Genomic DNA, 57671 nt, shown 5'->3' with positions numbered 1-57671 from the left:
TCGCCACCTGTGCAGGTGGCGACCATGACCTCTGCCCCCTGGGCGCGATACATCGCCATGGTGGCGGCACCCTTGCTTGATTCGTCATCGGGATGCGCGTGCACGGCGAGAAGACGCAGGCCAGCACTGCTACCGACAGTAGCGGCGTGGTCTGCGGCTATGGTCTGGCCTGCGAAAGGCTCAGAATTCTCAGTCATTCAGGCTCCAGAAGTGGGGGGCGGATGGCCGCCTGAGGCGTAACTCACCGCGCGGATTCGATCTAGACTGGACACTACCCCGTGATCCATTCACCGCCAACCGCGATGTCATACGGAGCGGGCCACATCGCAGCAATGCCCGCCAGCCCCCTTGACTGGCCTGAAGATTCGGAGGAGTGCCGCGTGACGTCGCCCGTACCCCACGGCTCCGGTTCGGTCAGCATCGCCAATCGCTACGGAGCCACCCGCACCAGACTGACTCCGCGCAATCGCTGGATCCTCTTAGGCATCGCCGCGGTTCTCGCTCTCTCCTTCGTGGCCTGGCTGGCCCTGGGCCGCGGCCCCGGCGCGGACGTCAAAGTGGTGAGCTTCAACGTCACCGACGCCACGCAGACCAGAGTCGATTTCCAGGTCACCAAGGATGCCGCCTCCACCGCCAAATGCGAGGTTCAGGCGCTCGACCAGGGCCACGGCATCGTCGGCTGGCAGATCATCACCGTTCCACCCTCAACCACAGGTCAGTCCATGACCTCGCTCAGCGCTCTGGTGGCCACCGATTCTCTGGCGGTCTCCGTCAACGTGGATACTTGCTGGATCAGTTCATAATTCGCCAAACATCAGCGAAAACACGCCCATGGCGAACAGCCCTTGGGAACTGACCGACTCAGCATCTACACTGTATGAATATCTTCACCCCGCTAGGCGTGTTGCCGCCCCGAATGGCAACCGCAGAGGCGGGGTCTTTGCTTGAGAGCGAAGCAAAGACTGAGAAAAGCTTGCGAAGAATCCCTAACCGATGAGGAGGACCTCCGTGTCTACCCCCAGCGCACCGACCGCCTGGTTGACCCAGGAGGCGTTTGACCGTCTGAGTGCCGAGCTCGCCGAGCTGTCCGGCCCGGGCCGCGTCGAAGTGGTCAAGAAGATCGAACAAGCCCGTTCCGAGGGTGATCTGAAAGAAAACGGTGGCTACCATGCCGCCAAGGAGGAGCAGGGCAAGATTGAGGCCCGGATCCGACAGCTGACCGAGCTGCTCCGTGATGCTCATGTGGGTGAAGCTCCTGCGGACGATGGCGTCGTGGAACCCGGCATGCTCGTCGTCGCGAAGATCGCTGGCGACGAAACCACCTTCCTGCTGGGCAGCCGCGAGGTTGCCGGAGACACCGATATCGATGTCTTCAGCGAGAAGTCCCCACTGGGTGCCGCCATTCATGGCCACAAGGTAGGCGATTCACTCAGCTACGTCGCGCCGAACGGCCGGGAAATCGCGGTGGAGGTCATCTCCGCCAAGCCCTATGCAGGCTGATTTTCGGCTCTGAAACAGCCTGACGTCTACATCAAAGCCCGCACTCTTCCTAATGAAGGGCGCGGGCTTTGACGTAACCGGGGTACCTGGTTTTCAGTGCACCACGATGGGCATAAAACCTTCGGCCCGCAGATTGCGCAGCACCTGTTCACAGTGCTCGTGGCCCTTGGTCTCGAGATTGACAGTGATCGAGACATCCCCCATGCTGATCGCACCGCCCACCCGCGTGTGATCGACACCCGTGACATTGGCATCGGATTCAGCGATGATGCGCGAGATGGTTGCCAGGGAACCGGGACGGTCATCAAGCAGCATCCGCACGGTCATAAAACGTCCTGCGGCGGAGAGGCCACGCTGGATGACTTTGAGCATCAGCATCGGATCGATATTCCCACCGGAAAGCACCACAGCGGTGGTCCCGGGGTTGGCGCCTTGAAGATTCAGTGCACCGTCGAGCAGAGCCGCCACTCCCACGGCGCCCGCCGGCTCGACCACCATCTTCGACCGCTCCAGCAGGAAGATCAGAGCCCTGGCCAGCGAATCCTCGCTGACGGTGATGACGTCATCGACCAGTTCCCGGATGATCGAGAAGGGCAGCTGCCCTGGCCTGCCCACAGCAATGCCGTCAGCCATGGTGGAGACCTTAGTCAGCGGCACGAGCGCATCGGCGGCCAGAGAAGGTGGGTAAGCCGCAGCGTTTTCGGCCTGGACGCCGATCACCCGGATCTCCCGTCCCAGCTCACGCGCTTTCTCCTTCAGCGCCACGGCGACTCCCGCCAGCAGACCACCACCGCCGACGCCCAACAGCACTGTCTCCACATCAGGAAGCTGTGACAGGATCTCCAGACCGACCGTACCCTGACCGGCGACGACGTCAACGTTGTCGAAGGGGTGCACAAAGATGGAGCCGGTGGATTCGGAGTAGCGCTGAGCCTCGGCAAGAGCTTCATCCACCGTATGCCCGTGCAGAACAACTTCTGCGCCATGACTCTGGGTCGCCGCAAGCTTGGGCAGGGCCACGCCGAGAGGCATGTAGATCCGCGCAGAGATCCCCAGGGCCTTGGCAGCAACGGCAACTCCCTGGGCGTGGTTACCGGCCGATGCCGCCACCACACCCCGGGCGCGTTCTTCAGCACTCAGCCCGGCCATGCGCACATAGGCACCGCGCACCTTGAAGGAACCGGCCCGCTGCAGGTTCTCGCACTTGAGGAACACCGGCGCACCGACAGCCCGCCCCAGAGCGCGTGAGCTCTCCAGAGGTGTTCTCTCGACAATGCCATCCAGAAGTTTTTGAGCTCGGAGGACGTCATCCAGTGTGACGGGTAACTGCGTGGGAACTGCCGATTTCACCGATCGTACCTTCCTGCCCGGGTCCGCCCCGGGCACCGAAGTCGCCGGGTGCGCTCACTCCGACGGCGTGGCTCAATCATTCCGCACGAGGCATCCATCGCGGAAATCCTGTCCACCATGCGGTGCGCTCTTAGGACAATAAACGGCCCGAACTGTCGGATATCTAGAGGCTGGAATGGATGAACCAGCTGATACTGAAGGTCTCCCCCGGGGCAATCCAGCGCAGGCCCTGCCCGGTATTGAAAGCGTTGGCCGGGGCACTCATCGGCTCCACCGCGACGGCTTTGTTCCGCCCCGGGAACCCAGCGGTGGCAAATATATGCACATAGGGACATGCTTGGTCCTGGCTGAGCGCAACCCACCGTCCGTCCGGTGCGGTGAGCGTGGTGCGCGCCCAGCCATGGTCAAAGGCAAGCTCCGTAAAGGCGCAGTCAATGTCCAGATCCGCGACCGGCTGGCCCGAGCGCAGATCCAGCAGCCCGCTCACTGGAACGGTCGCCGTGGGAATGAGCGTCGCATCCACCTCCAGAGTCATCGCCGCAGGCACGGTGAGCACCAGGTCTTCGGTCGGCACATCACCCAGACGGAGATAGGGGTGCGACCCCAGAGCGATCGGAGCGGCACTGTTGCTTTCATTGAGCGCACTCTGCCGGACCCGGAGCACAGAGTTCTCATCCAGGACGTATTCCACCTCGTGCAGAACCGTGAAGGGATACCCGTGCTGCGGCCAGATCCGACCCTGGAGGCGCACCGAGAATTCCGTGCGCTCTGCCATCCGGTATTCGGTATTGCGCAACAGGCCGTGGATGGCGTGACCACGACCCACCTCAGTGATATCAAGCTGCTGTACGACGCCGTCGAGCAACCATTGAGCCTGCGCCACCCGGTTCGGCCAGGGTGCGAGCATGAGGCCGGAGCCACCGGGAGCGGGAACATCCCCACCGGAGGATTCAGTCAGGTCCACGCAATCCACCATGTAGGAGCGCAGAGCCGCCCCCAGCGGTGAAATCTTCACGACAGCATTTCCGCGGCGCAATTCCAGGTCGTCAGTGGGCGTCACATCCGGCTCAGCAAGCCCTTCGTGGCCGGACTGGAGCGAGGTTTCGGTCATGCCCTCAGGGTAGCCGAGAATGTCTGCGTAATACACGACAATTCTTCGGTCGGAATTGATGCCAGATGTTCTTTTTTGTTATATTTTGATTGACTTAATAACAGACCGTGGCATGAGAGCGAACCTGATGCAACCCCACCTCCACACCAGCACTCTTGCCGATGGGCGGGAGATCCTCTACTTCGACGAGGTCGCCCGCCCCCACACCGAGACGGACACCCGCCCACTGACACCTCGTAGCCTGGAGGACACCGGTGAGGTCCGTTATGACGCTCTCCATGACGAGTGGATCGCCGTCGCCGCTCACCGCGGAAATCGCACCTATCTGCCGCCCGCGGACCAGTGTCCGCTGTGCCCCAGCCAACCCGGCCGCCCCTCGGAAATTCCGGCCAGCGAGTATGACGTCGTCGTCTTCGAAAACCGCTTTCCCTCCCTGGGCCCGGCCGTCGGCATCGTGCCGCCCTCCCAGGGCTGGGGTTCGTCGTCAACCGGCTTTGGCCGCTGCGAAGTCGTGGCCTTCACCAGTGAGCATGAGGGATCATTCGGCACGCTGAGTGTTGATCGCGCCCACACCGTCCTCCAGGCGCTGGCCCAACGGACCAAAGCGCTGAGCGCACTCCCCGGCATCAAACAGGTCTTCCCCTTTGAGAACAGGGGTAAGGACATCGGAGTGACTCTGCCGCATCCGCACGGCCAGATCTACGCCTACCCCTATGTGACGCCCCGCGCCCAGAGTATGGGTCTGGCGGCACTAAAACATTTTGATCAGACCGGCACCGTGCTTCTAGCGGACCTGCTACGCGCAGAGAGCGAATCCGGGGAACGCGTCATCGCCCAGGGCGAGCACTTCACGGCTTTCGTTCCGTTCGCTGCCCGCTGGCCACTGGAAGTCCAGGTGGTTCCGCACCGCCAGGTGGCCGATCTTTCGGAGCTGTCCGAGGCCGAGATGGCCGAACTGGCTCCGATGTATCTCGATCTCCTGCGACGTTTCGATGCGATCTACGATTCGCCCACACCCTACATCTCGGCCTGGCACCAGGCGCCGCTGGATGCCCGGCTACGTCCGGTCAGCAGGTTAAACCTGCAGATCACCTCTCCCCGCCGGGCCGCAGATAAGCTGAAATTCCTGGCCGGAAGCGAGGCCGCCATGGGCGCCTTCATCTCGGACACCACTCCCGAGAACATCGCGCAGGCACTGCGCTCGGCCGGTGACCGTCTGGCGGCCACCCCCGCCAACTCCCCCACTCACCAGGAACAGTCCGCATGAATCAGAGCATCTCCACAGTAGATACCGCAGCCCTCACCACACTCTTCGCCCAGCGGTTCGGCACCGAACCGGATGGCCTCTGGCAGGCGCCGGGTCGGGTCAACCTGATCGGCGAGCACACCGATTACAACGAGGGCTTCGTGCTGCCGTTCGCCATCGACCGCTCGGCACGGGTCGCTATCAGGCAGCGTGCGGACCAGACGGCGCGACTGCTCTCCACCCTCGGCGGTTCCATCGCCAGCTACGATCTGGGAGCGCTCCATGCCGCCAGCACCGAAGGCTGGGCCAAGTACCCCCTGGGTGTGGCGTGGGCCTTTCAGCAGGCGGGGGTGAGCCTGCCCGGCTTCGACCTGCTGCTTGACTCCGACGTCCCCCCGGGGGCCGGCTTGTCCTCCTCACACGCCATCGAATGCGCCGTCGCGACGGCGTTCAACGAGCTCTCCGGTGCCGGTTTCACTGTGCAGGAGTTGGTGTTGCTGACGCAGCGGGCCGAAAATGGCTTCGTGGGCGCGCCCACTGGCATCATGGACCAGTCGGCGTCACTGAGAGGCGCCGAAGGCCGCGCGGTCTTTCTGGACTGCCGCAGCCAGGATGCCGAGCTTGTCCCGCTGGACCTTCCCGGTGCCGGACTGGCACTGCTGGTCGTCGACACCAAGGTCTCCCATTCGCACGCCGATGGCGGGTACCGGGCGCGGCGCGAGGCCTGCGAGCGCGGTGCGGCAGTGCTGGGCGTGAGTGCCCTGCGCGATCTCGCCCCCACAGATCTGAACCGCGCGGAGACCCTCCTGGATGAGGTGACCTTCCGCCGTGTGCGCCATGTGGTCACCGAAGACGCCCGGGTGCTGCAGACCGTGGATCAGCTGCGCGCGCTTGGCCCGGGCGCCATCGGCGATCTGCTGACGGCCAGCCACGTTTCGATGCGCGATGACTTTGAAATCTCCTGCCCTGAGCTCGATACCGCGGTGGAGGCGGCCCTTGTTGCCGGGGCGCTGGGTTCGCGGATGACCGGGGGCGGCTTTGGCGGCTCCGCCATCGCTCTGGTGCAGGCCACAGAGGTGGAGCGGGTGAGTCAGGCTGTGCTGGAGGCCTTTGCCGTAGCGGGTTTTGTGACCCCGGAGCTGTTCACCGTGGTGCCCGGGCCGGGAGCTCAAAGGATCTCCTGAACCTCAGCCCCGCCGCATTTTGCGAACGAAAACGGAAGGAGCACCTGCAATTGCAGGTGCTCCTTCCGTTTTCGTTCGCAAAATCACAGGAGCCGTGCGAAGGGAGGGCGCGGGCTAGTCGTTGCCTCGTAGGATCGCAAGCAACCGCAGGATCTCCACGTACAGCCAGACCAGCGTCACCGTCAGACCGAACGCCGCGGACCAGGAGTACTTAGCCGGCAGTCCGTTCCGCACGCCCTGCTCCACCGAGGTGAAGTCCAGGATGAGCGAGAAGGCCGCCAGACCAACAGCCAGCAGCCCGAGTACGAAGCCCAGCGGGATATTGGTGCCGGGGATGTGCATGCTGCGCAGACCCCAGGGACTGGTGGTCGCGCCGAAGAGCATCATGCCGAAGTTCACCAGGGAGAAGATGGCGTAACCGCCCAGGGCGATCATGAAGAAGCGGGTCATCTTGGGGGTTGCCCGGAATTTGCCGCTGCGGTAGAGCGCCAGGGTCAGGCCGAAGACGGCCAGAGTCCCGATGACGGCCTGAATGACGATGCCGCCGAACTGCTTCTCGAGGATGCCGGAAAGACCGCCCAGGAACAGGCCTTCGAAGAAGGCATACAGCAGGATCAGTGCCTTGGACGGCTCCCGCTTGAAGGAGTTGACCAGGCCGAGCACCAGACCGACCAGAGCACCGGGAAGCGCCAGAACCGGCACGAACCAGCCGATGACCGCACCGAGCAACACGACACCGAAGGTCGCCAGCGTCTTCATGATGACGTCGTCGTAGGTCATCCGGCCCATCTGGGCGTTGGACGCCGGCGGCTGGTTGTACATCTGCTGCAGCTGCTCCGGCGTGTACGGCTGCGCGTAGGGTGCCTGGCCGTACGGTGCCTGGCCGTAGGCGTTCTGAGTGTAAGGAACCTGGCCAAACTGCGACTGGTACCCCTGCGGTGCGGCCGGAATGGGCGGCCTGTTGCTGAAGTTTTTGTCGTTGGCGAAGACCGGATTTCCTCCGAGTGCCATGATTTCGTCCTCTCAAGATCGGGCGAGTGTTAGTCCAATGCTAATGGTTACCTGTGGATTTAACGCCCTCGAGGTGAGAATCGTTCCCACCTCCGGGGGTCTGCGCGGTGATAGCGTTGCCTCATTCCTGAGGATTCCTACGAGGGTTTCGAGGCGAGGCGCACACGATGATCCATGAGCCCGAATGGGTCACCCACGCTCTCTGGTGGCAGCTGTACCCCCTGGGTTTTGTGGGCGCCTTCCCGCAGAAGACTCCCTCCGCCACCCCTGCTACCCCGGCCGGACATCGTCTGGATCGCGTCCTGCCCTGGCTGGATCACGCCATCGAGCTCGGAGCCTCGGGGCTGGCCCTGGGGCCGGTCTTCGACTCCAGCACCCATGGCTACGACACCCTGGACTACCTCCGGATCGACCCGCGGCTGGGCGATGAGGACGATTTTGACCGGCTGATCACGGCCGCTCACGCGCGCGGTCTGCGGGTGATGCTCGATGGCGTGTTCAACCATGTGAGCGCCCGGCATCCACGCTATCTGGCGGCTTTGCGGGACGGCCCGCAGAGCGAGGCGGCAGCGTGGTTCAGACGGGTGGACCAGGGATATCAGACCTTCGAAGGCCACCCGGGGCTGATCACCCTCAACCATGACCATCCGGAAGTCCAGGAGTACATCGTGGAGGTCATGTGCCATTGGCTGGAGCGGGGTGCGGATGCCTGGCGACTCGATGCCGCCTATGCCGTACCTGCCCGATTCTGGGCTGCGGCACTCCCCCGGGTGCGTGAGCGCTTCCCCGAGGCGTGGTTTGTCGGAGAGGTGATCCATGGCGACTACATTGAAGCGGTCGTGGCGGGGCAGCTGGACTCGGTGACTCAGTATGAGCTGTGGAAGGCGATCTGGAGCAGTCTCAATGACCGGAACTTTCACGAACTGGACTGGACTCTGCAACGGCACAATGCTCTGCTGGACGCCTTCGTGCCCGCTACCTTCATCGGCAATCACGATGTGACCCGGATCGCGAGCCGACTGGAGGATGCACGGCATCTGGCGCACGCTCTGGTCATCCTTCTGACGGTGGGTGGCACCCCGTCGATCTATGCGGGCGACGAATACCGGTTCGAAGGGATCAAGGAGGAACGTCTGGGCGGCGATGACGTCATCCGCCCCGAGTTCCCGGCGCCGGAGGACGTTACTCAGAGTCCGGAGGCGAGCGCCATCTTCCGCTTGTATCAGGAGCTGGTGGGCCTGCGGCGCCGCCACCCCTGGCTGCATCGGGCCACGACCGAGGCCTTGCACCTGACCTCGGATCAGTACGTATACCGGGTGTCTTCCACCGGGAGGGCACTTCTGGTAGCACTCAATCTGGCAGATCAGGCGTTGGAGCTGGAGCTGGCAGGCGTCACGATCCAGGCTTCCGCTCACGGCTGGGCAGTGATCGACGTTCCCTCACCCGTGGCTTCGGTCTAGACTCGCCCCAGAGGCTCTCCTGATTCTGGACGGCTCATCCCTCTGGGAGGTACGCGCGGTGACCAGTGAGGCCAATGATCCACCGGCACCATCGGTCCTGGACGTTCACGAGGTGACAGTCACCTATGGCGAACGCACCGTCGTGGATTCGGTCAGCTTCCAGATTCAACGGGGCGAAATTTTCGGTCTGCTGGGCCCCAACGGCGCGGGAAAAACCAGCACACTCAGCGCCATCGAGGGGTTGGTCAGGCCGGCATCGGGCCGCCTGCTGGTGGACGGCATTGACGTGGCACGCCAGCCCCTGGACGTCAAGGTCCGGCTGGGCGTCCAGCTGCAGTCATCCAGTTTTCAGGCCGAGTTGACCATCGAACAGATCGCACGGCTCTATGGTGGCCTCTACGGCATGGACCTCAGCAAGGAGCGGATCCGGGAGAGCCTGCGCACCATAGGACTCGGCGAGGAGCTGGGCAAGAAGTTCAAACAGCTCTCGGGTGGCCAGCAGCAACGCCTCGCACTGTTCATCGCCACCATCCACAATCCCCTGCTCCTGCTGCTGGATGAGCCGACCGCCGGTCTGGACCCGCAATCGCGGCGCAGCCTGTGGCGCCGCATCGAACAGCTCCAGATGGAGGGCAATAGCATTCTGCTCACCACACACTCGATGGAAGAAGCCCAGGCAGTCTGTGACCGGGTGGCGATCATCGATCATGGCACCCTGGTCACCGTTGGCACGCCCACCGAGCTGATCAATCAACACAGGGACGATCCACGGGTTCGGGCGGCCGCACACGGCGAACCCACGCTGGAGGATGTCTTCATCGGGTTGACGGGAAGTGAAATCCGTGACTGAGGACCAGACCACTGAGACTCCGGAGTATGCGCGGCGGCCACCGGTAAGGCTTGCACTGGGCGCCTTGCTGCGCGCTGATTCCGTGGTGTTACTGAACACCAAGACCTCGATTCTGCTGAGCACGCTACTCCCAATCGTCATCGTGGTGGCCACCACGTTGGGCAAGGCGCAGTCGCGACTCGGCGGCTCAAGTCTGATCATCGGCCTGGCGCTGAGCGTCGGGCTGCTCACCTCCAGCCTGTTCGGGTACACCCTGGCCATCGCGCACGACCGGGACATCGGGGTGCTGCAGCGACTCCGGGTCACCCCCGCAGCCACCTGGATGATCATGACCAGCCGCCTCGTGGTTCAGGTGGCGGTGAATCTCCTCGCGTCGATCGTGGTCGTCATCGTGGGTTCCATCGTGCATGGCCTGACGCTCAGCGTGGGTCAGTATCTTCTGGTCCTGCTGATCGCGGTTCTCGGTGCGGCAATGTTTCTGTCCATCGGACAGGCGCTGGTGGGGCTGATCCAGTCCACCAGCGCCATCAACGCGATCAGCAGGTTACTCATGATCGTACTGATGCTGCTGGGGCTGCTCGGTGGCACCGGCCTGCTCGGGGACACCCTGAAGGCCATCGCTGACTGGTCGCCGGTCGGCGCACTCATGACGTTGTTCTCCGATGTGCTCAACCAGACGGCCTGGAGCGGTCAGGACACCGGGTCCCTGCTGGCCTGCATCGGCTACGTCCTGGTGTTCTCCTTGATCGGCATCCGCTGGTTCCGCTGGGGGACGCACTAGGGCGGCATAGGCGCTGTCGACACCTCCTCAGTGTGGCCCAGACCCAGGTCGAGCGGGACGCCTTAGCAGGCGTTCGACGCCATCTGGACCTCATTGCCTGGTGGGGAGCAATCACCGGAACGACAGCCGCCGGCGACCGATTCGTTGACGGCGCCCAGGAGTGGAATGACACCACCGTCCGGTCTGATTCCGGTTTGATACGGCCGGACGCCGGCCAGGGCCGACCCTACACCCCCGGTGGCGAAGAGCAACCCCCTGCACTAAGTGCCCCAGGTCAGACTCGAACTGACACTGAACGGATTTTAAGTCCGCCGCCTCTGCCGATTGGGCTACTGGGGCCGTCATACCAGCGTAGTGGATGGGCGGGGAGACCCCTTCGCTACCACCGGATACGCCACGGGCGGCGTCCAGAAAGAATCCGGACGCCGCCCGTGGACGGTGTGATCTATGCGTTGATCAGGAAACTCAGACCGAAGCCTTGGCATCTTCCGCCGAGGCCGCCGGAGCGGCGGGAGCCGCAGCTGCGGCCGGACGCGGAGCCGGACGGGCGGCTGCTTCGAATCCTGCACGCGGCTGATCCAGGTCAGCCAGCTCGGCAAGATCGCGGCCCAGGAAGAACTGCAGGACCCAGTTCCAGATCACGCGGGCCTTGCGCTCGGCCGTGGGCATCGCCATACCGTGGTAGCCACGGTGCATCAGCCAGGCGAGCGGGCCGCGGACGCCGATGTTGCCGATCTTGGCAACGCCCTTCCACAGGCCCAGGCCGGCAACAGCACCAATGGTCTTGTGCTTGTAATCCTTGAGCGGCTTGTCCCAGCGAGCAGCCCACAGGTTCTTGGACAGCTGCTTGGACTGACGTAGCGCGTGCTGAGCGTTGGGGACGCAGAAACCACCCACGCCACCACCGGAGAGGTCCGGCACAGCGGCGATGTCGCCAGCAGCCCAGGCGTGCTCCAGGGGCCCGAACTCGCCCGTGATCCGCAGATCCGCGCCCACCTTGATGCGGCCACGCTCGTCGATCGGGAAGTCGGTGTTCTTCGCGGTCGGGTTGGCCTGCACACCGGCGGTCCAGATCAGGGTGTCGGTTTCAAACTCATCGGCCGGAGACTTGTCCGGCATGTTGATCAGCTTGAGCTTGCCATCCGTGGCGTCCGCCATCGAGGTGTTCAGCAGAACCTCAATGCCGCGTCCACGCAGGTGCTCGACGACCCACTCAGCCTGGTCCGGCTTGACCTCCGGCATGATCTTGCCCATGGCCTCGACGACCACGAAACGAAGGTCCTTGACCTGCAGGCGGTCGTTCTTGGCGACCAGGGCGCGGGCGAAGTCTTCCAGTTCAGCGATCGTTTCGATGCCGGCGAAACCGCCACCGACGACGACGAAAGTCAGGGCGCGCTTGCGCTTGGCCTCATCCGTGGTGGTGGAGGCGAATTCAATGCGATCGACGACCTGGTTGCGCAGCGCAACGGCCTCTTCGATCGACTTCATGCCGATGCCCTGCTCCACCAGCCCGTTGATCGGGAAGGTGCGGGTGATCGAGCCTGCGGCCATCACGATGTCGAAGTACGGGATCTCGAAGTCGGCGCCACCATCTGCGGGGCTGACCACGGCCGTGCGCGCCTCATGGTTGACCGAGACGACCTTGCCCTGGATGAACTCCGTCTGGGGCAGGTGCTTGCGGAAGGACACGACGGCGTGACGCGGTTCGATGCTGCCGGCTGCCACCTCGGGCAGGAACGGCTGGTACGTCATATAGGGCAGCGGATCCACCAGGGTGACGATGCCACCAGCCTGGGCGATCTTCTTCTGCAGCGCGAAAGCGACGTAGAGGCCGACGTAGCCACCGCCGACAATAAGCACGCGTGGACGGTTTTCAACGAGTGGGGTGGTTGCCATGTTCCCAGTCTAACCCCCTTTGTGAAAATATTCACTAAGTATTGCGCGGCTTCTCCGTCACTGTTTCACCGGATGCCAGCCGCCGGCGCAACCGCAGCACCTGCCAGGTCCCGGCCGCACAGACCAGCAGCAACAGCCCACCAAACCCCAGAACCACCAGGGCCGGTACTGCCGAAGCAGTCTGCACGGGCGCGATGGCGGCCGGCACCGTTGGCCCGGCCACCGGTGCCGTCGGAGTGGCTGGCGCCGATGGAGTGGCCGACGGATCCGTGGCGGAGGTGCTCTGCGTCCCCCGTCGGTGGATGGTGATCCACTCCTGAAGACTGGGCAGCGGGCTGACCGTCACCGGTGCCACATCAGCACTCAGCGCCGCAGCAGCATCCAGAATCCCCCAGCCGTACTGACTGTTGGGCACCGCACCGCCAGCCGGTTTGGCGGTACGGATGATCCGGTTGATCACCTGGGCGGCCGGCATCGTCGGATATTTGGCGCGGATCAGCGCCGCCACTCCGGACACGATGGGAGCGGCACCGCTGCTGCCGCTCCAGTCCGCATAGTTGTTCCCGGGCAGTGCACCGACCAGCTTCTCGGCCGGTGCTGCCACCGCGATGGTGATGCCCTGAGTGGAGGCGCTCGTACTCACCTGGCCGTCACGGTTAAGCCCGGCCACCGCCACCACACCCGGGATCGTGGCAGGGGCACCCACTTGACTGATACCCGATTCGCTGTTTCCGGCGGCGGCTACCATCACCACATCGTGCTGTTCGGCGTAGAGAAAAGCGTCGTCCCAGCTCTGTGGCCAGCTCGGTGAGCTGGACGTCAGGGACATGTTGATGACCTTGGCGCCGTTATCCACTGCCCAGCGCACGGCGGCCGGGATCTGATCGTTGGTGCTCTTGCCCGCCGGATTCGGGCTGCCCAGCCAGGTGGAGACGGTCAGCAGACTTGCCTCCGGCGCGACGCCGACGACGCCATCGGGCTTGGGACTGTCAGTGGGTGCACCACCGTGGCCACGCCCGGCCAGCAGAGACGCGACGAGGGTGCCATGCTCCGGCTTGGCCCCGAGCCCCTGGCGGCCGTCCGCGCTGCCCGCACCGGAGACATCGGTCCCGCCGACCACAGCATCTTTGAGGTCCTGGTGACTGGCGTCCACCCCGCTGTCGATCACCGCCACCTTCACCCCGGCACCCTTGGTGGTCTCCCAGGCCTTGGTAATGCCATAGTCAGCGAGCCAGTATTCACGGTCATGGATGTCATCGGCCTGCGCGGCAGGGACCATCACCAGGTTCAGAGCGGCCAATGCGGGCACCAGCACTGCAGCGAGGAGCCCATAACGCGAAGGCCGTGCTCGAGCGGTCCTCACGGAGCCGTTCCTCATCGAGTTGTCCTCTCGTCTCATGCGGTGCCGCCTGCGGCTGCCAGAGGCTCAGCTGAGTTCAGCCAAAATCCAGTTCAACTAAAAACCCATTCAGCCAATAGCCAGCGCAATTCCGTCCAGAATATCGTGTTCACTGCTGGTCACCGTCGTGACCCTGCCACCCGTTCGTTGCGCGACCTCATCCACGATGATCGACCACAACAGGGCCCCGGCGCCGATGACGTCCACACGCCCGGGGTGCATGAAGGGCAGTTCGGCACGCTGAGCGCGGTTCATGGCCAGAAGTTCACCGGCAGCGCGCTCGACCCCGGAGACACTCACCGTGGCCCCGTGAATACTCTCCGGCTGGTAGCTGGGCAGGCCCAGGGCATGAGCGGTGATGGTGGTGACGGTCCCGGCCACCCCGACGAGTTGCCGCACACTGGCCAGCGGAACCTGCTGAGCCACGGTATCGATGATCTGACGAGCCTGAACCTGCGCGGCAGCGATCTCCTGCGAACTGGGCGGATCGGAATGCAGATACCGTTCGGTAAAGCGCACACAGCCCAGGGGCACGCTGACCGCACCGAGGACGCGGGGGCTGCTCTGAGCCGGCCCCGCCAGCTCGCCGACCACGAATTCCGTGCTGCCACCGCCCAGGTCCACCACCAGCGTCGGGCCTGCTGAACCGTTGCTGGCCGAACCGGCAACGGCCGAATCACTATCGCTGAGCACGCTGGTTGAACTGAGCACGCTGGCCGCTCCGGCAAAGGACAGCGCAGCCTCCTCCTCGCCGGGAATCACATCCGGTTCCACCCCCAGGCGCTCCCGGATCCCGTCCACGAAGGCAGCGCGATTGCGCACGTCCCGGCTGGCGGACGTCGCGACAAAGCGGATGCGTTCCGCCCCGTGCTGGCGGATCAGCGTGGCGTATTCATCGGTGGCCGCGAAGGTTCGCTCCAGCGCGTCGGCGGCAAACTCCCCCGTGGCATCCACACCCTGACCCAGGCGAACCACGCGCATCTGGCGCTCGATGTCGGTCAGGCGTCCTTCGGATACATCGGCGATCAGCAGACGGATGGAATTGGTTCCACAGTCGATGGCGGCGACCCGGCGCGCGGAAGTGTTCACGACTGCTCCTGTTCCAGGCGCGCATAGCCCTGATTTCCGCGCCTCACGTGACGACTCAGATCCACCTCCGGGACCGCAGCCGAGACATCCCAGGCTCCTTCGCAGAAGCATCGCTCCGCCGTCCACCAGGGAGCGATCAGGGCCAGAGTCTCATCGCCGAGCACATTGACGCCCGGACCGGCTGCCAGTGTGTGGCCCACCATCACGTGCAGACATTTCACCCGCTGCGGCATGCCGCCCGCGGACACCCCGGCGATTTCCGGCACCTCGGCCATGCCGATGCGCTCTCGTAGCGCCTCACGCGCCGCCAGATAGGCTTCGTGGGCCTGCTGATGAGCCGCTGCCAGGGCGTCATCGTGAGCCAGCCGATCGTTCATCCGCGCCATCTCGCCGTCTGCCTCGACCCGGGAGACAGCTGCGGTGATGACCGGATGCGTGAGGTAAAACGTGGTCGGGAAGGGGATGCCATTGCTGAGCCGGGGCGCGGTGGCAGCGACGAGAGGATTTCCGCAGACGCATCGTGCAGGGATTTCCACCACATCACGCACCGGGCGGCCCAGTTGCAGGCTCAGTGTCTTCAGATCATCGGCGGTGGGCTGGCTGGTCATATCCGGTTCGAGGCTCCTCACCGCGGTACAGGTCTGGGCTATTGGGTGCCGGAGCGCTGGATGGACTGCCAGAGACCGTCGACCCAGGGGAGGCCGTCCGGGTTGGCGCTCGTGCCAGGCTGGCTGGGAGCTGCGGGCGTGGGAGTTCCGCCGTAGACCCAGTAACCCGTCTCCCCGGGCATCACCATGTTAACCCGGTCGCGGGCCTGCTGCTTGACGTAGGCAGGGTCCGACCAGCGGGAAATCTGCGTGTTCAGCGAGGCCTGTTCCTGCTTTTTCGCCTGAATATCCGCCTTGAGCGCGGCGATATCGGCACGCTGCTGCAGGTAAGTGTTCACGGTCGGTGCCAGGAGAACGGCCACCACGATGACGGTCACGATCAGCGCGATCACGCGGCCGGAAAAAGCGCGCGCCGGTACAGGCTGTCCCTGCCCGGCCACACTCTGAGACGTGCGGCCCGGCCGATCGGTGCTTCGCGCAGCGCCCCGCCCGGACCGGGCCGCGCCGGAATTTTTCGTGGATGCCGCTGATGATTCGCTGGCTGCACTCTGGCGAGAGGCGCTCTTCACCGAGGGACCCTGTGCCACAGGCTTCGTCGTCTCGCGGGCTCCGCTTGCCGCTGTCGCGTCAGGCTTCGTCTCAACAGGCTCGGCGGCACCCTTCGCAGACTGAGGAATATGCGGCTGCCTGGGTTTACGGGTGCTCATGTCTCGGCTCCTCCTCCAGGCTCGACTCTGCGGAAACGACGCGAAGCAGCCACTGCGGGCGGCTCGTGTGGGTTCCAGCTTAGACACTGTGCGCCGCCACACCGCGGACCGCCACACTGCCCATCGCGCACCCGCTGTCCCCATTGAGTAGCAGATATTGCACGTGGAACCACCCGATTCCACAGTGCAACTACTGACACTTAGTTGGGAATTAGTTGGGAAGCGGTGAGGAGACGCCAATGGCCGGCACTTCCGTTGAGAAGTACCGGCCATCGGAACGGCGCAGAGATCAGCCCTGGAAACGCGGGAAGGCGCTGCGTCCGGCGTACTGCGCGGCGTCACCGAGGTCTTCTTCGATGCGCAGCAGCTGGTTGTACTTGGCCACCCGGTCAGAACGGGCCGGGGCGCCGGTCTTGATCTGACCTGCATTGGTGGCGACCGCGATGTCGGCAATCGTCGTGTCTTCGGTCTCGCCGGAGCGGTGCGAGGTGATGGTGGTGTACCCGGCACGCTGAGCCAGCGAGACGGCATCGAGCGTCTCGGTCAGCGAACCGATCTGGTTCACCTTGACCAGCAGCGAGTTGGCAGTCCTGGAGTCGATGCCGCGCTGAAGGCGGGTCGGGTTGGTCACGAAGAGGTCGTCGCCGACGATCTGAACCTTGTCCCCGATTTCCTCGGTAAGGGTCTTCCAGCCTTCCCAGTCGTCCTCATCCAGCGGGTCCTCGATGGAGACCAGCGGGTAGTCACGCACCAGTTCGGCGTAGTAGGCGCTCATCTCGGAGGCACTCTTGCTCTGGCCTTCGAACTGGTAGGCGCCATCCTTGAAGAATTCGCTGGAGGCAACATCCAGCGCCAGGGCGATGTCCTGGCCCGGGGTGTAGCCAGCGCGGGTCACGGCTTCCAGGATCAGATCCAGCGCCGCACGGTTGGAGGGCAGGTTCGGGGCGAAGCCACCTTCGTCGCCCAGGCCGGTGGAGAGGCCCTTCTCATTGAGGACCTTCTTGAGCTCGTGGTAGACCTCCGCACCCCAGCGCAGGGCTTCGGAGAAGGTGCTGGCACCGAGCGGAACCACCATGAATTCCTGGATATCGACATCGGAATCGGCGTGCGAGCCGCCATTGAGGATGTTCATCAGGGGCACCGGAAGCACATGGGCATTCGGGCCGCCCAGGTAGCGGTAGAGCGGCAGGTCAGCCGACTCAGCGGCAGCACTGGCAACGGCGAGCGAAACGCCGAGGATGGCGTTGGCGCCCAGCTTGCCCTTGTTGTCAGTGCCGTCGAGCTCGATCATGGCCGCATCGATCTCGCGCTGATCGGTGGCATCAGCACCAAGGAGGATGGGGGCGATGACGTCGATCACGGCATCCACAGCTTCGAGGACACCCTTACCGCCATACCGGGCCTTATCGCCATCGCGCTTCTCGACGGCTTCGAAAGCACCCGTGGATGCACCGGAGGGAACTGCTGCGCGGCCTACCGAGCCGTCGTCGAGTCCTACCTCGACCTCGACAGTGGGATTACCACGGGAATCCAGGATTTCACGTGCATGGATGGCATCGATGATCGCCATGAAGTGCTCCTTGAGCGTTGGAAGTAATTGCGAACTGCTGAGACGACACTGTCCGGACCAGCTTATCGCCTTTGTGGTGCAGATTACTTGACCATGAAGAACATAGCGATATATCGTTGACGTATCGCGACATTGCGATTTAGAGAAAGAGGCGTCATGAATACGCATCACACACCACCAGAAAACATGTTCTGGCCGGTTCATCCCGGCCAAGGAGAGCATCACGGCGACGAGCACCACCACGGCGAACCTCATCGCATGGGGCGCGGCCGCAACCGGCGGGGAGAGTTCGGACCGGGCTTCGGCGGTCCGCGACCCCGCCCCGGTTTTGGACCAGGTTTCGGACCAGGTTTCGGGGCGGGCTTTGGTGCCGGTCCGGGATTCGGCAAGGGCGGCGGCGGGCGGGCTCGCAAAGGCGATGTCCGCAACGCGATCCTCTCGGTGCTCAGCACCGCTGATCACAATGGTTACGGCCTGATCAAAACCATCGCCATGCATTCCGATGGCGCGTGGCGGCCCAGCCCGGGCTCCATCTACCCGGCGCTGGCAGCACTTCAATCCGAAGGGCTGATCACCTCCACCGGTGAAGGGCGTCGCACTGACTACACGCTCACCGAGGAAGGGACCCGCTACGTCTCCGAGCATCAGGAGGAGCTCGCCGCGGTCTGGGAAGAGGTCACGGAGGAGGCCGGAGTCAGCCAGGATCTACGGATGAGCCTGGGCAAGCTGATGGGGGCCGTCCATCAGATCAGCCTCGACGGCACGGAGGAGCAGTTGCGCACAGTGACCGCCGCGCTCGATGACGCCCGCCGCACCATCTACAAACTGCTCAGCGACTGATGCTGCCGATGCCGACCAGGGCAACGGTGCAGCCACCCTCGGATCCAGAGCGAGTCATCAGGACCTTCAGTCCTCGAAACCGGTCTGAAATCTCCGGGTGGCTGCACGCAGGGCGCGTTCGGCATCCACCCCGGGAGCAGCACGCAGAAGCGCAAAGATCCGCTCCCCCAGCTGCTCCTCGGTCAACAGTTCCCCGGCCAACGGCTCAGCTTCGCGCTCGGATTCGCGCCCGATGCCGGCCCGCCGCAAAGTCTTCTGGGCTGCGGCCAGCGCGGGCAGAGTGGCAGGAATCCCCTCAAATCGGCCGCGACTGGGCGATTCCTCGGCCTTGACCGCATCCCATCGAGTCACGATCTCCTCCACCGTGGCCGGGAATTCGGCCTGGAGAGTGCCATCCGGATGGAAGACATGCGGGTTGCGGCGAATCATCTTCTCGCTGAGCCCGCGAACTACCTCGCTGACGGTGAAGTCTCCGGATTCCTGAGCAAGCCGGGCGTGTAGCACCACCTGAAGCAGCACATCACCCAGCTCCGAGGCCAGTTCCGGGGCGGGCGCACCGGTCTCGACGGCATCGAGCACTTCGTAGCTTTCCTCGATGAGGTAGCTCAGCAGCGACTCATGGGTCAGCGCGCCCATCCACGGGCAGTGCTCGCGAAGTGCCCCCACCACCTCCACCAGGCGATCGAAATCAGCGCCGGCACTCACAGTACGGTCAGGACTCCGTCGTCAGGGATTCTGACACCTGCGCGTAAGCCTCGGCCAGGTAATCGACCAGAGCCTCACGTTCCTCCAACGGCAGGAAGGCGGCCTCGGCGGCGTTGAGGCTCAGCGCCAGAAAGTCTTCCAGGTCGTAGTCGAAGGTCTCCTGCAGCAGCGCGAACTCGCTGCTCAGCGTCACTGCGCTCATCAGGCGGTTGTCCGTGTTGACCGTGACCCGGAACCCGGTCTGGTACAGCAGGTCGATCGGGTGATCGGCGATGTCCTCGCCCCAGGCGGCAATCGCACCGGTCTGCAGATTGGAGGAGGGGCACAGTTCCAGAGCGATGCCGCGGTCCCGCACCCAGGAGGCCAGTTCACCCAGGGAGACCATGCCGACGTCGGTATTGTCGCTCGGCTGCGCATCGCTGGGCTCGACAAACTCAACCTCAATGTCCTCGGCAATACGCACGCCGTGCCCCAGGCGCAGAGCGCGCCCGTCCACCAGTGCGGACTGGATACTCTCCAAGCCAGCGGCTTCACCTGCGTGAATGGTCGCCGGGAAGTGATGGTCAGCCAGGTAGCGGAAGGCCTCAGCGTGGCGGGAGGCCGGGAATCCGTCCTCTGCCCCGGCAATGTCGAAGCCGACGGCGCCCCGCTGACGATGCCGCACGGCCAGTTCAGCGATTTCCAGGCTGCGGTCGGCGTGGCGCATGGCGGTGATCAGCTGACCGACCTGGATGTGGCGACCACTGGCCTCCACGATTTCAACGCCTTCTTCAAGACCGGCCTGCACGGCGTCGACGGCGTCGTCGAGGCTGAGCCCGGCAGTCAGGTGCTGCTCCGGTGCCCAGCGCACCTCTCCGTACACCACGCCGTCGTCCGCCAGATCTTCGACGAATTCGCGGGCCACCCGCTGCAGGCCCTCACGGGTCTGCATGACGGCGATGGTGTGGTCAAAGGTTTCCAGGTAACGCACCAGGGAGCCGGAATCGGCACTGTCACGGAACCAGCGGGCCAGTTCCTCCGGCTCGGTGGCGGGTAGTTCATGACCGACCTGTGCGGCCAGATCGATGATGGTTTCCGGGCGCAGACCACCATCGAGGTGATCGTGCAGGGAGACCTTGGGCAGCGAGCGAAGATCGGCGGCGGAGAGGCTGACGGAGGGTGATGATGTGCTGGTCACGGAACCACTTTACGGGATGTCGTCGGCTGGGCGGCGGGGGTGGAAGCGTCGGCGGAATCGTCCGTGGCAGAGCCGTCGGAGCTGGCGGACGCCTCCCCGGCGGATACCTTTTTGGAGGGCCAGCGCTTGTCGATGAACTTGTGCGCCAGCCGGATCAGCTGATCCACCACAAAGCCCATGATGATGGCGAACACGATGGCGATTACCACGCCGAGCAGGTGGTTGTGCTTGATCCAGCTGCCCGCAAAGGTGCCCACGGCCACGCCGTAGCCTGCCCAGGTCAGCGAGGCGATAGCATCCAGCCAGACAAACCGTCGCCAGGCGTACTGGGAGGCCCCAGCCGTGAAGTTCACCGCCACCCGGCCCACCGGAATATAGCGGGCGGTCAGGATCAGCACGGCGCCACGCTTATCCAGCTCCATGTGTGCCCAGGCCATCGCCTTGGCCACCCGGGGACGGCGCATCCACTTGAAGCCCGCGGTACCGATCCGCTTACCCATGTAGTACGCGATGTTATCGCCGATGCTGGCCCCGATGGCGCTGCCCAGGATCAGCAACCAGACATTGGGTTCACCGGTGCTGAGCGCGACGGCGGCCAGCGCCACAATGGCGGTCTCGCTGGGCAGAAAGAGGAAGAATCCGTCAATCAGGCAGAAGAGCGTCACCAGGGGAATAACCCACCACTGGGTGGCTGAATGGGCAATCAGCTCATTCAGGTGATTCATCGCTTGGAACAGATCCACTAGGGGCAGGTCCTTGTCTTAGATTCATCTCGAGTCTCCCCCACTGGGCGACTGCTTAATCGTCCCACGTTGGGGCCAACATGTCGTCGTTCGCTCGGGTGAAAGACAGTGCACTCACACTAGACCCTGGGTATGAGTCGCTAAGTCGCGATGCCGCCCCTCGTTTATTGACCAGTTGTACAGGGTGCGCCGCTCTGGAACCCTGTACATCTGGTAAATGAGCAGCGCATCAGACGGCTAACCCACCCGGCCCAGAATCAGTTCTGAGGCCACAACGGTCTCCTCGCTACCGTTCGGCGCAATGGTGACGGCCTCCGCGAGCGCCTGGCGGGCCCGGTCAAAGCGCTCCGGGGTATCGGTCAGCAGCGTCATCAGGGGCTGCCCCGCACGCACGGTATCCCCCGGTTTGGCATGCAGCCGCACGCCGGCACCGGCCTGGACGGCGTCCTCCTTGCGGGCCCGGCCAGCACCCAGCCGCCAGGCGGCCACACCCACGCTGAGCGCATCGAGTCCCACCAGGATGCCATCGGTCTCCGCCAGGACCGTCTCCGATTCCCTGGCCACCGGCAGCGTAGCGTCCGGATCGCCGCCCTGGGCAGCGATCATGGCCCGCCAGACGTCCATCGCCCGTCCGTCCCTGAGGGCGGCCGCCGGATCGGCATCCTGCACGCCCGCTGCCGCCAGCATCTCCTCGGCCAGCCGCACGGTCAGCTCCACCACATCGGCAGGGCCGCCACCGGCCAGGACCTCCACCGATTCCTCAACCTCGATGGCGTTCCCCGCCGTCAGGCCCAGCGGCGTGGACATATTGGTCAGCAGCGCTACCGTGTTGACTCCGGCATCCTGTCCCAGCGCCACCATGGTCTCCGCCAGCTCGCGCGCCTGGCCAAGATCCTTCATGAACGCACCGGATCCGACCTTCACGTCCAGCACCAGCGAGCCCGTGCCCTCGGCGATTTTCTTACTCATGATCGAGGAGGCGATGAGCGGAATGGCCTCCACCGTGCCGGTCACATCCCGCAGCGCGTACAGCCGCTTATCGGCCGGAGCCAGGCCGGAGCCCGCGGCGCAGATCACCGCACCCACGTCCTGGAGCTGACGCATCATCTCCTCATTGCTCAGCGCTGCGCGCCAGCCTGGGATGGCCTCCAGCTTGTCCAGAGTGCCACCCGTGTGACCCAGACCCCGCCCGGACAGCTGCGGCACAGCGACGCCGAAGACGGCCACCAGGGGCGCCAACGGGAGGGTGATCTTGTCCCCCACGCCTCCTGTGGAATGCTTATCCGTGGTCGGCTTGCTCCCGCCCGCGTTGACCGGCCCACCCGGCACCGGTCGCAGCGCGGAGAAGTCCATCCGCTCACCGGAGGCGATCATGGCCGCCGTCCACTCAGCGATCTCCGCCCGGTTCATCCCATTGAGCAGAATCGCCATATTCAGCGCCGCCATCTGCTCCTCCGCGATCACCCCGCGGGTGTACGCATCGATGGTCCAGGCAATCTGCTCCGCACTGAGCGTTCCCTGGTCCCGCTTAATGCGGATGACGTCGACGGCGTCGAATGCCTCAGCCATGGTTCTCCCTCTTTGGTCTGGCTTGATCGGATGACTGGCTTGATCGGAGGAACTGCTCAGGACTCCAGGTGCTGCGGACCGAAGGCATCCGGCAGCACCTCGTCCATGGTTCTGATCCCGGAGACCGTCATCAGAACCATCTGCGGTGCCCGGTGCTCGTAGAGCAGTTGGCGGCATCGTCCGCAGGGCATCAGCACTCCCCCGGAACCGTCCACGCAGTAGAAGGCCCGCAGCCTGCCGCCACCACTCATCTGCAGGGCACCCACCAGCGTGCACTCCGCGCACAGGGTCAACCCGTAGCTCGCATTCTCCACATTGCAGCCGGAGACGATCCGGCCGTCCTCGGTGAGGGCAGCAGCCCCCACCGGGAATTTCGAGTACGGCACATAGGCGTTCTGCATGGCGGAGTGGGCAGCAGTTCTGAGCCTCTCCCAGTCGATGCCCTGACCATCCACAACCTCAGCGGACACAGCTAACCCTTCACATAGGGTTCGCCGCTGGCGGCCGGTGGCCGTGAACGGCCCACCAGCCCGGCCACCGCGATGATGGTCAGCACATACGGCAGCATGGCCATGAACTGACCGGGCACCGGGGAACCGATGATCGTGATGATCCCCTGCAGGTTGTCCGCAAAGCCGAACAACAGCGCCGCCAGGAACGCCCCGATCGGGTTCCAGCGACCAAAGATCAGCGCGGCCAGCGCAATGTAACCCTTACCGGCGGACATGTCCTTACTGAACGCGTCGGCAGAGACCAGTACAAAGAAGGAACCGCCGATGCCGGCCACCGCGCCACCGAGCAGCACGTTCCAGAACCGGGTCCGGTTGACGTTGATGCCCACTGTGTCCGCCGCCTGCGGATGCTCACCCACGGCGCGGACCCGTAGCCCCCATTTGGTGTAAAACAGGCCGAAGTAGACCACGATGACGGCCAGGTACATCAGGTAGCCGATCAGCGACTGACGGAACAGGATGGGTCCCACGATCGGAATATCCGAGAGGTAGGGGATGACGATCGGGTCCAGGCGCGGCGGCTTGTTGAACTTGTCCGGGTTCGCGGTGAGCACCGTGGAGAACAGGAAGCCGGTCAGGCCGGAGACCAGCACGTTGAGCACCACGCCCACAATGATCTGGTTCACCAGATACTTGATGCTCACGATCGCCAGCACCAGGGACACCAGCGCACCGGCCACCGCAGCAGCCAACAGACCGACGAAAACGTTGCCGGTGATAGTGCCCACGACAGCCGCGCTGAAGGCACCGAGCAACAGTTGGCCTTCGATGGCGATGTTCACCACACCGACCCGCTCACTGAGCACGCCGGAGAGCGAGCCGAAGACCAACGGCACCGCGAGCGTGACGGCACCGGCGATCAGACCGAGCAGCGAGATGGACGGCATGGCATCGCGACCGCCGGCCACAATCCAGACCAGGAAGCCGAAGACGAAGAGTAGCGCGAAAACTCCGCCCACCCAGCCGGGCAGCTTGCGCTTCTGCGTGGTCAGCCACACGGTATACGCCGCCAATAGGCACAGCACCACGGCGACGATCCAGCCGAAGGGTGCCGCCGGGACGCTAATCATCTCCACTTTGGTGATGCCCAGCAGGGCCAGGATCACCAGTACCACAGCTGCGATCAGCGTGGCGGGAAGCCAGCGAGGAGCGGCGACCGGGCGCCGTGTGGAACCGGCGGTGCCCGCTACAGGACGGGAGTTGACGTACCAGCGATATCCCAGCCAGCCCGCCACCGCGAGCGCGAGGATCAGGGTGATCCAGGCGACCACCGTGGCCGAGCCGGCATCGTGCACATCGCTGATCCGGAACCCTGCGGTCTTAGTGTTGGCCAGGAAGCCGAACAACACCAGTGCCAGCAGGGCCAGCACGCTCAGGCCGATGCCGGCTTTCCAGCTGACCAGTTCCACGGGCGCCGAGGCCTTGTGCCCTGCCGCGGAGGTGGGGCTCTGTGTGAGAGTGCTCATGCTGCTGCTCCACCCGTCAGAGAGGTATCTGCCGTGGCCTTGGTGGCCCTGGCCTTGCGCTTCACATTCATCCGGAAAATCGCCCGGACCATGGCTGGTGCTGTAATGAACAGCACGATCAACGACTGCATCACCAGCACGATGTCGATCGGCGTGGTGGCCTGCATGGCGACACCGCCAGCCCGGAAGGCGCCGAACAGCAGGGCCGCGAAGAAGGTCCCCCATGGCGTCGAGCGTCCGAGCAGGGCCACCGTGATCGCGTCGAAGCCGATCGAAGCGGAGACGCCGCCGGAGAGGTACTTCTCGGTACCGGAGACCTGCATGATGCCGGCCAGGCCAGCAAGGGCACCGGCCAGCGCCATCACCACGATGGTGGTCCGTGCCACGTTGATACCCGCGGTGCGCGAGGCGTTGGGGTTGGCGCCGACCGCCCTGAACTCGAAGCCCAGCGTCGATCGGTTCAGCAGCCACCAGACGCCCACGACCGCCAGCACGGCGAGCAGGAAGCCGGCATGCAGACGGAACTGCGGGCCCAGAATCAGCGGGAACTGAGCGCTCTGATCCAGGAACGGCGAAATCGGGTTGGTCGATCCGGGCCGCTGGAAGGCGGGCAGCGTGAGCAGGTACGCCAGGAGGAAGGTGGCGACATAGTTGAGCATGATCGTCACGATCACCTCATGGGCGCCGGTTTTAGCCTTGAGCAGACCCACGATGCCGCCCCAGACGGCCCCGCCGAGCAGACCGGCCAGGATGACCAGCAGCAGGTGGATACCCCAGGGAAGGTGCCAGGCGAAACCGACGTAGGCGCCGAAGAAGGCACCGATGATGATCTGGCCCTGGGCACCGATGTTGAACAGCCCGGCGCGGAAGGCCAGGGTGACCCCGAGGCCCGCGCAGATCAGCGGGCTGGCCACGGTGAGCGTCTCCGTGATCGGGTAGATCTTGGCCGCGAAGTCCGTTCCGGCCCAGTTGAAGATGCTGCCCTGGATCAGGGCGCCGAAGGGCTTGAGCACCTCAGAGATCAGATCCCACGGACGGGCGAAGAAGTACCCTGCGGCTACCCCGACCTGAGGGTTGGTCACGGCCATCAGGATGCCGCCGAGCACAAAGGCCAGCAGGATGGCCAGCACGGACACCATGGCGTTTCCGGTGAAGATCTGCCTCAACAGCGAATCCTGCTCCTGCGAATTCTTCGGCTCAGACATGAGCGTTTCCCGTCCCCTTCGTGTCCTGAGTGGTGGTTGCCTGACCGGCCACCTGCTTCTGCGCATCCTCCAGGGACAGCCCCGCCATCATGAGGCCCAACACATCGCGGGAGGTATCCGGCGCAACGATGGAGACGAGTCTGCCCTGGTAGAGGACCGCGATCCGGTCCGCGAGCTCCACGACTTCGTCGAGCTCGGTGGAGACGATCATCACCGGCGTTCCGTTGTCCCGCTCGGCGATGACACGCTTATGGACGAATTCGATCGAACCGACGTCCAGGCCGCGGGTGGGTTGTGAGGCGATGAAAAGATTCAGCGGGCGGGAGAGCTCGCGGGCGAGCACCACCTTCTGCTGGTTGCCACCGGAGAGCGAACTGGCCGGTGTGGCGGTGGAGGGCGTCCGGACGTCAAACTCCGCCACCTTCTCCTCCGCCTGGCGGGCGATCTGCGCCGGGCGCAGCGCGATGCCGCTGGCAAAGGGAGGCTGGTCATAGAGGTCAAGAATCATGTTCTCGGCAATGCTGAAGCTGCCCACCAGGCCATCGACATTGCGGTCTTCGGGCACAAAGCCCACACCGGAGCGCAGTACCTCTTTGACCGTTTTGCCCAGCAGCTCCTGGCCCTTGAGGGTGATGGAGCCACTCGCATGCGCCTGAACCCCCAGGATCGCCTCGGTGAGCTCGGTCTGCCCATTGCCCTGGACCCCAGCCACCGCGAGCACCTCGCCCTGGGCGATGTCGAAGGACAGATCGTCCACCACATGCTGGCCGTTCTGGTCGATCACCGTCAGATTGCGGATCGAGAAGGTGACTTCACCGAGCCTGGCCGGCGCCTTGTCCAGGCTCAGGCTCACCGCATGACCCACCATCGCGGAGGCGAGCTCGGTGGGGCTGGCGCCAGGATCCGCACTGCCGACGACCTTGCCGCGGCGGATGATCGTAATGACGTCGGAGATCCGCTTCACCTCACGCAGTTTGTGCGAGATGAAGACGATGGACTTCCCGTCCCGCTTGAGCTGAAGGATGATCTCCAGGAGCTCATCGGTCTCCTGCGGGGTGAGCACGGCGGTGGGCTCATCCAGGATCAGGACCTCGGCGTCGCGGACAAGGGCTTTGATGATCTCCACCCGCTGCTGCACGCCCACGGGGAGATCTTCGACCAGGGCGTCGGGATCGACATCGAACCCGTACTGGGCGGAGATGGCACGGATCTTCGTCCGGGTGGCCTCCAGGTTGAGGAAGCCTGCGGCCTGGGTGGTCTCATTGCCCAGCGCAACGTTTTCGGCCACGGTGAAGACCGGGATCAGCATGAAGTGCTGATGCACCATGCCGATTCCTGCGGCCATGGCGTCGCCGGGGTTGCGGAAGACGACGGCCTGGTCGTTCACCAGAATCTGGCCCTCGCTCGGTTCATAGAGGCCATACAGCACGTTCATCAGGGTGGACTTGCCCGCCCCGTTCTCGCCCAGCAGGCAATGCACCTGGCCCGGCTCAACAACCAGATCAATATGGTCATTGGCCACCAGGGTTCCAAAAGTCTTGGTGATCCCAAGGAGCTCGAGTTTCACTTACGGCACCATTCGTGAGTGGTGGTGGCAACGAAACGCGCTACCGCGCCGTCAGTAGCAATGATGACAGACTCAGTCGGTGCATCCTGCTCTGACGACGCGGTAGCGCGTTCGCTCTGGTTGCTACTTAGTGGGGCTGGCCTTGGACGTGACCTTGACCGCGCCGGAGATGATGTCCTTCTTCAGCTGGTCGAGCTCGGTCTTGGTGTCAGCCGAAACGGCGGAATCCAGATCGTGGAACGGAGCCAGTGCGACGCCGCCGTTGTTCAGAGTGCCGATGTACGGCGTGGGATCGAACTTGCCGTCCTTGTCATCCTTGATCACGGCTTCCACGGCTGTGGACATGGTCTTCATCACGGAGGTGAGCACCACGGACTTGTAGTCCGGGGCTGTCAGGTAACCGTCCGAGTCAACCCACACCAGCTTGGCGTCGGTGCCCTTGGCCTTCGCCTCGTTGATCGCAGCACCCGCGCCGGAGCCCACCGGGCCGGCCACCGGCATCACGATGTCGGCACCCTGGTCCAGGAAGCCCTGGGTCAGCACCTTGCCCTTGTCGATCGACTTGAAGTCACCGACGAAGGTGCCGTCCTGCTTGGCCTTGTCCCAGCCGAGCAGCTGAACGGACTTGCCCTTCTTCTGGTTGTAGTAGGCCACGCCATCGGCGAAGCCATCCATAAAGATGGTGACCGTCGGGATGTTGATGCCGCCGAAGGTGGCGACCTTGCCGGTCTTGGAGGTGGCTGCAGAGAGGTAACCGGCCAGGAAGGCCGCCTGGGCCGTGTCATAGACGATCGGCTTGACGTTCTTCGGGAAGGTCGGGTCCACATAGTCGACGATGGCGAAGTGACTGTTCGGGTTCGCGGTCGCGATGGACTTGGTGGCGTCACCGAGCAGGAAGCCGACGGTGACGGTCAGCTTGCAGCCCTGCTGCACCATGGAGCGCAGGTTGGGATCGTAGTCCGTGTCCGCCTTGGACTGCACGGCAGCCTGCTGGATGCCCAGATCCTTCGCGGCCTGGAGCAAGCCGTCGTGGCTGGACTGGTTGAATGACTTGTCGTCAAAACCACCGGAGTCGGAGACCATGCAGGCCTTGTAGTCGCTGGTGGTGCCAGAGCCTGTGCTGCTGGCGGTCGGAGCAGCTCCACAACCGCTGAGTAGCAGGGCTGTGGCGCTGAGGCCCACGGTACCCAGGGTGACCCCGCGCAGGGCGGCCAGTCGAAGGGTTTTCTTCAAGGTTCCTCCAGAAGATGTCAGTGAAATCGAGCACGCCCGAGGGGCCAATCAAGGCCCCGGCGCGGTAATCACCTCATCGTAGTGCCCGGCAGCCCTCCGCGATAGCCGATTCTGAAAGCCAGCTGTGGATCGTTGACCATTTGTTACTCGCCGGTTAGCTTCTGGCCGGTGACTGGGGTAAGCGATGTTCAGGCTACGCTGAGGGCGACCTCGATATTGCCCCGGGTGGCATTGGAGTAGGGGCACACCTGATGAGCGGCCTCGGTCAACGCCAGCGCAGTCGCCCTGTCCAGTTCCGGCAGAGTGACCTCCAGCGCCACCGCCAGGCCGTATCCACCCTGCCCGTTGGGGCCGATCCCGACCCTGGCCTGCACCTCCGAGCCGGAGAGATCTGCCTTCTGGCGGCGGGCCACCACCCGCAGGGCGGAGTGGAAACAGGCGGCGTAGCCCGCGGCGAAAAGCTGTTCCGGGTTGGTTCCGTCACCACTGCCACCCATTTCAACCGGCGTGGCCAGCTGGACGTCGATCCTGCCATCAGAGGTCCTGGAGCGTCCGTTGCGCCCGTCTCCTGTTGCGAGCGCTTCGGCGGTGTAGAGGATGTTCATGAGTATTCCTTATCGATGAGGAGTGTGGTTCAGCGTGCGCTGTGCGCACGCAGTGCCTGGTTCAGTTCCTGGAGGGTTCCGCACAGTTCCGCCCAGCGACGCGGGTCGATGCCGGATTCTGCGGCCAGTTGGCCTGGGATTCTGGCCGCCTCGCGCTGCAGAACACGACCGTGAGCGGTGAGTTCCACCTCCACTCGCCGCTCGTCATCGGACGCCCGATGACGGCACAACAGATCTCCCGTTTCCATCCGCCTGAGCAGTGGAGAGAGAGTGCCGGAGTCGAGCTGCAGCGCCTCGCCGAGCTCCTGCACACTGAGCCGGTCCCGCTCCCAGAGCACGAGAAGCACCAGATACTGCGGATAGGTCAGGCCTAGCGGCTCCAGCAGCGGTCGATAGGCCGCCGTAAAAGCCCGGGAAGTCGAATAGAGCGCAAAGCAGACCTGATCTTTCAAGGTGCTGGTGAGGTCGTTCTGCGGAACCATGATGCAAATCTAGCGCACAATTAAATTGTGCACAACTTAATATTCCGAGAGCTACACCTGCGATGCCTACGGCAATGCTCAGCCCAGGTCGCGCAGGGTCCTCAGGGCGGTCGCAGCGAGGACCCTGATGCCGTAGCCCAGGGCAGCCTCGTCCACGATGTAGTCCCCGCGATGCAGGTCGTAGACCTCTCCCCCGGTCACATGGGTACCGAGACGCATCATGGCGCCGGGGATGTCCTGGAGGAACCAGGCGAAGTCCTCCCCACCCATCGACTGCGGGGTCAGCACCACGGCATCCTCACCCAACTCGGCACGGGCTGCAGCCTCGATCAACGCCGTCTCATGCTCGGAATTGACCACCGGTGGCACCCCCCGCACATGCTCCAGATGGACATCCACGCCATAGGGGGCCGCGACCTGCTGGACCACCTCGTCGAGCAGCTCGCCGGCAGCATGCCAGGCTTCCCGGTCCAGGCACCGCATTGTCCCGGCCATGTAGCCGCTGGCCGGGATCGCGTTCGGCGCCGCACCGGCATGGATCTGGCCCCAGACCATGGACACCGCGCTGCGCGCATCCACCCGGCGGGAAAGCACCGCAGGAACGCTGACGGCGATTTCGGCCAGTGCGAAGACCAGATCCTCGGTGACGTGCGGTCGGGAGGTATGCCCTCCCCGGCCGGTGAGCTCGATTTTGATCGTGTCCGAGGCAGAGGTGATCGGGCCGATCCGGGTGCCGATCTTGCCCAGCTGGATGCGCGGATCGCAGTGCAGGGCAAGAATCCGGGGAACGCCATCGAGCACGCCCTGAGCGATGCACTCCAACGCCCCTCCGGGCAGCATCTCCTCCGCAGGCTGGAAAATGATCCGCACGGTGCCGGCGAGGGGCTCCTGAGCATTCATGCTGGCCAGCACCAGGGCGATGCCGAGCATGGTGGTGGTGTGCACATCGTGCCCGCAGGCGTGGGCCACCCCTCGGTTCACGGATTCGAACGGCAGCCCGGTCTCCTCCAGTACCGGCAGCGCATCGATATCCCCGCGCAGCGCGGTGGCGATGGGGCCCTGACCGATATCCACCACGACGCCGGTGGTCTCCAACCGGCGCGGGTTCAGACCGGCTGCCACCAGACGCTCCATGATTTTGTCCGTGGTGCGCATCTCCTTGCCGGAGAGCTCCGGGTGCTGGTGCAGATCACGCCGGAATTCGAGCAGTTCGGGAAGCAGGGGCTCCAGCCACGGTTCTACGGTGGGGGTGGGTTCGGCTTCCGGAGTGTAATGACGCACACCGAAACTCTATCGACGGGAGGACATTTCCTGCACATAGTGCGTCAACGACGTCTGATACTGCGTCACATGCGGTATCAGCGCCGTCAATGCCACCGACAACCCCTCCTGGTCCCTACCCCGAGAGCCGAGCACCAGGGCGAGGAAGGCCTGGATGGCACTGGTGTACTCATCGACAGGATGTTCCAACTCTGCACGCAACAGTGCTTCCGACTCCACCAGCTCACCCAGATTGCGCAGCGAACTGGCCAGCTGGATGACCGCCTGCCGCCGTGGCGCACCACTCAGACCCTCGGAGAGCGCCTGCCGGTAGAGCTCAACAGCCTCCACCGGGTGGTCGGTGGCGTCCTGAAAACCGCCCCGCTCAAAGGCGATCCGCGGGTCACCTTCTGGAAGCTGCGCCAGCAGGGATTCCAACAGTCCACTGAACTCCGGCGCCTCGAGCGCATCGAAGCGATCCCACAGGTCCTCGAGCTGGTCCGCAATGGGCTCCACGCTCAGAGCACGTCCACATCGCCGGAGGCCTTGAGGCTCTCTACGGCAGCCTTGACCCGCTGGGCATGTTCCGTCGTGGTCACGAGCAGCGCATCGGGGGTATCCACGATCACCACATCACTAATGCCGATCAGGGCGATAACGCGCTTGGTGTCGGTGACGACGACGCCGGAGGCGTTCTCAGTGAACACCCGGCGCGCACCTTCGCCCAGAACGGTCACGTTCTCCGTGTCCTTGGCGCTGTTGAGGCGTCCGATGGCGGCAAAGTCACCGACGTCATCCCAGCGGAAGGCAGCGGGAATCACCGCCACATCCCCGGCGGCTGCTGCCGGCTCCGCCACCGCGTAATCGATCGCGATCTTGGGCAGGGTCGGCCAGATCCGGGCCGTCACCTCATCGCGTTCCTCAGTATCCCAGGCCTGTGCGATCTCGGTCAGTCCGGCATACAGCTTCGGTTCATTATTGGCCAGGTGCTTCAGCATGAGCGCCACAGGAGCCACAAACATCCCGGCATTCCAGTGGTAGCCGCCCTCCTCGATGTACCGGTCCGCCGTCGTCTGGTCCGGCTTCTCCACGAACTCCGCCACTGCATGGGCGTGCGGTGCACCGGTAACCTCCAGCTGGTCACCGGTACGGATGTACCCGAAGCCGGTGGAGGCATGCGTGGGCTCGATGCCGATCGTGACGATCCGGCCCGCAGGGGCAGCCTCGGAGGGTGCCGCCGTCAGAATAGCCTCGTGGACAGCCTGCTGAAAGACGTCATCCGGGCTGATCACGTGGTCCGCAGCGAAGGATCCCATGATGATCTTCGGATCCCGCTCATAGAGAATCGCGGCGGCCAGTCCGATCGCGGCCGCAGAGTCTTTGGGTTCGCTTTCGAGCACCAACTCGGAATCCGGCACCTCCGGCAGCTGACCGCAGACCGCCTGTCGATGAGCCACACCGGTGACGACCATCATCCGCTCGCCCGCGAGCGGAGTCAGTCGATCATAGGTGGACCGCAGCAGAGTGCTGCCCGATCCGGTAAGGTCATGCAGAAACTTCGGCGCGCCCGCGCGCGAGAGCGGCCACAGCCGGGTGCCGACGCCGCCCGCCGGAATCACCGCATGAAACGAGGCCAACGCCTCCCCCTGCGCGGCACTGAGCGGTACACCGTTTTCAGAAGCATGATGCGTATTCATTGGCGCTCACTCTAGCCGACCACCCTGTCTCCGGTGGGACATGACCGTGGTGATCCATATCCCACTCACGGCCTGTAGGGCAAGAACCGCGCCAATAAAGTGATCCGGGCCACTCAGCAAGGGTAGGCTAAGTTGAGTAAGCTGTGAGCGAAGCCTAAATTTGGGGCTGAGTCAGCGTGACTGGCTGAGCTCTGGCAACCGGCAAGGTTCGCACTCATCAGCGAGCCGGGACACAGCGGATGCCGTCCAAACACCCGGAGGTTTATCAGTGCCGACAAAACCAGCTGGCACCCTCTACCGCGGCCATGAAGGCATGTGGTCGTGGGTCGGCCATCGAGTCACCGGTGTGGTGATTTTCTTCTTCCTGTTGGTTCACGTGCTGGACACCTCTCTGGTGCGCGTCTCGCCCGAGGCATACGACGCCGTCATCGGCACCTACAAAAACCCCCTGATGGGCGTGGGCGAAGCCGCACTGGTGGCCGCCATCGTCTTCCACGCCTTCAACGGCCTGCGCCTGATTCTGGTGGACTTCTGGAAGAAGGGCCCCAAGTACCAGCGTCAGCTGCTCTGGGGAGCACTCGGCCTCTGGGTCGTCGTGATGGTGCCGTTCCTGATTCGCCAACTGAGCATTGTGCTTGCACCGCTCTGGGGAGGTCACTGAGATGACGACGATTGAAAGCCCGCGCAGCCGGGTCAACTACCAGCGGAACGGCACCAAGGGCTCGAACTTCGAGATGTTCGCCTGGCTGTTCATGCGCCTCTCGGGCGTGGTTCTGGTCGTACTGATCTTCGGCCACCTGTTCGTCAACCTGATGGCGGGCGAGGGCGTACACCAGATCGATTTCGCCTTCGTCGCCGGTAAGTGGTCCAGCCCGTTCTGGCAGGTCTGGGATCTGCTGATGCTGTGGCTGGCCATGCTGCACGGTACGAACGGCGTACGCACCATCATCAACGACTACGCCGAGAAGAACGCCACCCGCGTCACGCTGAAGACTCTGCTCTTCCTGGCCGCCATCGTGGTCGTCACTCTGGGAACCCTGGTCATCTTCACCTTTGACCCCTGCATCCCCGGCGCCGCCAACCTTCCCGATTTCTGCCCGGTCCGCTAAGGGCATCTCTACTATTCACATCCGCCTGGGCGGCCCTCAGCAGAGCTGATCCGACCACGCCAGGTACCACCGTTCGACCCGCCAAGGAGCGAAGCATGCAGGTTCACAAGTACGACGTCGTGATCGTCGGTGCGGGAGGAGCAGGCATGCGCGCGGCCATCGAGTCTGGCCAGCGCGCCCGCACTGCGGTGCTGACTAAGCTCTACCCCACGCGCTCCCACACCGGTGCCGCCCAGGGTGGTATGTGTGCGGCCCTGGCGAACGTGGAAGAGGACAACTGGGAATGGCACACCTTTGACACTGTCAAGGGTGGCGACTACCTGGTGGACCAGGATGCCGCAGAGGTGATGGCCAAAGAAGCCATCGACGCCGTGCTGGACCTGGAAAAGATGGGCCTGCCCTTCAACCGCACCCCGGAGGGCCGCATCGACCAGCGCCGCTTCGGTGGCCACACGCGTGATCACGGCAAGGCGCCGGTTCGCCGCGCCTGCTACGCCGCAGACCGCACCGGTCATATGATCCTGCAGACGCTCTACCAAAACTGCGTCAAGCACAACGTGGAGTTCTACAACGAGTACTACGTGCTCGATCTGCTCACGGTCGAGGAAGAGGCCGTCCGCGAGGACGGCACCACCTATCTGCAGAAGCGCGTTGCCGGCGTGGTCAGCTACGATCTGGCCTCCGGTGAACTGCACGTCTTCCAGGCCAAGAGCGTGGTCTTCGCCTCCGGCGGTGCCGGCAAGGTCTTCAAGACCACCTCCAACGCCCACACCCTCACCGGTGACGGCATGGCCATCGCCTTCCGCCGCGGCATTCCGCTGGAGGACATGGAGTTCTTCCAGTTCCATCCGACCGGTCTGGCCGGCCTGGGCATCCTGCTCTCCGAAGCCGCCCGCGGCGAAGGCGCGATCCTCCGTAACTCCGAAGGTGAGCGTTTCATGGAGCGCTACGCCCCCACCATCAAGGACCTGGCGCCCCGTGACATCGTCGCCCGCTCGATGGCGAACGAGGTCCGCGAGGGCCGTGGCTGTGGCCCGAACAAGGACTACGTGCTGCTGGACCTGACCCACCTGGAACCGGCTCATATCGAGGCGAAGCTGCCCGATATCACCGAATTCGCCCGCACCTACCTCGGCGTGGAGCCCTTCACGGAACCCGTGCCGGTGTTCCCGACTGCGCACTACGCCATGGGCGGCATCCCGACCAACATCCAGGCCGAGGTTCTGCAGGATAACGAGACCGTGATCCCTGGCCTCTACGCTGCGGGTGAGGTCGCCTGCGTCTCGGTGCACGGTTCCAACCGTCTCGGCACCAACTCGCTGCTGGACATCAACGTCTTCGGCAAGCGGGCCGGCATCGCCGCCGCCGAGTACTCCAAGACCGCTGACTTCGTGGATCTGCCGGAGGATCCGGAGGCCTACACGCTGGGCCTGCTGGACCACGTGCGGACCTCCTCCGGCACCGAGAAGGTCGCCGCGATCCGCAAGGATCTGCAGGACACGATGGACGCCAATATGCAGGTGTTCCGTTCCGCAGAGACCCTGGACCGGGCATTGACCGACATCGCCGCTCTGGAGGAGCGGTACACGCGGATCACCGTGCAGGACAAGGGCAAGCGCTTCAACCTGGACCTCCTCGAGGCCGTCGAGTTGGGCTTCCTGCTGGAGCTCGCCAAGGTCATGACGGTGGCGGCGCTGCACCGCGAAGAGTCCCGCGGCGGTCACTTCCGCGAGGACTTCCCGGAGCGCGATGACATCAAGTTCATGAAGCACTCCATGGCGTACCTGGACGATGCCGCCGAGACCGAACATATTGCTGGCATCCGGCTGGACACCAAGCCGGTTGTTTTCACCCGCTATGAGCCGATGGTGAGGAAGTACTGATGACATCCACGATCGAGACCGCCGAGACCGCTCCGGAGCCGGCGTCCAAGATTGTTCTGCCTGAGGGCATGGGTGGTGGCGGAGAGATCCCCACGTTCAACATCACCCTGAAAGTGCGCCGCTACAACCCGGAGGCAGAGACCCCCGAGGGCGCCGAGCCGCACTGGGATGAGTGGAACCTCACGATGTACGGCACGGATCGCGTGCTGGACGCCCTGCACAAGGTGAAGTGGGAGTACGACGGCACGTTGTCCTTCCGCCGCTCCTGCGCCCACGGCGTCTGCGGATCCGATGCCATGCGGATCAACGGCCGCAACCGGCTGGCCTGCAAGACCCTGCTCAAGGATCTGGACACCAAGAAGCCGATCATCGTCGAGCCGATCAAGGGCCTGCCGATCGAGAAGGACCTCATCGTGGACATGGAGCCCTTCTTCCAGTCCTACCGCGAGGTCATGCCGTTCCTGATCTCCAAGGGCCACGAGCCCACCAAGGAACGCCTACAGTCCGCTGAGGAGCGCGCCCGCTTCGATGACACGACCAAGTGCATCCTGTGCGCCGCCTGCACCTCCAGCTGCCCCGTGTTCTGGACCGACGGCCAGTATTTCGGCCCGGCCGCCATCGTCAATGCGCACCGCTTCATCTTCGATTCGCGCGATGATGCCGGGGATATGCGCCTGGATATCCTCAACGACAAAGAGGGCGTGTGGCGCTGCCGGACGACCTTCAACTGCTCCGAGGCGTGCCCACGCGGCATCCAGATCACCCAGGCGATCTCCGAGGTGAAGCAGGCGATCCTGAGTCGTCGGGTCTGACCATTCTCTGAACGACGCCCCGTCGGCGCATCCGGATTCCGGGTGGTCCGGCGGGGCGCTTTTCGTGAGAGCGCATGGATGGGACCGACCGAGCAATCTAGACTGTGAACACCCCACCGAAGGAGCCATCACATGGGCGACGTCACGCCGATGCCGTCGGCAATCGGCCCGACCTCCGAGGAATTGATCCTCAGCCAGGATGAGTGGTCGCTGCTTGCGCACATGCGCGGTGTCAGCGAGCGCCGCTTGCGCCGTCAGGCACAAACGGCAGCCTCAATGAGCCTGACCGAGCGCGAACTCGCGGCAGTTCTCAGCATGCGACGAGCGCCAGCGCTGCCCCCGTTGGACCTTTCCGCGACGAACGGACCCGAGCAGACTGCGGCGGCAAAGAAGCCGCTGTGGCAACGGATCGGAAAGTTCCTCGAAGAGAACGACCCCACCAAGTCGGGGAACCTGTTCTTCTGAGAATAGCGCTGACAGCTACGCCCATGCGCACGAACGCCCAGTCAGAAGCCCATTCTCCGGTTGGATGCCCCCGGGGGCGTCAAGGTTTTAAGCACTTACTGAGCAGCGCTCACACCAAGGTCCCTCGAATTCAACGATCTCCGGGCGGCATCGAACGGTAAGTGCTTAAGACTTTGACGCCGACGCGGCACCCTAAGCCGTCAGGACGGCCGATGGCGCCGGAAGAGTCCGCGCAGTCGACCCAGTACTCCCGGGCGGGCGGCGTCGACCCGACCGCTATACCGCTCCAGTTCCGCTTCCCGGCGCGCCTTCTCCCGGGCCCGGGTGGCGACATCGGCGGTGCCTACCGCAGCCCAGCCGGTGGCCAGCAGGTAGACCTGGGAGAGCAGATAGAACCAGACGAACAAGCCCAGGATCACCGAGAAGGGTGCCAGCAGCGGATTGCGCCCCGCAACGTTGGCGAGCAGCAGGCTGGAGAGGCTGCGCAGCAGGGTGGAGCCGATCGCGGCCAGCAGCACGGTCTGCCACAGCACCTTACGGGGCATCGTGACGGCGGCTGCGAAGCGGAACAACACCGCAGAGACAGCCACGTCCAGCGCCAGCATCACCACCAGCGCCGCGATAAAGGTCAGGGGCTCCATGATCTGGGACAGGTTCAGCGTCTGCCGAAGCCAGTCCAGCGCGGTGGCCGTCCCGACGCTGAGCACGGAAGTCACCACGAGCGCCACACCGAGCAGCAGCAGTGTGGCCAGATCCTTGAGTTTGAGCAGCACGCCGTTGGTCTGCAGTGCCCCGGCGCCGAAGACGCCTCGCACACCCTCCCGCAACCCGGCGATCCAGCCGAGCGAGGTCACCAGCAGTGTGATCGTGGAGATCACCAGGCTCAGGCTGAAGCCCCCTGAATGGGAGAACAGCTCCTCAGGCGTCGCCAGGCCGCGCCCATCCCCCATGTTGATCAGGCCCGGTGTGGACTGGTTCACCACCCGGACCACGACGTCCTGCAGCGCCGTGTTGCCACCCGCGACCAGGGCGAAAATGGAGAAGCCCGCCACGAGCAGTGCCGCAATGGAAAAGAACATCGTGTAAGAGCTGCCTGCGGCCATCAGCGGCCCGTGACGGAGCGTATAGACCTGCCAGGCCCTCAGGGGCCGGAACAGATTCAGTTGGGCCATCAGGACACCCAGTTGGGCCTTGATCCGGTCCGGGCGCGGAACCGGAGTGCCCTTCGCCGCAGCCCGATGCACTCGGTGAAGTTCAACGGCTGCGAGACGACGGCGGCGCTGGAGTTCCAGCAGATCGTCCGGGGCGGGCTCGGTCGGAACCGTCTCTGGTCGCGTTCCTGAGGGCTCGGCCATCACCGCTCAGTCCTCGGCGCCTGCTGCCGCGCCGCCAAAGCTGAGCTCCTCGCACAACTGCCACAACCCGGACGAATCGTGTTCATAGAGGCCCATGCTGTCCACCCGAAAGGAGGCCCTGTAGTCACTCAAGCGCTCCTCGGCATCGTCCATCGCCGGCTCGGAGATCTCATGAGCCACCGTGACATGCGGGTGAAAGGGGAAAGGCAACGTCCGTTCCAGGGGCCCCTGCTGGAGCCTGGAGTGCAGAGCGAGGCAGTCATCGAACCCCTGTGCCACCTTCAGATAGACCACCGGGGAGACCGGACGGAAGCTTCCGGTGCCCTCCAGGGTGACCTCGAACTCTCCTTGTCCGGCGGCGACCTCGCGCACGTGCGCCACGACTGCTTCCCAGTTGGCGGTGGGCGTCGTGGTCACCAGGGTGATGTGTGCAGGCACGATCTCAGCCAGCGGATCCCCCAGGGAGGCTCGCCATCGTCGCAGTTCGGTCGCATAGGGCTCCGGGAGGGCAAGCACAACGCCCACCAGACGCTCCACCCCGAGTGTTTCCGCGACCGAGGACATCTCAGCGACCCGCTGTAGCCGGGGCCAGCAGACCGACCTTGTTGTACACGTCCTGGAGCGTCACGGAGGCGATGGCACGGGCGCGTTGCGCGCCGTGGGCCAGCAGACGGTCCAGCTCAGCAGGATCATCGAGCAGCTCCGCCGTGCGTGCGCGCAACGGGGTGACGAAGTCCACCATGACCTCCGCCAGATCCACCTTGAGGTGCCCGTACATCTTGCCCGCGTACGCTTCTTCCAGCTCCGCGATGCTGCGCCCGGTCAGTGAGGAGTAGATGGTCAGCAGATTGGACACCCCCGGCTTGGCCTCCGCATCGAACCGAATCTCGGTGCCGTCATCCGTGACCGCGGATTTAATGCGCTTGGCCGCGATCTTCGGATCCTCCAGCAGCTGGATGGCCCCATTGGGGGATTCCCCCGTTTTGGACATCTTGGCCGCGGGGTTCTGCAGGTCGTAGATCTTCGCGGTTTCTTTGAGAATCGTCGCCTCCGGGACCGTGAACGTCTCCCCGAACCGGGTATTGAAGCGGTTGGCCAGCGTGCGGGTCAGCTCCAGGTGCTGCCGCTGGTCCTCACCGACCGGCACCAGATCAGCCTGATAGAGCAGGATGTCCGCCGCCATCAGCGTCGGGTAGGCAAACAGTCCCAGTGTCGCGGCATCGGAGCCGGATTTGGCGGTTTTGTCCTTGAACTGGGTCATCCGGGAGGCCTCGCCAAAGCCGGTGAGGCAATTGAGCACCCAGGCCAACTCGGCATGCTCGGGCACATGAGACTGGACGAAGAAGATCGCCTTCTCCGGATCGACGCCAGCGGCAATGTACTGGGCGGCCACCGTGCGGGTCCGCGTGGCCAGCGCCGCCGGGTCGAAGTCCACCGTGATGGCGTGCAGGTCCGGGATGAAGAAGACTGCCTCGTATTGATCCTGCATGGCCACCCACTGCCGGACGGCCCCGATGTAGTTCCCCAGATGCAGAGAATCGGCGGTGGGCTTGACTCCGGAAAGAATCCGTTGGCGTGCGGCAGTCATGGGATAGGTACTTTCGTTGCTTTCAGTGAGAATCGGGAGGGGACCCGGGTCTGAGGACCCAGCGTCAGAGAATCGTGTAGTCGACCACCAGAGGCGCGTGATCGGACCATCGACCGTCATAGCTGGCCGCACGGTCCACCACGACGTCGGCCACCTCGGCCAGCAGGCTGGGGGTCACCATCTGGTAGTCGATGCGCCATCCGGTGTTGTTGTCGAAGGCCTGGCCGCGCTGGGACCACCAGGTGTACGGCCCCTCCACCTCGCCCGCAATCTCCCGGGCTACGTCCTTCCAGCCGATCTCCTCACCGAAGAAGCGGTCAAAGTAGGCCCGTTCCTGCGGCAGGAAACCGGCATTCTTGACATTGCCCTTCCAGTTTTTGATGTCCAGCGTCTTGTGCCCCACGTTGAGGTCACCCACGATCACGGCATAGTCGCTGTGTGCTGCCAGTTCCGGCAGGCGCACCACCATGGCATCAAGGAAGCGGTATTTGTCCACCTGCTTGGGGGTGTCCACCTCACCGGAGTGGACGTAAGCGCTGACCACGGTGAGTTGCTTGCCTCCAGGCAGGGCGTAATCAGCCTCCACCCAGCGACCCGTAGTATCGAAATACGAGTCACCCACGCCCAGTCGGGTGGCAGTCGGTTCGAAAGCGCCCTTACGCGAGGCGATCAGGACGCCAGCACGGCCCTTATCCGCCGCTTCCGCGTGAAGGAGGTGCCATTCCTCGGCCAGAAAGCCGTTCACCACGTCATCGGGCGCACGCACCTCCTGAAGGCAGAGGATGTCGACTTCACGATCGGCCAGCCAGTCCGCCATGCCCTTACGATAGGCGGCACGGATGCCGTTGACGTTGACGGAGGCGAGCCGGAGCGCATTCTCCGGTTTCGCCGGCCGTACGGAACCGGTGCTGACTGCTGCGGTGGTATCGGGTGTTGTGCTGCTCACTCCATCACCTTACTCGTTATGGCTGACGTTTTGCCCTGGCCCGAAGTCTGTACGGCGGAGGTGTCTCAGTCGATCACCACGCCGGAGATGGTGTCGTCGCCGGGCCGGTTCACGCCGAGCATGTCCCGGCCGTTGTGTGCCGTGATGTCGATCGTCTCCAGAGCGCGCGCCACAATCTCCTGATCGCCGCCATCGGCCTTGGCCCACTCGTCACGAATCACCCGGGCCTGAACCTGAACGATCTTGAAGCTGTGGTCCAGTTTGGTATCCCGCACACCGTGGCTGGGGCTCTCATCCACCAGTCGGGTGCCCGCCGGTGCTGAGGCCGACGATGACGCCGGGTGCTGCTGACCGCTCAGGTCAGCCCGTACCCGGCGCACCTGCTCGGCTCCGAACCGGGCGGCCTTGACCACGCCGATGTAGACCAAGGTGGCGAGGATCAGCCAGGCCAGAGCCACCGCGGCGATGAACCAGCCCAACACCGTGTTGTTGTTCGCTGCCAGCACCAGAGCCACCAGGAACACCACGGCGAGGACAATCGGGCCTACCGCGGCCCAGCGGCCGGGCCGTCGCTGAGAGTTACCAGGGGTACTGTCTGAGATTTGCGAGAACATGCTCCTATTGTCTCCTGTCGCCTGAGGATTGTGGTTTCCTGGGCCGGGCTTCCGCGAGCGGCGAACGAGCTCCGCCAGCGAGGCGTCAGCGCAGGAACAGCTTCCGCAGGCGTGAGGTGGTCAGGACCAGCCCCGCCACGATCATCACCAGGTAATACGCCAGGTGCCCCAGTGTTCCCCAGCCGACCACGCCAGCACCCAGCTCGCGCAGCAACTCCACCCCGTGCCAGAGCGGCATCGCCTGAATCAGCCACTGAATGGGTTCCGGGTAGACGCTCAGCGGGTAGAACGTGGCGGAGAACAGGAACATCGGCAGCATCACGAAGCCCACCCAGTCCAGCTGGGCGAACGTCTTCATAAAGCTGGTGATGCCCATACCGAAGCTGGCAAAACCGAAAGCGATGAACACCGACGCCGGCACCATGAGCAGCGCCCAGGGCGAACTCACCAGCCCCATCACCGCCATCACCACGGTGAACCCAGTCGCATAGACCAGCCCACGCAGCAGGGCCAGGAAGATCTCGCCCAGCGCCACGTCCAGCGGACCCAGCGAGGTGTAAAGCATGCCCTGGTACAGCTTGGCGAAGTTCATCTTGAAGAAAACGTTCATCGTGGAGTCGTAGACCGCGCCGTTCATGGCCGAGGTGGCCAGGAGGGCCGGGGCGATGTACGCCGCGTAGCTGATCGGTGCGCCACCGGGCCCCGTGACGGTACCGACCAGTCCGCCCAGGCCAACGCCCATCGAGAGCAGGTAGAGGACCGGCTCAAAGAACCCGGACACCATGACGGGCCAGTTGGTGCTGCGGCTGACCAGCAGTCCGCGGGCGATGACAGCCCGGGCGTTGCCAGAATACAGAGCAGCCAGCGGGCCCTTTCGTGCGGCCACGCGCTGGACGGCGGCAGCCACGGCATCGCGGGCGGCTAAAGTCTGGGGACTCATCCCTGTAACCTCCGGGCAAACATTCTCTGGGCCAGGACCCAGCCCAGCCAGGCCAGCACCAGTAGATAGGCGGCATGCATCAGGCTCAGCCAGAGAGGTTCCTGGTAGCCGAAGCTGAACACGCGTCCCAGCTCCGTGGCGTGCCACAACGGCGAAATCCAGCCGATCCACTGCAGGAACCACGGCAACTGGGTCAGCGGGAAGAAGGTCCCGGAAAACAGGAACAACGGGGCGACCACAAAGCGCTGCACCAGGGCGAACTGCCCGGCATCCTTGGTCAGGGTGGCCGTCCAGGCCATCAGCGGCAGGCCGAAAGACATGGCTGCGATGCTCGCGCTGAGCACCGAGAACCAGCCCCAGGGGCTCGGTGCCACCCCGAACAGCACTACGATCAGGTAATAGATGACAGTGGGCAGCAGAATCCGCAGGAACACCGCCACCACATGCCCCTGAGCAATCTGCTCGGGACGCAACGGAGAGGCATAGGGCCCGTAGTAGACCCGCCGCCACTTGAAGCCATCCATCACGGGGTACATGAATTCCCCGGCGGCGGACATCAGCGCCGTTGAAGCAACCAACGCCGGGGCGATGAAGACCTGGTAGCTGACCCCGGAGAACTGGTGCTGCGCACTGGCATTGACCAGGGTGGCCAGTCCAACACCCATCGCCAACAGATAGGCCAGCGGGGTGCCGATCGAGTACATGATGACGGAGACCAGATAGACCCGCATCTGCCGCAGGACCTGCTCGGCGAAATACCACCAGCCGAAGCGCCGGGCACGCTCGGCGGATTCGAGTGGGGTCAAGGGGTTGGGCAGACGGGTCCGGCCACGCGCGATGCCGGCTCCGGAGTCGGCGGGCGACGCGGCGTTGTGCCCACTCAGACCATGCTCAGTCAACGAGGCTCCTCCCCGTCAGCCGGAGGAAGACATCCTCCAGCGATGACCTGCGGACGAGAGAGGTGAGCGGTCGCAGGCCGCGACTGGTCACCGCCTCCAGCACCGCTTCGCCATCGTTCGAATAGACCAGCACCCGGTCCGGCAGGCTCTCCACCCGGTCAGCCAGACCACCGGGGCCTGCGAACCCGGGAAGCGTCGCCAGCTCGGTCGCAACCGAGGCATTGCGCTCCGAACCGAAGCGAAGCTCCACCACCTCCCGGGTGGAGTACTCCCGGATCAGCGAGGCCGGGGAGCCTTCCGCCATAATCTGACCCTGATCCACCACAATGAGCCGGTCACAGAGCTGTTCCGCCTCGTCCATGTAGTGGGTGGTGAGGATCAGCGTGGTGCCAGCCTCCTTGAGCCGGAAGAGCCGGTCCCAGAGAATGTGGCGCGCCTGCGGGTCCAGGCCGGTGGTGGGCTCATCCAGCAGCAGGATCTTCGGATCGTTGACCAGTGAGCGGGCAATGGTCAGCCGGCGCTTCATGCCACCGGACAGGTCGTCCACCTTGGCCTGAGCCTTGTCGGTGAGCTGGGCGAACTCCAGCAGCTCCTCCGCTTTGGGCTTGAGGTAACTCAGCGGCAGACCAAAGTAGCGGCCGTACACGATGAGGTTGTCCCGCACCCGCAGTTCCTCATCCAGATTGTCCTGCTGAGGCACCACGCCCAGGTGAGCCCGGACCTGGGGTCCGTGCTGTTCCGGGTCCAGCCCCATGATGGTCAGGGTGCCAGAGGTGCGCTGAGAGACTCCACCAATCATCCGCATGGTGGTCGATTTACCAGCACCGTTGGGCCCCAACAGGCCAAAAGCCTCACCCGCGGGGACGTCAAAGCTGATGCCGTCTACCGCGGTGAAGTCACCGTATTTTTTGGTCAGCTGGTGAGCGGAGACGACAAATTCCGGCTGGTTCCGGTCTGCGGAGTGAGTGATGGAATCAAGGGACACTCAACACAGGCTAGTACACATATTCGATTCTATGAAGAGGCTGAGCGGGATCTCTTCCGAATCCCACTCAGCGTCCTCAGCGTCAGCGCGGATTCAAGTTCAGCGCGGATTACTGCGCAGAACCTCCAGACGCGCACGGTACTCGGATTCATCGATCTCGCCGCGGGCATAGCGCTCGCGCAACACGGATTCGGCGCCGAGGCTGCCCATCTCATGGTGCCTGCGCCACCAGAAGCGCCGTCCCACCGTGACCATGACCGCCACAAAGGCCAGGAAGACGAACGGCACAATAAACAGCAAGGGGAAGAAGAACCCGGGACCGCCATGACCCATGGGGCCAAAGGCGGGAGCATAGGCAAGGCCTGCGGTGACGGCTGGGGCCAGGGTGGTGAACATCAGAACTCCTCAACGGTGAACATGCGGCCTTTCTGGCCTCACTGATGAGTCTTCTCTTCCGCGCCTCCGAAGGCGTCCCTCCCGTGGAGTCATCTTGGCACGGCCGGGTACTCCCTGCGGTGCAGTGGGGGCGTCCAGTCAGTCAGAGCGGCCAGCCGATAGCCAGTCAACAGCCTCAGTCAGCGTGCGATGCCGTCGCCTGGCCTGGTCGCACCAGTCCCGATTCGTAGGCCATGACGACCAGCTGGGACCGGTCGCGTGCCGCCAGTTTGGTCATCACGCGCGAGACGTGCGTCTTGGCGGTCAGCGGGGCGATGAACAACCTCTGAGCCAGCTCGGTGTTATTGCAGCCCTCCCCCACCAGCGCCAGTACCTCACGTTCTCGGGAGGTCAGCTGGTCGAATCCGGGCGGGAAGTGGAATTCGCTGCTGTGCTGGGCCAGCTGCTGGAGCATCTTGCGGGTCACCGAGGGTGAGAGCAATGCTTCCCCCTCCGCGACAACCCGGATACCGCGCAGAAGCTCTTCCGGCTCGGTGTCCTTGACCAGGAACCCCGCGGCCCCGGCGTGGATGGCTCGCAGGATGTATTCGTCCAGCTCAAAAGTGGTCAGAATGATGACCTTGGTCTGCGCTAGAGCGGGATTGGCGGTGATCGCTTCCGTGGCGGTGAGCCCATCGCCATCGGGCATCCGGATGTCCATCAGGACCACCGTGGGACGATGCCGCTGAGCCAGCCGGACCACGGCGGCGCCAGTGCCGCACTCGCCCACTACGTGCATATCCGGTTCGGCATCGATCAGGGCCCGGAAACCCGCACGGATGAGCGTCTGGTCATCCGCCAGCAGAACCTCAATCATGATTCTTCACCTCCGGGGGTGTCGTCATCTCAGCATCCGCCGGGCGCGCCGAGCCCGTCAAGCCGGATCCGGTCGGTGGAACCAGCGGAATCAGTACATGAATACCCAGGCCCGGCCCCAGATTCTGCAGGCTCAGCGTCCCGCCCAGGCCGCTGACCCGCTCCTGCATGCCGCGCAACCCATTTCCGGCGCTCGCCTCTGGGCTTTCCACCCCGAGCCCACGGCCGTCATCGTCCACCTCAATGCTCAACAACGCTGTGGAACTGTTGATCCGCACCTGGACACGATGCGCATGGGCGTGGCGGATCACATTGGTCAGCGATTCCTGCACCACCCGAAAACACACCGCCTGCTGCCCAGCGCTCAGCGGCCGCCCCAGGTTGATCCGCTCGCTCACCTCCAGGCCGGCATCGCGCGCCTGGTCAAAGAGCCTGGGCAACCGCTCCAGTGGGGCGGTTGGTTCCAGCGGCGCGGTGGACGGATTGTCCTGGCGCAGCACGCCCAGGAGTTCACGGACCTCGTCAAGCGCTTCCTTGGACGTCGTCTTGATCGCCTTCAACGCCGGTTCAACCTGGCTCGGATCACGGTGTGCCAGGTGCAGCGCAACCGATGCCCGCACATTGATGGTGGCCAGAGAATGCGCCACCACATCGTGAATATCGCGGGCCAAGGCCAGCCGCTCACTGTTACGGTCCATCTCTGCCTGCTCCACCCTGCGGCGGCGCATCTCCTGAATCCGTTCCACCCGCCAGCGGATCACCTGCCCCGCCAGGCCCACCACCACGAGCCAGGCCACCACGGCCCAGGCCCGGAACACGCCGAGTTCTGCGGGGCTCACTCCCGGGACCAGCGATGACGCCAGCACCGCGAGCGCGGCAATGGCCAGGCACAGCCAGGGCATCAGACGCAGCCCCGCGATGAAGGCCAGAATCACGGCCGCGGCGAAGCTGAGCGGCTGAGGACCCCAGGGATAGCCCATGAGCAGATAGATCAGGCTGCAGGCAAGAGTGAAGGGTGGCATCACGGCGGGGAGGCGCCAGCGCAGCAGCAGGCTTAAAGGGCCGAGCAGAAGCACGATGACGGCCAGGGCATCGAGCGGACGCGCCTCGGGCTGACGGAACTGGCCCAGGTGGCTGCCCAGGACGCCCACGATGCACAGGCCCACGATGAGGGCCAGGGTGCGAATGAGCTGCCCGCGGGGCACCGTACGCATGGTCGCACCAGGGCTTGCCGTCATAGCAGGAGCCTAATCCTCACAGTGCGTGGACACAGCCCTCCGGGGTGGCACAGCGGAGGGGCGGGCCTACTCCCTCTGGAGTACCCCCGCCCCTCTACCCGTTCGGTCAGGGCGTCGGTCAGCGTCAGAGATGCCGGTCAGGCGTTGGCTGCCAGCCGTTCCGCGGCCTGGACCACATTGCTCATCAACAGAGCCCGCGTCATCGGGCCCACGCCGCCCGGATTTGGCGACACCCAGGACGCCGTCTCCCAGACGCTCGGGTCCACGTCGCCACGCAGCATCGACTTACCGGTCGCCTGGTCCAGCTCCCGGGAGACGCCGACATCGAGCACCACGGCACCGGGCTTGAGGTCCTCCGCGGTGATCAGATGAGCCACACCGACGGCAGAAATCACCACATCGGCCTGACGCAGATACGAAGGCAGATCAACGGTGCCGGTGTGGGTCAGCGTCACGGTCGCGTTGATGACGCGGCGAGTCAACAGCAGGCCGAGCGCGCGCCCCACCGTGATTCCACGTCCCACCACCACCACGTGCTTCCCAGCGAGTTCGATGTCGTTGCGCAGCAGGAGCTCGATGGCGCCCACCGGAGTGCAGGGCAGCGGACTGTCGATGGGGCCGTTGACATTGAGTACCAGCTTGCCCAGATTGACCGGGTGCAGGCCGTCGGCATCCTTGTCCGGGTTGATCCGCTCCAGGATGGCATGCTCATCCAGGTGCTTGGGCAGTGGGATCTGCACCAGGATGCCGTGCACCTGCGGATTCGCGTTCAGCTCGTCGATGACGGCTTCCAGCTCAGCCTGGCTGGTCTCAGCAGGCAAAGGGCGTTCGAAGGAGGCGAAGCCCAGCTCCTGGGCATCGCGGTGCTTCATCCGCACATAGGCGTGGCTGGGGGCATCGTCACCGACGAGCACCGTGGCCAGCCCGGGCGTCACACCGCGCCCCTTGAGCGCGGCGATCCGCTCGACCAGCTCGGCCTTTAGCTCCGCGGCAGCCTTCTTGCCATCCAGAGTCTGGGCAGTCATCGTCAGCCTTCGATCCCGGGGTACAGCGGGAAGTCCTCAGCCAGCTTGGCCACGCGAGCCTTGAGCGCCTCGGCATCGACGGAGGAACCTGCCTTGAGCGCGGTGGCGATGATCTCGGCGACCTCGGTGAACTCGGCAGCACCGAATCCGCGGGTGGCCAGCGCCGGAGTACCGATGCGCAGACCGGAGGTGACCATCGGCGGGCGCGGGTCGAACGGCACGGCGTTGCGATTGACCGTGATGCCCACGGAATGCAGCAGATCCTCGGCCTGCTGGCCGTCCAGCTCAGAATGACGCAGGTCCACCAGGACCAGGTGAACATCGGTCCCACCGGTCAGCACCGAGACGCCTGCTGCGGCGACATCGGGCTGGTTGAGGCGATCGGCGATGATCTTGGCGCCCTCGAGAACGCGTTCCTGGCGCTCCTTGAACTCAGCGGAACCGGCGATTTTGAAGGCGGTCGCCTTGGCGGCGATCACGTGCATCAGCGGACCGCCCTGCTGGCCGGGGAACACAGCGGAGTTGAGCTTCTTGGCCCACTCCTGCTTGGCCAGAATCACGCCGGAACGCGGGCCGGCGAGCGTCTTGTGCACCGTGGAGGTGACGACGTCGGAGTACGGCACCGGGCTCGGGTGCAGGCCCGCGGCGACCAGACCGGCGAAGTGCGCCATATCGGTCCAGAGCAGAGCGCCGACCTCATCCGCAATGGAGCGGAAGGCGGCGAAATCAAGGTGGCGGGGGTAGGCCGACCAACCGGCGATGATGACCTGAGGCTTCTCCGCAATGGCCTGCTCGCGCAGCTTGTCCATATCGATACGGAAGCTGTCTTCTTCGACCTGGTAGGCAGCCACTTCGTAGAGCTTGCCGGAGAAATTCAGCTTCATGCCGTGGGTCAGGTGACCACCGTGAGCCAGGGACAGACCCAGGATCTTGTCGCCGGGGGTGATCATCGCGGCGAGCGCTGCGGCATTGGCCTGGGCGCCGGAATGCGGCTGGACGTTGGCGTATTCGGCTCCGAACAACGCCTTGACCCGGTCGATGGCGAGGTTCTCAGCGACATCGACGAACTCGCAGCCACCGTAGTAGCGGCGCCCCGGGTAGCCCTCGGCGTACTTATTGGTCAGCACCGAGCCCTGGGCTTCCAGCACAGCGCGGGGAGCAAAGTTTTCTGAAGCGATCATTTCCAGGGTGTTGCGCTGGCGACCCAGCTCATCGGAAAGGACCTGGGCGATCTCGGGATCGAGCTCCGCGAGGGACTGGTTAGAGACGTGATCGACGGACATATGCGGCTCCTTGGGATGTGCGACAAGACGCGGGGTTTCATGGGTCAGGTTATCGGGTTGTCCTGAAGATGACACACCGTAAACATGACCTCGGTCCCAGGCGTTCGATCCATGGTCTGCACTGTTCACAACGGTTTCCGGGTGCATCCACCGCTGTGTGTCGCTCCCCGGTGGTGACCCACCCTACGCCAGTCGCAACAGGCCCAGTCTACGGGCTGCGCCCCGCCCCCTCCCAACCGTGCGGGAATGTTCCCAACTGCGCGGGAATGGGAGTCGGCGTTCTGGGCGTTGAGCCGGTCATGGAACGGGTGTACATGGTCATCGTGATCGGCGCGGGACAAGCCGGGCTGGCTGCGGCCTACCACCTGAGCCGGAAGGGCTTGCGCGCCGGGACCGACTTTCTGGTGATCGACGCGAATCCTGGCCCGGGTGGTGCCTGGCGGCATCGTTGGCCCTCCCTCACACTCGGGGCCGCGCACGGCATCCACGATCTCCCAGCCTTCCCCCAGGCGGGCTATTTTCCCGACGGCCCGGACACCACCCGGCCGGCCTCGGAGGTGGTAGCCGAATATTACGGTGCCTTCGAAGCAGCGATGGGCCTGCAGGTGCTCCGCCCGGTACGGGTGTCCGCCGTGCAGAATGGCTCCCCTTTGAGCGACGATGCCGCCCCACTCAGCGTGATCACCGATGCCGGAACCTTCAGCGCGCGGCGGGTGGTGAGCGGGACCGGGACCTGGGACCGCCCCTATTGGCCGGTCTACCCCGGGGCTGCAGATTTTGCCGGACGGCAGCTGCATACCCACGACTTCCGTTCGGCCGCAGAATTCACCGGTCAACGGGTCCTGGTGGTGGGCGGGGGCACTTCTGCCGTGCAGTTCCTGCTGCAACTGGCGGAGGCCGGGGCCCGCACCGTCTGGTCGACCCGCCGCGCGCCGGAATTCCGCAGCCGCGAGTTCAATCCCGACTGGGGCCGCGAGGTGGAGCGTGCGGTGAGCGAGCGCACCCGGGCGGGGCGGCCGCCATCGTCCGTGGTCTCGGTGACCGGGCTGCCGCTGACCGAACAGTATCGACGCGGCATTGAGGCGGGCATCCTGGTCTCCCGCGGACCCCTGGTGCGGCTCAAATCTGGGGCTGCGGTCTTTGCCGATGGCAGCGAGGAGCCCATCGACGTGGTGCTCTGGGCCACCGGGTTCCGGGCCTCGCTGGACCAGCTGACCCCGTTGAGGTTGCGGGAGCCAGGTGGCGGCATCCTGATGGCGGCCGATGGCGTCAGCGTCGTGAAAGAGCCGCGTCTCTTTCTGGTGGGGTATGGGGCATCGGCGTCAACGCTGGGCGCCACCCGTGCCGGGCGGGCTGCTGCGCTTGCAGCCCTCCGCTCCCTGACCGGGCAACGCCTCACTCAGCCGGCACCGGACTCCGCATTGGCGGCTCAAACCCAGTAGCCTGAAGGAATGGCCGATTCTTTTCCGCACTCCGACGTGTCCGAACGCTACGCGCTGACCCTCTCCTGCCTGGATCAGCCCGGCATCGTGCACGCGGTCAGTGGCGCACTGGTGGCCGCTGGCGGAAACATCACCGAATCGCAGCAGTATGGCAGCCCGAGCCGGGCGCTGGCCGGCCAGTCAGCGCTCCCCGGTCAGCCCACAGAGGGCGGCAGCTTCTTCATGCGGGTGGAAGCTACGGCCAGCTCCTCCTACGGCGAATTGCACGCCGCGCTGAAGCCGGTGGCCGAGGCCTTCAGCATGGACTGGGCACTGCACCGCGTCGGCACTCCGGTGCGGACCCTGATTCTGGCCTCCAAGGAGGCACACTGCCTCAATGAGCTGCTCTTCCAGCAACGCTCAGGCCAGCTGCCCATCGAGGTGCCCGCCATCGTCTCCAACCACACCGATCTGGCCGAGTTGGCAGCGTTCTACGGCATCCCCTTCCACCATGTCCCGGTGACCGCCGCCACCAAGGATCAGGCTGAGCAAACGCTGCGTGAGCTTGCCGAGGAACACTCGGTGGAACTCGTGGTGCTGGCCCGCTATATGCAGATCCTCTCCAATGACCTATGCCGGGATCTGGAGGGGCGAGCCATCAACATCCACCACTCCTTCCTGCCCTCATTCAAGGGTGCTCGGCCGTATGCCCAGGCGCATGCCCGCGGGGTCAAGCTGATCGGCGCGACCGCACATTACGTCACCGCGGATCTCGATGAGGGTCCGATCATTGAGCAGGAGGTCATCCGGGTGGATCACGCGCATACGCCCGAGCGGCTGGCCCGGATGGGGCGCGCCGTGGAGGCACGGACACTCGCCCAGGCAGTGCAATGGCATGCCGAGCATCGGGTGCTGCTGGACGGACATCGCACCGTCGTCTTCGCCGGCTGAGCGAGGCTGCTGGCTGAGCGGGGACCGGCGGCTGCTGCTCCCGCTACACTCGCCTCATGGCGACGATCCTCAGTTACAACGGCAACAGCCCACAGATCGACCCGACGGCGTTCATCGCGCCGACGGCCACGGTGATCGGACAGGCCACCATTCACCCGGAAGCGAGCGTCTTTTACGGCGCGGTGATCCGGGCGGACTGTGACGCAATCACCCTGGGTGCCCGGAGCAACCTCCAGGACAATGTGGCGGTGCACACCGATCACGGCATCCAGACGGTGATCGGGGAGGGCGTCAGCGTGGGTCACGGAGCGGTGGTGCATGGCGCAACGGTCGGCGATCACTGCCTGATCGGCATGCATGCCACGTTGCTCAACCACTCGGTGATCGGCGAAGAGACCCTGGTGGCGGCCGGAGCCCTGGTCCTCGAAGGCATGGTCATCCCGCCCCGCTCCCTCGTTGCCGGCGTTCCGGCCAAGGTGCGGCGGGAACTCTCGCCGGAAGAGATCGCTGGCCTGCACCGCAATGCCGACACCTACCTCGCCCTGGCCCAGGGACATCGCGAGGCCACTGCCTGAGGCGAGGCCAAGCACTCGGTGCGCCGTCAATCATCACATGTTGACGCTCAAGTGTGTTCAATTCTTGACTGCAAAAACAAAGTGGGGCACTCTGATCCCATGGCCTCAGAACCGCGTCCAGTGTCGGGCGCTCCCCGAAATCCCGGCTCTCAGTCGGCCCTGAGGCAGCAGAACCAGCGCCGCATTGTCCAGGCGCTCTCCAGCGTAGGCCCACTGACCCAGGCCGAGCTCTCCCGTCATACCGGGCTCTCCACCGCCACAGTCTCCAATCTGGTCCGGATCATGTCCGATGACGGCCTGGTCACCACCGCGCCCACCACGAGTTCCGGCCGGCGCGCCACCAGTGTTCAGCTCAACTCCGAGGGCGCGGTGGCGGTGGGGATCGACGTCGGCCGCTCCCACGTCCGGGTTGTCCTGGCCAGCCTGGACTACCGGGTGGTCGCTGAAGGTGCCGCCCGACTGCCCCTTGGACACCGGGCCGAGGAAGGCGTTCAGGCCGCCACCTCGCTGCTGACCGGACTCCTCGCCGAGACCGGGCTCCCACCCAGCGCCGTCATTGGCGCTGGCGTCGGCATCCCGGGGCCCATCGACAGCCGCAGCGGCGCAGTCATCCAGGGCGCCATTCTTCCCGAATGGGTCGGTATCAAGATCCTGGATATGCTCCAGAACGCCCTCCAGGTGCCCGCCTATGTGGACAATGACGCCAACCTCGGCGCGCTGGCGCAGATCACCTGGGGCGAACACACCGCCGTTCAGAATCTGGTCTTCATCAAAATCGGCTCCGGCATCGGCTCCGGGCTGATCCTGGATGGGTCTCTGTTCTATGGCGCGATCGGCGTCACCGGAGAAATCGGTCACACCATCATCGCCGAGCATGGCCTGGTCTGCCGCTGCGGCAATCGTGGATGCCTGGAAACCATGGCCTCAACCACCACCATGATGGAACTTCTCGCTCGACGGAATCCCGCACCTGCGACCGTGGACGACATCCTTCGTCTGGCGCATGAGGGAGATCCCGCCACTCTGAGAGTGGTGGACGATGCCGGCCTGGCCGTCGGGCGGGCGGCCGCAGTAGTGGCCAATCTGCTCAACCCCGAGGTCATAGTGATCGGCGGCCCGCTCGCAGGCCTGGGAGATCTGCTGCTCGACCCGGTGCGCCGAGGCCTGCTGCGCCATGTGGTTCCCGCGGTGGGCGCTACCACCGAGGTGGTCATGTCCTCGCTGGGAAATCGAGCTGAGGCGCTCGGGGCAGCCGCTCTGGTCCTGCAGCATCAAGGAATTCCCACTCTGCTCAACCGGGGACTCGGCGCCAGAACCGGCTGAGTTGAAACGCATCCGTTATCGAGTTGTTGCGTTCAATGCTTGACGACAACACCCGCGGCAGAGTTTACTTTCATTCAGACACGTACACAGGGGCGACAATGACGTCCCACTGGGAGGGGTTTCCATGCCGTCTAGCGATGCCACAAAATCGCCGGTCATTCTCGAAATGCGCTCAATCACCAAGGAGTTCCCTGGCGTCAAGGCCCTCTCCGAGGTGTCCCTGACCGTCCACGCGGCGGAAATCCATGCCATCTGCGGTGAAAACGGCGCCGGAAAATCCACTCTGATGAAGGTTCTCTCCGGGGTATATCCCTACGGCACCTACTCCGGTGAGATCTTTTACCAGGGCGAAATCTGCAAGTTCAAAGACATCCGCGCCTCCGAGGCGGCCGGCATCGTCATCATCCACCAGGAACTGGCGCTCATCCCGGAACTGTCCATCACGGAAAACATCTTCCTGGGCAACGAACCCACCCGCTTCGGAGCCATCGACTGGGCCCAGGCGCGCCGACGGGCGCTGGACCTGCTCGCCCGGGTCGGCCTCAATGAAGACCCCGACACCCCGATCAAGGAGATCGGCGTCGGCAAGCAACAGCTCGTGGAAATCGCCAAAGCACTCAACAAATCCGTCAAGCTGCTCATTCTGGACGAGCCCACGGCAGCCCTGAACGAATCGGATTCGCAGCATCTGCTGGATCTGATCCGCGGGCTGAAGAGCAAGGGCATCGCGTCCATCATGATCTCGCACAAGCTCAACGAGATCGAGGCCGTCGCCGATGAAATCACCATCATCCGCGACGGCAAGACCATCGAAACCCTCAATGTGGTGGCCGATGGCGTCAATGAGGACAGGATCATCCGCGGCATGGTGGGCCGGGCCCTGGAGTCCCGGTTCCCCGATCACACCCCGAACATCGGTGAGGTCTTTTTCGAAGTCAAGAACTGGAACGTCGGCCACCCGCAGATTGCCGACCGTCTGGTCTGCAAGAACGAATCCTTCACCGTCCGCCGAGGCGAGATCGTCGGTTTCGCCGGGCTGATGGGCGCCGGGCGCACCGAACTGGCCCGTTCTCTTTTCGGCCGTTCCTACGGCCGCTACCTCTCCGGGACCATTGTCAAGGACGGCAAGGAAATCCGGATGCACAATGTCACCGACGCCATCAACCATGGACTTGGCTATGTCACCGAGGACCGCAAGGCCCTGGGCCTGAACCTGCTCGATGACATCAAGGCCACCACGGTGGCGGCGGCCCTGAAAAAAATTACCCACGGCCTGGTGGTCAGCGATGACGAAGAGTACGCCGTGGCGGAGGACTACCGTAAGCAGCTGCGCACCAAGACTCCCTCGGTGGATGAAGGCGTTGCCAAGCTCTCCGGTGGCAATCAGCAAAAAGTGGTTCTGGCCAAGTGGATGTTCACCGACCCGGACCTGCTGATTCTGGACGAGCCCACGCGCGGCATCGATGTGGGAGCCAAGTATGAGATTTACGGGATCATTCAGAAGCTTGCCGAGCAGGGCAAGGGCGTCATTGTGATCTCCTCCGAACTGCCCGAGCTTCTGGGCCTGTCCGATCGTATCTACACCATTTTCGAAGGCGCCATCACAGGTGTCCTGAACCGCGGCGATGCGGATCAGGAAAGCCTGATGAAGTTGATGACCGCCAATAAAAAGTCCGCCTGACCCGCCTTCATCCAGGGGAACATCCTATGAAAAACATCAAGTACGTTTTTGGCAACAACCTCCGTCAGTTCGGCATGGTCTTCGCCCTGCTCGTCCTGATCGTCGGCTTCCAGATTGCCACGGACGGCAAGGTCCTCACGCCGTTCAATATGCAGAACCTGATCAACGGCAACTCCTACGTGTTGATCCTGGCCATCGGCATGGTGCTGGTCATCATCGCCGGGCACATCGACCTGTCGGTGGGTTCGGTGGCTGCCTTCGTCGGCATCTGTGTTGCGCTTTCCATCCAGGACTGGCACTTTCCCTGGTGGCTGGGCATCATCTTCGGCCTGGCCATCGGTGCCGTGGTCGGTGCCTGGCAGGGCTTCTGGGTGGCCTATGTGGGCGTTCCGGCCTTCATCGTGACCCTGGCGGGCATGCTCCTTTTCCGCGGTCTCAACCAGGTCGTCGGCCACTCGGCTACCATCCCGGTGCCGGATCAGATTCAGTACCTGGGCGGCGGCTACCTCGCGGAGCTCGGCCCGGACACCGGCTTCAACAACCTCACGCTGGTGATCGGCGTCCTGGGTATTGCCGCCATCATCTTCGGTGAAGTACGCTCCCGGAAGGCTGCTCAGGAACTCGGCGGTGCGGCCGCTCCGTTGTGGACCGTCATCGTGCGGACCGTGCTGATCTCACTCATCATCGGCTACGCCACCTACCTCTACGCCACCGGCCGTCCGGGCACCTCCTTCCCCATCGCCGGAATCATTCTGGGCGTGCTCGTGCTGATCTACGCCTTCCTCTCCTCCCGCACCATTGTGGGCCGCCACGTCTACGCCGTGGGCGGCAATAAGCACGCCGCAGAGCTCTCCGGTGTGAAGAGCCGCAAGATCAACTTCCTGGTCATGATGAACATGTCGATTCTGGCCGCCGTGGCTGCCATCGTCTTCATCGGACGTTCCACCTCTTCCGGCCCGTTCGATGGCACCGGTTGGGAACTGGACGCCATCGCTGCCGTGTTCATCGGTGGTGCGGCAGTCAGCGGCGGCGTGGGCACCGTGGTCGGGTCGATGATCGGTGGCCTGGTCATGGCGGTGCTGAACAACGGCCTCCAGCTGCTCAGCGTTGGCGCGGACATGACCTCCGTGATCAAGGGTCTGGTGCTGCTGCTGGCTGTGGCCATCGATGTATATAACAAGACGCAGGGCAGGCCGTCGATCATCGGCTACCTGACCCGCGGATTCAAGCCGAAGAAAACCACCGAGGTCATCAACGCCTAGGTGTTCTCAGACCCCAACCCATCCACCTTTCGGGGGCACAGCAGTTGTCGCCGATGTTTCCTGAAGAAATACCCAACAAGAAAGCGACAATCATGGTGAAACTCACGAAGACGCTGACGTCGATCGCCACAATCGCGACCGTCGCAGCTCTCGCACTGACCGGCTGCGGCCGCACTGACTCCACCTCCGGTGGCAGCAGTGCCGCTGCCGGTTTCGACAAGAACGCCGCCATCGGTGTGGCTCTTCCGCAGAAGACCTCAGCCAACTGGGTTCTGGCAGAAGGCCTGTTCAACGACGGGTTGAAGAGCGCAGGCTTCAAGCCCAACGTCCAGTTCGCCAACGGTGGCGTCACGGAGCAGCAGAACCAGATCAGCGCCATGATTTCCGGTGGCGCGAAGGTCATCATTGTCGGCGCGATCGACGGTTCGCAGCTCGGTACCCAGCTGAAGCAGGCCAAGGACTCCGGCGCGACCATCATCGCCTACGACCGCAACCTGACGAACACAGCCAACGTTGACTACTACGTCGCCTACGACAACTTCAAGGTCGGTGAGTTGCAGGGCCAGGCGCTGCTGGACGGCATGAAAGCCAAGAAGGCCACCGGCCCGTACAACATTGAGGTCTTTGCCGGATCCAATGATGATGCGAACTCGAAGCCCTTCTTCGATGGCGCCATGAAGGTCCTGCAGCCCGAGATCGATAAGGGCAACGTCAAGATCGTCTCCGGTCAGAAGGATCAGAACGCCGCTGCTACCGCGGGCTGGAAGGCAGAGAACGCCCAGAAGCGTATGGACACGCTACTGGCCGGTTTCTACACCAACACCGCGCTGGATGGCGTCCTCTCCCCCAATGACACCCTGGCCCGCGCCATCATCACCTCGGTGAAGGCCGCTGGCAAGCCGATCCCCGTGGTGACCGGTCAGGATTCCGAGGCGGAGTCGGTCAAGTCGATCATGGCAGGCGAGCAGTACTCCACGATCAACAAGGACACCCGCAACCTGGTGAAGGCCGCCATCCAGATGGTCTCCGATCTGCAGGCCGGGAAGAAGCCCGCGACGACGACCACGTCGAACAACGGCACCAAGGACGTTCCCACCCAGTTCCTGACTCCGGTGGTCGTCACCAAGGCCAACGCTGCTGAGCAGTACGCGAACGATCCGACGCTGGCACCGCTGACCAAGTAGTCCAGCTGTTTAGCCAGTCAGGCTGAACAGGAGGCGGCTCTCCCTGCAGGGAGAGCCG

The 57671-nt window shown here is 64.2% G+C and carries 57 protein-coding genes and 1 tRNA gene (1 of these 58 running past the window's edge); 20 read left to right on the top strand and 38 right to left on the bottom strand.

Translation table 11 applies throughout. The features are described 5' to 3' along the window. Nucleotides 1–197, bottom strand: partial view of a mycothiol conjugate amidase Mca gene (mca, locus tag QQM37_RS10980; protein WP_285727418.1) — the beginning only. It extends 769 nt beyond the left edge of the window; 197 of the gene's 966 nt are visible here — the first part of the coding sequence; it begins with the start codon at nt 195–197; its stop codon lies beyond the left edge, outside the window. A 183-nt stretch (nt 198–380) separates the two neighbouring features. Between mca and QQM37_RS10975 the strand changes: the two genes are divergently transcribed. Then, a complete protein-coding gene (locus QQM37_RS10975; protein WP_285727416.1) occupies nt 381–803 on the top strand; it encodes a DUF4307 domain-containing protein in 423 nt (140 codons plus the stop codon). A gap of 205 nt (nt 804–1008) precedes the next feature. After that, entirely contained in the window at nt 1009–1500 is a 492-nt protein-coding gene (greA, locus tag QQM37_RS10970) for a transcription elongation factor GreA (protein ID WP_285727415.1), read from the top strand. A gap of 93 nt (nt 1501–1593) precedes the next feature. Here greA and ilvA read toward each other — a convergent pair whose 3' ends face one another. Together ilvA and QQM37_RS10960 are read right to left on the bottom strand one after the other, a co-directional pair. Then, the gene (gene ilvA / locus QQM37_RS10965) at nt 1594–2850 is read right to left on the bottom strand and encodes a threonine ammonia-lyase (RefSeq protein ID WP_285727412.1); all 1257 of its coding nucleotides are present in this window, start codon (nt 2848–2850) and stop codon (nt 1594–1596) included. 163 nt (nt 2851–3013) lie between these two features. Then, nucleotides 3014–3961, bottom strand: a complete 948-nt coding sequence (locus QQM37_RS10960) for an aldose 1-epimerase family protein (protein ID WP_285727410.1) — start codon at nt 3959–3961, stop codon at nt 3014–3016. A 112-nt stretch (nt 3962–4073) separates the two neighbouring features. Here QQM37_RS10960 and galT point away from each other — a divergent pair, with 112 nt between their 5' ends. Next, on the top strand, nt 4074–5228 hold the full coding sequence (galT, locus tag QQM37_RS10955; RefSeq protein WP_285727408.1) for a galactose-1-phosphate uridylyltransferase: 1155 nt from the start codon (nt 4074–4076) through the stop codon (nt 5226–5228). Continuing rightward, nucleotides 5225–6391, top strand: coding sequence for a galactokinase (galK, locus tag QQM37_RS10950; RefSeq protein ID WP_285727407.1), 1167 nt, complete (start codon nt 5225–5227; stop codon nt 6389–6391). Before galT ends, galK begins: the two co-directional genes overlap by 4 nt. A gap of 114 nt (nt 6392–6505) precedes the next feature. On the opposite strand, the gene QQM37_RS10945 is transcribed toward galK, so the two are convergent. Further along, nucleotides 6506–7402, bottom strand: a complete 897-nt coding sequence (locus QQM37_RS10945) for a Bax inhibitor-1/YccA family protein (protein WP_285727405.1) — start codon at nt 7400–7402, stop codon at nt 6506–6508. Nucleotides 7403–7569: 167 nt separating this feature from the next. On the opposite strand from QQM37_RS10945, the gene QQM37_RS10940 reads away from it, so the two are divergent. From QQM37_RS10940 to QQM37_RS10930, 3 genes are read left to right on the top strand one after another with little or no spacing between them, the layout of a single operon-like run. After that, nucleotides 7570–8862, top strand: coding sequence for an alpha-amylase family protein (locus tag QQM37_RS10940; RefSeq protein WP_285727404.1), 1293 nt, complete (start codon nt 7570–7572; stop codon nt 8860–8862). Between the two features lie 58 nt (nt 8863–8920). Next, nucleotides 8921–9712 carry an ABC transporter ATP-binding protein gene (locus QQM37_RS10935; protein WP_285727402.1) on the top strand — a complete coding sequence of 264 codons (792 nt, stop codon included), beginning with the start codon at nt 8921–8923 and terminating at the stop codon, nt 9710–9712. After that, nucleotides 9705–10493, top strand: coding sequence for an ABC transporter permease (locus QQM37_RS10930; protein ID WP_285727400.1), 789 nt, complete (start codon nt 9705–9707; stop codon nt 10491–10493). The genes QQM37_RS10935 and QQM37_RS10930 overlap by 8 nt, the downstream gene beginning before the upstream one ends. 265 nt (nt 10494–10758) lie before the next feature. Here QQM37_RS10930 and QQM37_RS10925 read toward each other — a convergent pair. From QQM37_RS10925 to eno, 7 genes are all read right to left on the bottom strand, one after another. Beyond that, nucleotides 10759–10832: transfer RNA gene (locus QQM37_RS10925), tRNA-Leu, on the bottom strand. 126 nt (nt 10833–10958) lie between these two features. Further along, a complete protein-coding gene (locus QQM37_RS10920) occupies nt 10959–12389 on the bottom strand; it encodes an NAD(P)/FAD-dependent oxidoreductase (RefSeq protein ID WP_285727398.1) in 1431 nt (476 codons plus the stop codon). Between the two features lie 34 nt (nt 12390–12423). Next, complete coding sequence (locus QQM37_RS10915; RefSeq protein ID WP_420030161.1) at nt 12424–13767, bottom strand: S8 family peptidase; 1344 nt, start codon at nt 13765–13767, stop codon at nt 12424–12426. Nucleotides 13768–13857: 90 nt separating this feature from the next. Then, nucleotides 13858–14877 carry a Ppx/GppA phosphatase family protein gene (locus QQM37_RS10910; protein ID WP_285727396.1) on the bottom strand — a complete coding sequence of 340 codons (1020 nt, stop codon included), beginning with the start codon at nt 14875–14877 and terminating at the stop codon, nt 13858–13860. Then, nucleotides 14874–15485: a DUF501 domain-containing protein gene (locus tag QQM37_RS10905; RefSeq protein ID WP_285727394.1), complete on the bottom strand. Its 612-nt coding sequence runs from the start codon at nt 15483–15485 to the stop codon at nt 14874–14876. Before QQM37_RS10905 ends, QQM37_RS10910 begins: the two co-directional genes overlap by 4 nt. Nucleotides 15486–15523: 38 nt before the next feature. Next, nucleotides 15524–16192, bottom strand: a complete 669-nt coding sequence (locus tag QQM37_RS10900) for an FtsB family cell division protein (protein WP_285727392.1) — start codon at nt 16190–16192, stop codon at nt 15524–15526. 289 nt (nt 16193–16481) lie between these two features. Continuing rightward, nucleotides 16482–17762 (bottom strand): phosphopyruvate hydratase, encoded by a 1281-nt coding sequence (eno, locus tag QQM37_RS10895; RefSeq protein ID WP_285727390.1) that lies wholly within the window; start codon nt 17760–17762, stop codon nt 16482–16484. Nucleotides 17763–17918: 156 nt separating this feature from the next. Between eno and QQM37_RS10890 the strand changes: the two genes are divergently transcribed. Further along, the gene (locus tag QQM37_RS10890) at nt 17919–18602 is read left to right on the top strand and encodes a PadR family transcriptional regulator (protein ID WP_285727388.1); all 684 of its coding nucleotides are present in this window, start codon (nt 17919–17921) and stop codon (nt 18600–18602) included. A gap of 66 nt (nt 18603–18668) precedes the next feature. Here QQM37_RS10890 and QQM37_RS10885 read toward each other — a convergent pair whose 3' ends face one another. From QQM37_RS10885 to QQM37_RS10820, 14 genes are all read right to left on the bottom strand, one after another. After that, complete coding sequence (locus QQM37_RS10885) at nt 18669–19307, bottom strand: MazG nucleotide pyrophosphohydrolase domain-containing protein (protein ID WP_285727386.1); 639 nt, start codon at nt 19305–19307, stop codon at nt 18669–18671. A gap of 7 nt (nt 19308–19314) precedes the next feature. After that, on the bottom strand, nt 19315–20484 hold the full coding sequence (locus QQM37_RS10880) for an adenosine deaminase (protein WP_285727384.1): 1170 nt from the start codon (nt 20482–20484) through the stop codon (nt 19315–19317). Continuing rightward, the gene (locus QQM37_RS10875) at nt 20481–21227 is read right to left on the bottom strand and encodes a DedA family protein (RefSeq protein ID WP_285727382.1); all 747 of its coding nucleotides are present in this window, start codon (nt 21225–21227) and stop codon (nt 20481–20483) included. Before QQM37_RS10875 ends, QQM37_RS10880 begins: the two co-directional genes overlap by 4 nt. A 237-nt stretch (nt 21228–21464) precedes the next feature. Next, nucleotides 21465–22796, bottom strand: a complete 1332-nt coding sequence (locus tag QQM37_RS10870) for a thymidine phosphorylase (RefSeq protein ID WP_285727380.1) — start codon at nt 22794–22796, stop codon at nt 21465–21467. Nucleotides 22797–22852: 56 nt separating this feature from the next. Continuing rightward, nucleotides 22853–23266: a cytidine deaminase gene (locus tag QQM37_RS10865; RefSeq protein ID WP_420030158.1), complete on the bottom strand. Its 414-nt coding sequence runs from the start codon at nt 23264–23266 to the stop codon at nt 22853–22855. A 2-nt stretch (nt 23267–23268) separates the two neighbouring features. Next, nucleotides 23269–24774, bottom strand: a complete 1506-nt coding sequence (locus QQM37_RS10860) for an ABC transporter permease (RefSeq protein ID WP_285727378.1) — start codon at nt 24772–24774, stop codon at nt 23269–23271. Continuing rightward, a complete protein-coding gene (locus QQM37_RS10855; protein ID WP_285727376.1) occupies nt 24771–25979 on the bottom strand; it encodes an ABC transporter permease in 1209 nt (402 codons plus the stop codon). The genes QQM37_RS10860 and QQM37_RS10855 overlap by 4 nt, the downstream gene beginning before the upstream one ends. After that, entirely contained in the window at nt 25972–27546 is a 1575-nt protein-coding gene (locus tag QQM37_RS10850; RefSeq protein WP_285727374.1) for an ABC transporter ATP-binding protein, read from the bottom strand. Before QQM37_RS10850 ends, QQM37_RS10855 begins: the two co-directional genes overlap by 8 nt. A 123-nt stretch (nt 27547–27669) precedes the next feature. Further along, complete coding sequence (locus QQM37_RS10845) at nt 27670–28779, bottom strand: BMP family lipoprotein (RefSeq protein ID WP_285727372.1); 1110 nt, start codon at nt 28777–28779, stop codon at nt 27670–27672. 188 nt (nt 28780–28967) lie between these two features. Next, nucleotides 28968–29384 (bottom strand): organic hydroperoxide resistance protein, encoded by a 417-nt coding sequence (locus QQM37_RS10840; RefSeq protein WP_285727370.1) that lies wholly within the window; start codon nt 29382–29384, stop codon nt 28968–28970. Between the two features lie 29 nt (nt 29385–29413). After that, on the bottom strand, nt 29414–29866 hold the full coding sequence (locus QQM37_RS10835; RefSeq protein WP_285727368.1) for a MarR family winged helix-turn-helix transcriptional regulator: 453 nt from the start codon (nt 29864–29866) through the stop codon (nt 29414–29416). Between the two features lie 78 nt (nt 29867–29944). Beyond that, entirely contained in the window at nt 29945–31147 is a 1203-nt protein-coding gene (locus QQM37_RS10830) for an amidohydrolase (RefSeq protein ID WP_285727366.1), read from the bottom strand. Nucleotides 31148–31156: 9 nt separating this feature from the next. Beyond that, entirely contained in the window at nt 31157–31642 is a 486-nt protein-coding gene (locus QQM37_RS10825) for a tetratricopeptide repeat protein (protein ID WP_285727364.1), read from the bottom strand. Between the two features lie 2 nt (nt 31643–31644). Beyond that, a complete protein-coding gene (locus QQM37_RS10820) occupies nt 31645–32823 on the bottom strand; it encodes a mannose-1-phosphate guanylyltransferase (RefSeq protein WP_285727362.1) in 1179 nt (392 codons plus the stop codon). A 268-nt stretch (nt 32824–33091) separates the two neighbouring features. Here QQM37_RS10820 and sdhC point away from each other — a divergent pair, with 268 nt between their 5' ends. The 5 genes from sdhC (at nt 33092) to QQM37_RS10795 (ending at nt 37092) form a co-directional block, all read left to right on the top strand. Then, a complete protein-coding gene (sdhC, locus tag QQM37_RS10815; RefSeq protein WP_285727360.1) occupies nt 33092–33484 on the top strand; it encodes a succinate dehydrogenase, cytochrome b556 subunit in 393 nt (130 codons plus the stop codon). A gap of 1 nt (nt 33485) precedes the next feature. Continuing rightward, nucleotides 33486–33932, top strand: coding sequence for a succinate dehydrogenase hydrophobic membrane anchor subunit (locus QQM37_RS10810; protein ID WP_285727359.1), 447 nt, complete (start codon nt 33486–33488; stop codon nt 33930–33932). A gap of 95 nt (nt 33933–34027) precedes the next feature. Further along, the gene (gene sdhA, locus QQM37_RS10805; RefSeq protein ID WP_285727358.1) at nt 34028–35815 is read left to right on the top strand and encodes a succinate dehydrogenase flavoprotein subunit; all 1788 of its coding nucleotides are present in this window, start codon (nt 34028–34030) and stop codon (nt 35813–35815) included. Next, the gene (locus QQM37_RS10800) at nt 35815–36627 is read left to right on the top strand and encodes a succinate dehydrogenase iron-sulfur subunit (protein WP_285727357.1); all 813 of its coding nucleotides are present in this window, start codon (nt 35815–35817) and stop codon (nt 36625–36627) included. The genes sdhA and QQM37_RS10800 overlap by 1 nt, the downstream gene beginning before the upstream one ends. A gap of 132 nt (nt 36628–36759) precedes the next feature. Continuing rightward, nucleotides 36760–37092 carry a hypothetical protein gene (locus tag QQM37_RS10795; protein WP_285727356.1) on the top strand — a complete coding sequence of 111 codons (333 nt, stop codon included), beginning with the start codon at nt 36760–36762 and terminating at the stop codon, nt 37090–37092. A gap of 200 nt (nt 37093–37292) precedes the next feature. Here QQM37_RS10795 and QQM37_RS10790 read toward each other — a convergent pair whose 3' ends face one another. The 13 genes from QQM37_RS10790 to glyA form a co-directional block, all read right to left on the bottom strand. Beyond that, complete coding sequence (locus QQM37_RS10790; RefSeq protein WP_285727355.1) at nt 37293–38447, bottom strand: YihY/virulence factor BrkB family protein; 1155 nt, start codon at nt 38445–38447, stop codon at nt 37293–37295. A gap of 6 nt (nt 38448–38453) precedes the next feature. Further along, nucleotides 38454–39011, bottom strand: coding sequence for a 2'-5' RNA ligase family protein (locus tag QQM37_RS10785; protein WP_285727354.1), 558 nt, complete (start codon nt 39009–39011; stop codon nt 38454–38456). 1 nt (nt 39012) lies between these two features. Continuing rightward, the gene (gene trpS / locus QQM37_RS10780; protein ID WP_285727353.1) at nt 39013–40035 is read right to left on the bottom strand and encodes a tryptophan--tRNA ligase; all 1023 of its coding nucleotides are present in this window, start codon (nt 40033–40035) and stop codon (nt 39013–39015) included. A gap of 64 nt (nt 40036–40099) precedes the next feature. After that, nucleotides 40100–40981, bottom strand: coding sequence for an exodeoxyribonuclease III (locus QQM37_RS10775; RefSeq protein WP_285727352.1), 882 nt, complete (start codon nt 40979–40981; stop codon nt 40100–40102). A gap of 65 nt (nt 40982–41046) precedes the next feature. Next, nucleotides 41047–41595: a hypothetical protein gene (locus QQM37_RS10770; protein WP_285727351.1), complete on the bottom strand. Its 549-nt coding sequence runs from the start codon at nt 41593–41595 to the stop codon at nt 41047–41049. A gap of 85 nt (nt 41596–41680) precedes the next feature. After that, nucleotides 41681–42535, bottom strand: coding sequence for an ABC transporter permease (locus QQM37_RS10765; RefSeq protein ID WP_285727350.1), 855 nt, complete (start codon nt 42533–42535; stop codon nt 41681–41683). Further along, nucleotides 42532–43374, bottom strand: a complete 843-nt coding sequence (locus QQM37_RS10760; RefSeq protein ID WP_285727455.1) for an ABC transporter permease — start codon at nt 43372–43374, stop codon at nt 42532–42534. Before QQM37_RS10760 ends, QQM37_RS10765 begins: the two co-directional genes overlap by 4 nt. Before the next feature lie 52 nt (nt 43375–43426). Continuing rightward, a complete protein-coding gene (locus QQM37_RS10755; RefSeq protein ID WP_285727349.1) occupies nt 43427–44419 on the bottom strand; it encodes an ABC transporter ATP-binding protein in 993 nt (330 codons plus the stop codon). Nucleotides 44420–44518: 99 nt separating this feature from the next. Further along, on the bottom strand, nt 44519–44815 hold the full coding sequence (locus tag QQM37_RS10750; protein WP_285727348.1) for an SHOCT domain-containing protein: 297 nt from the start codon (nt 44813–44815) through the stop codon (nt 44519–44521). A gap of 175 nt (nt 44816–44990) precedes the next feature. Beyond that, nucleotides 44991–45671 (bottom strand): response regulator transcription factor, encoded by a 681-nt coding sequence (locus QQM37_RS10745; protein ID WP_285727347.1) that lies wholly within the window; start codon nt 45669–45671, stop codon nt 44991–44993. Further along, on the bottom strand, nt 45664–46908 hold the full coding sequence (locus QQM37_RS10740; protein WP_285727346.1) for a sensor histidine kinase: 1245 nt from the start codon (nt 46906–46908) through the stop codon (nt 45664–45666). The genes QQM37_RS10745 and QQM37_RS10740 overlap by 8 nt, the downstream gene beginning before the upstream one ends. 137 nt (nt 46909–47045) lie before the next feature. Continuing rightward, nucleotides 47046–47933, bottom strand: a complete 888-nt coding sequence (locus QQM37_RS10735) for a bifunctional methylenetetrahydrofolate dehydrogenase/methenyltetrahydrofolate cyclohydrolase (RefSeq protein ID WP_285727345.1) — start codon at nt 47931–47933, stop codon at nt 47046–47048. Between the two features lie 2 nt (nt 47934–47935). Continuing rightward, nucleotides 47936–49216 (bottom strand): serine hydroxymethyltransferase, encoded by a 1281-nt coding sequence (glyA, locus tag QQM37_RS10730; RefSeq protein ID WP_285727344.1) that lies wholly within the window; start codon nt 49214–49216, stop codon nt 47936–47938. A gap of 266 nt (nt 49217–49482) precedes the next feature. Between glyA and QQM37_RS10725 the strand changes: the two genes are divergently transcribed. The 7 genes from QQM37_RS10725 (at nt 49483) to QQM37_RS10695 (ending at nt 57613) form a co-directional block, all read left to right on the top strand. Then, complete coding sequence (locus tag QQM37_RS10725) at nt 49483–50658, top strand: FAD-dependent oxidoreductase (protein WP_285727343.1); 1176 nt, start codon at nt 49483–49485, stop codon at nt 50656–50658. A gap of 9 nt (nt 50659–50667) precedes the next feature. Continuing rightward, a complete protein-coding gene (gene purU, locus QQM37_RS10720) occupies nt 50668–51588 on the top strand; it encodes a formyltetrahydrofolate deformylase (RefSeq protein ID WP_285727342.1) in 921 nt (306 codons plus the stop codon). Nucleotides 51589–51644: 56 nt separating this feature from the next. After that, entirely contained in the window at nt 51645–52163 is a 519-nt protein-coding gene (locus tag QQM37_RS10715) for a gamma carbonic anhydrase family protein (RefSeq protein ID WP_285727341.1), read from the top strand. 99 nt (nt 52164–52262) lie between these two features. Then, nucleotides 52263–53486, top strand: a complete 1224-nt coding sequence (locus tag QQM37_RS10710) for an ROK family transcriptional regulator (RefSeq protein ID WP_285727339.1) — start codon at nt 52263–52265, stop codon at nt 53484–53486. A 124-nt stretch (nt 53487–53610) separates the two neighbouring features. After that, the gene (gene mmsA, locus QQM37_RS10705; protein WP_285727337.1) at nt 53611–55167 is read left to right on the top strand and encodes a multiple monosaccharide ABC transporter ATP-binding protein; all 1557 of its coding nucleotides are present in this window, start codon (nt 53611–53613) and stop codon (nt 55165–55167) included. A 26-nt stretch (nt 55168–55193) separates the two neighbouring features. Further along, the gene (gene mmsB / locus QQM37_RS10700; protein ID WP_285727335.1) at nt 55194–56429 is read left to right on the top strand and encodes a multiple monosaccharide ABC transporter permease; all 1236 of its coding nucleotides are present in this window, start codon (nt 55194–55196) and stop codon (nt 56427–56429) included. A gap of 92 nt (nt 56430–56521) precedes the next feature. After that, the gene (locus QQM37_RS10695) at nt 56522–57613 is read left to right on the top strand and encodes a substrate-binding domain-containing protein (RefSeq protein WP_285727334.1); all 1092 of its coding nucleotides are present in this window, start codon (nt 56522–56524) and stop codon (nt 57611–57613) included. The last annotated feature ends 58 nt before the right edge of the window (nt 57614–57671 follow it).

The sequence above is a fragment of the Psychromicrobium xiongbiense genome, assembly GCF_030271165.1.
Taxonomy (GTDB): domain Bacteria; phylum Actinomycetota; class Actinomycetes; order Actinomycetales; family Micrococcaceae; genus Renibacterium; species Renibacterium xiongbiense.
Note: the sequence above shows the minus strand (reverse complement) of the source record. Positions and strands in the feature narration are given on the sequence as shown.

Bases quoted from the DNA above. Each gene is read 5' to 3' on its own strand.
- QQM37_RS10960 (WP_285727410.1), bottom strand. From the start codon at position 3,961: ATGACCGAAACCTCGCTCCAGTCCGGCCACGAAGGGCTTGCTGAGCCG.
- galT (WP_285727408.1), top strand. From the start codon at position 4,074: ATGAGAGCGAACCTGATGCAACCCCACCTCCACACCAGCACTCTTGCC.
- galK (WP_285727407.1), top strand. From the start codon at position 5,225: ATGAATCAGAGCATCTCCACAGTAGATACCGCAGCCCTCACCACACTC.
- QQM37_RS10945 (WP_285727405.1), bottom strand. From the start codon at position 7,402: ATGGCACTCGGAGGAAATCCGGTCTTCGCCAACGACAAAAACTTCAGC.
- QQM37_RS10940 (WP_285727404.1), top strand. From the start codon at position 7,570: ATGATCCATGAGCCCGAATGGGTCACCCACGCTCTCTGGTGGCAGCTG.
- QQM37_RS10920 (WP_285727398.1), bottom strand. From the start codon at position 12,389: ATGGCAACCACCCCACTCGTTGAAAACCGTCCACGCGTGCTTATTGTC.
- QQM37_RS10915 (WP_420030161.1), bottom strand. From the start codon at position 13,767: ATGAGGAACGGCTCCGTGAGGACCGCTCGAGCACGGCCTTCGCGTTAT.
- QQM37_RS10905 (WP_285727394.1), bottom strand. From the start codon at position 15,485: ATGACCAGCCAGCCCACCGCCGATGATCTGAAGACACTGAGCCTGCAA.
- QQM37_RS10900 (WP_285727392.1), bottom strand. From the start codon at position 16,192: ATGAGCACCCGTAAACCCAGGCAGCCGCATATTCCTCAGTCTGCGAAG.
- eno (WP_285727390.1), bottom strand. From the start codon at position 17,762: ATGGCGATCATCGATGCCATCCATGCACGTGAAATCCTGGATTCCCGT.
- QQM37_RS10890 (WP_285727388.1), top strand. From the start codon at position 17,919: ATGAATACGCATCACACACCACCAGAAAACATGTTCTGGCCGGTTCAT.
- QQM37_RS10870 (WP_285727380.1), bottom strand. From the start codon at position 22,796: ATGGCTGAGGCATTCGACGCCGTCGACGTCATCCGCATTAAGCGGGAC.
- QQM37_RS10860 (WP_285727378.1), bottom strand. From the start codon at position 24,774: ATGAGCACTCTCACACAGAGCCCCACCTCCGCGGCAGGGCACAAGGCC.
- QQM37_RS10855 (WP_285727376.1), bottom strand. From the start codon at position 25,979: ATGTCTGAGCCGAAGAATTCGCAGGAGCAGGATTCGCTGTTGAGGCAG.
- QQM37_RS10840 (WP_285727370.1), bottom strand. From the start codon at position 29,384: ATGAACATCCTCTACACCGCCGAAGCGCTCGCAACAGGAGACGGGCGC.
- QQM37_RS10835 (WP_285727368.1), bottom strand. From the start codon at position 29,866: ATGGTTCCGCAGAACGACCTCACCAGCACCTTGAAAGATCAGGTCTGC.
- QQM37_RS10820 (WP_285727362.1), bottom strand. From the start codon at position 32,823: ATGAATACGCATCATGCTTCTGAAAACGGTGTACCGCTCAGTGCCGCG.
- QQM37_RS10810 (WP_285727359.1), top strand. From the start codon at position 33,486: ATGACGACGATTGAAAGCCCGCGCAGCCGGGTCAACTACCAGCGGAAC.
- sdhA (WP_285727358.1), top strand. From the start codon at position 34,028: ATGCAGGTTCACAAGTACGACGTCGTGATCGTCGGTGCGGGAGGAGCA.
- QQM37_RS10800 (WP_285727357.1), top strand. From the start codon at position 35,815: ATGACATCCACGATCGAGACCGCCGAGACCGCTCCGGAGCCGGCGTCC.
- QQM37_RS10795 (WP_285727356.1), top strand. From the start codon at position 36,760: ATGGGCGACGTCACGCCGATGCCGTCGGCAATCGGCCCGACCTCCGAG.
- QQM37_RS10790 (WP_285727355.1), bottom strand. From the start codon at position 38,447: ATGGCCGAGCCCTCAGGAACGCGACCAGAGACGGTTCCGACCGAGCCC.
- QQM37_RS10785 (WP_285727354.1), bottom strand. From the start codon at position 39,011: ATGTCCTCGGTCGCGGAAACACTCGGGGTGGAGCGTCTGGTGGGCGTT.
- trpS (WP_285727353.1), bottom strand. From the start codon at position 40,035: ATGACTGCCGCACGCCAACGGATTCTTTCCGGAGTCAAGCCCACCGCC.
- QQM37_RS10770 (WP_285727351.1), bottom strand. From the start codon at position 41,595: ATGTTCTCGCAAATCTCAGACAGTACCCCTGGTAACTCTCAGCGACGG.
- QQM37_RS10765 (WP_285727350.1), bottom strand. From the start codon at position 42,535: ATGAGTCCCCAGACTTTAGCCGCCCGCGATGCCGTGGCTGCCGCCGTC.
- QQM37_RS10750 (WP_285727348.1), bottom strand. From the start codon at position 44,815: ATGTTCACCACCCTGGCCCCAGCCGTCACCGCAGGCCTTGCCTATGCT.
- QQM37_RS10745 (WP_285727347.1), bottom strand. From the start codon at position 45,671: ATGATTGAGGTTCTGCTGGCGGATGACCAGACGCTCATCCGTGCGGGT.
- QQM37_RS10740 (WP_285727346.1), bottom strand. From the start codon at position 46,908: ATGACGGCAAGCCCTGGTGCGACCATGCGTACGGTGCCCCGCGGGCAG.
- QQM37_RS10735 (WP_285727345.1), bottom strand. From the start codon at position 47,933: ATGACTGCCCAGACTCTGGATGGCAAGAAGGCTGCCGCGGAGCTAAAG.
- glyA (WP_285727344.1), bottom strand. From the start codon at position 49,216: ATGTCCGTCGATCACGTCTCTAACCAGTCCCTCGCGGAGCTCGATCCC.
- QQM37_RS10725 (WP_285727343.1), top strand. From the start codon at position 49,483: ATGGGAGTCGGCGTTCTGGGCGTTGAGCCGGTCATGGAACGGGTGTAC.
- purU (WP_285727342.1), top strand. From the start codon at position 50,668: ATGGCCGATTCTTTTCCGCACTCCGACGTGTCCGAACGCTACGCGCTG.
- QQM37_RS10715 (WP_285727341.1), top strand. From the start codon at position 51,645: ATGGCGACGATCCTCAGTTACAACGGCAACAGCCCACAGATCGACCCG.
- QQM37_RS10710 (WP_285727339.1), top strand. From the start codon at position 52,263: ATGGCCTCAGAACCGCGTCCAGTGTCGGGCGCTCCCCGAAATCCCGGC.
- mmsA (WP_285727337.1), top strand. From the start codon at position 53,611: ATGCCGTCTAGCGATGCCACAAAATCGCCGGTCATTCTCGAAATGCGC.
- mmsB (WP_285727335.1), top strand. From the start codon at position 55,194: ATGAAAAACATCAAGTACGTTTTTGGCAACAACCTCCGTCAGTTCGGC.
- QQM37_RS10695 (WP_285727334.1), top strand. From the start codon at position 56,522: ATGGTGAAACTCACGAAGACGCTGACGTCGATCGCCACAATCGCGACC.